The organism is Psychrobacter glacincola, assembly GCF_965118485.1.
Taxonomy (GTDB): domain Bacteria; phylum Pseudomonadota; class Gammaproteobacteria; order Pseudomonadales; family Moraxellaceae; genus Psychrobacter; species Psychrobacter glacincola_D.
In genome coordinates this window covers 57,672-115,342 of record NZ_CBCPJH010000004.1, presented here as the reverse complement: position 1 = coordinate 115,342, position 57,671 = coordinate 57,672, and the positions used below count along the sequence as shown (strand labels likewise).

The following is a 57,671-nucleotide window of genomic DNA, read 5'->3' as shown; positions in this document are numbered from 1 at the left end:
ATTTACCAAAACGGGTTCTACAGTTTTTTCAGCATAGCTTATAGATGCCATATTGTAGTTATGAAGCTATTTCTGAACCGAGGATTTTAATTGTTATTTAGAGGCTATTTATTTTTAGACCGTGAGATATCACTCTCTCGATAACTATTTGCCACTAGAAGAAAAGAGAATCAGTATTTGAATAAAATCCCCTTGTTAATCATCCTAAATTAGTTGACTACTACACTCGCTACAAAAGCAATGTAAGATTCAAGCTTGTAAAGACCATAGTCATTGTCTTAAAATGGCATTGTTAACGATAATATCTGTTTTGTTAAGAATTCTTTCTGAAATTCTTTGAAATGATGTTCTAAGTTAGTGCGCCCCCTTACTTATAAATGTTACCTATGCATCATCAGCATGCTGGTAATACGATGACCCTATCATGTCTACTAAGCGCTACAAGCTTGTTTTACGATATTCATCACCGGTAACGATGTGGTTCGGCATGTTGGTCGCATGTTTTGCTTGGATCATGCACATCACGCTGTTGCTCACACCTCTATGGGATGATAATGCCCACTTAGGTCATGGTATCTGTGCAGAGCTTGCACCGATTGTATCGGCAGCCAAACAGTATGAGCAAATACAGACTGATATTGCGCAAACGAATCACAACATACCCATTGATAGTGCCGCTCGTCATTTCCTTCATCATAATGCATCCTTATCTTTAGCATCGCCTGCGACCGTTAAGCCAGTCATAACGGTTGATGCTGCACCTTCACAGGAAGCCTTATATAGCAAAGATAAGATTGAAAGCGCTGAATCTAACCCTGATGCCGTAAAATACAGTGGCTGCGACCTTTGCACTGCCATGTCTGCGGCACTATTGCCAGTCGCTTTTACACATACTGACTCGGCTTTGATTGAGCTATCTACTGTCTCAGTCACGTTTTTGTATCGCTCACATACCTACTCTCCTAGTAATTTTTTACGACCCCTCGCACGCGCTCCACCATCAGACACACCCATATAATTATCCATATTTATAGTCAAATATTTTTAGAGCATTAATGACAATGCTCTCAATCAACGCGCTCATTTGACGCTCTGATTGAGGCACTTGTACCTATTTGCCTAAAATACTGTACTCAAAATACTATCTATTTATATCGGAAAATATTCGGTAAGTGCCTACTCTAAGCCCATAAATAGCTTGGCCTATCTTGCCTCTTGGTAAAAACTGAATAACCGATTTCATAAAATATTTTTGCGAATTTCTGGGAAAATAAGATGTTATCTTCATCAATGAACGCTGTACCTATTTTAAAACTAAGTGTTTTAGCTTTGTCTTTATTGCATATCAGTAGCGCTTATGCGGATTCCACAACCGCAAAAGCGCACATGCCTACTACGGATGATGAGCCACATATCCGATTGCCAGAAATCGTCGTTTATGCGACAGCAGCGGATAAGCCATATAGTACCGATGCACTTGGAACAACAGCCAGCCTTAATCAAAAATTTATTAGCAGCAAACAAGTGGCAAGCAGTGATACGGCCACTATACTGACAAAAATACCCGGTCTGAATGTACAAAGTGCCGGTGGCATCTCAAACTTGCCCGTGATGAGAGGCTTGGCGGACAACCGTCTGCGTATCTTAGTGGATGGCGTTGACTCAATCGCCTCTTGTCCGAACAGTATGAACTCACCCTTGTCTTATATTGCGCCAAGCGCTATAGACAAGACCACCGTTTATGCAGGTGTGACGCCTGTGAGTGTCGGTGGTAATAGTATTGGCGGTACTATCGTTGTCGAAACAGCAGAGCCTATCTTTTCAACGGATAGCGACATACTAACTTCAGGTGAAATTGGCACATTTTATCGTAGTAATGGTGACGCCTATGGGGCTAACTTGTCGACCACAGCGGCAAACGATCAGCTTAGCCTCACCTATAAAGGCAGCTTCGCACAGGCAGATAACTATAAAGCTGGTGGTGATTTTAAATCTTATACCCAAACAGGTAACCCTAATAAAACATTAGCGAAAGACGAAGTTGGTTCAACCGCTTATGAAAGCAAAAATCAGTCATTAGACATTGCTTATAAGAGTGGCAATCATCTGCTACAAGGAACTTATCTGTGGCAAAACGTCCCAAAAGAGCTATATCCAAATCAGCGGATGGACATGCTCGACAATCAGCTTGACCGCATTAATTTGCGTTACAAAAGCGAGTTAAATTGGGGGCAGTTAGAAGCACAGGCCTATCATGAAAAAGTCGATCACTATATGAACTTTGGAGACGACAAACAGTTCTTATATGGCGCCGCCACAGGCATGCCTATGAATACTAATAGCAAGACTATTGGAGCCAATATTAAAGGTATTATCGATTTAACCAACCAAGGCACGATCAATATAGGTGCTGAATATCAAGACTATACCCTTGATGACACATGGGCGGCATCTGGCGACGGTATGATGTCGCCAAATGACTTTCAAAATATCAACAATGGTCAACGTCAGCGTATCGGTATCTATGGCGAGTGGGAAAAAGCCATCTCTTCTGAATGGACGACCCAGCTTGGTGCGCGCTATGAAAACGTACGTACCAGTGCTGATGAAGTACATGGCTATCAAATCGGTGGTCAAAACAATATGACCAATCAGCTGCGAGATAGCGCTAACTTTAATGTCAGTGACCGTAGCAGCACTGACCACAACATCGACGTTACCGCGATTGGCCGCTACAACATTGATGCACAAAAAACCTTAGAATTGGGGCTTTCTCATAAAGAACGCACACCCAGTCTCTATGAGCGTTATACGTGGTCGACATGGCCCATGGCGGCTGTCATGAATAACACTGTTGGTGATGGCAATGGCTATTTTGGTGATCCTAATCTGCGTTCTGAAAAATCCAATACACTGTCTGCCACCCTAAATTGGCGCGGTGCTGGAAATAGCTGGGGTGTCAAAGCCACGCCTTACTATTCAAAAATAGATGACTATGTCGATGCCGTACAGTCGGATCGTATGACGAACACAGCGGCTGACACTCACACCGCCGACCAATACAACGTACTGTGTTATACCAACCAAGATGCTGAGATATACGGCATCGACCTGACAGCCGATCGAGAATTGACATCCAATGCTTGGGGAAACTGGGGGATATCCGGATCACTTAATTACACCAAAGGAAAAAATAAAGACAGCGGATTAGACTTATATAACATCATGCCATTCAATGGCAGTGTTGCCCTAAATCGGGAAAACAACGGTTGGAAAAACCAAATTGAAGTGGTTGGTGTTTCAGCTAAAAAGGATGTATCCACCCCTCGCAACGAAATTAAAACAGCAGGCTATGGCTTATTAAATCTCAATACAGGCTATCAGTTCAAACAGGTAGCGATTGAGGCTGGTATCGACAATGTCTTTGACAAAAACCATGCCCTACCTTTAGGCGGTGCCTACATGGGGCAAGGTAGAACTATGTCTATGAATAAGGAGATAGATGGCAGCTCTAACTGGGGCACGGCTATACCTGGCGCGGGTCGCTCATTCTATGTAGGTGTTAACTATAAGTTTTAGGTGTCATTAAGATAGATTGTTAACTGACTTTATTTCTCTTATACCATTTCCAAAAATTAGAATAATAAGGATAACTTTTTTGACTATGACCGCTAACAGGCTTAGCAAGTCTAATAAAGTTAATCGTATTTTTGGATTTGGTATTATATTATAGGAAGCACTTTCATGACTATGGCACTATTAATTGCAGCATTCTTAATGGGATTTTTTGGCTCGCCGCATTGCTTAGGTATGTGTGGTGGTATCGTGACTGCATTCGGACTATCGATGAAAGAAACTAGTCCAGCAAAAAAACGCGGCCTCATTGCAACTTACCATCTAGGGCGCTTACTCAGTTATGCCCTATTGGGCTTAATTGCCGGTGTGATTGGCACCACAGTATTAACGCACCTAATGGTTGGCAATAGCACACCTCGCATCCTACTAGGGTTGGTCTTGGTATTTATAGGATTAACCATGCTAGGTTTGCCTTTTTTGAACAAGCTTGAACGTCTTGGTATGCATTTTTGGCAAGCTTTATCACCTCTGCGGCAGAAAGCATTCCCCTTAAACACCTTTCCTCGAGCATTAACAGCAGGTTTATTATGGGGATTTTTACCCTGTGGTCTCGTTTATGGCGCATTACTTATTGCGGTCGTCGGTCATGACCCGCTCACAGGTGCCGTGTTAATGTTTGTCTTTGGTCTAGGAACCGTACCCATGCTCGTCGCTACGCACGGAACGGTCAACTGGATGCGCAATCAAATCGGGCGTTTGCGCCTAAGGCAAGTGAATGGCGTAATCATGATGTTATCTGGCTTAGCCGTCATAGCGGTGCCGATGATCATGGCCAATATGCATGGTGGACACGGGCAAATGAACCATGAGCAAATGAACCATGAGCAAATGATTCATGATTGATAAAAAATGTCTTTCATGTAAATAATAGACAATGATATTTTAAACTATCGATAGGGCATGTTTAGCCTGCCCTATTTTTATCTAATAATGCGCCAACCTCTGAACTTAGTAAAGAAACCCTTAAGTCTTTCAGAAAAATTCAAAGCCTCCGATTCTGTTACCTCCTCGACATGATGACGAGCCGCCAGTATCGGCTGTTCTAGCAATCTTTCGTGATGATCAAAAGCGCGATCCAGACTGATACTCATGATAGAGAAGTTGGTCGGCCGTGGTAGACAACGATATACCTGACCTTTATTAATTAAATCAATGACCATATGGGCGTCTTTGAATTCAGTCAACATAAGAACCATCAAATCTGGCTGGATGTTTTTTAAGGCATAAACAATGGGGGTAATATTTTCTTTATTGAGCGTCGAATCCGTAATCGTGACGCCAAAGCGTTTCTTTTGTAATAACTTGGCTGCCTGTTCAAGGTTACTGGCCCAACTCACGGTATAAGCACTCTTAAAGTAACTTTTTATTTGCTGATAGACGCTCTCGTCGTCATCTAATACCAATATATTACGATTGCTACCAGTGCTGCCACCACTAACTTGTTGAGTATCATTACCTTGCATAGTGTTTTGGGTGATTTCTTGTGTTTGCTGAGCTATTTCTGTGGCTTTATTGACGATTTGTTTAAGCTCATCATTCTGCCATGGCTTTGTAATATAACGATAAATTTCGCCCTCATTCACAGAGTCAATCACTGCATTCAAATCAGCATAACCGGTCAGCAAAATACGCAGCGTATTTGGTGAGGCCGCTTTGATATCACGTAACACTTCTGTACCTTGCTTATCTGGCATGCGTTGGTCGCTGATGACCACTTGCACATCATGCTCGCTAACATACTTCATCAATTCGCTAGCATCAGTGGTGATAAATACATCATGTGACTGGCGAAAATGCATTTTTAAACTGCGTAAAATGCGTGGCTCATCATCGATAAAAGCGATTTTTGGTTTTTGCATGACGCTCTCTTTAAATAAGTGATTGGAAGTCTCTCAACTTTCAAATAAAGCTTGTGAAGGTTTAGGTTCATGAGCGCTAGACTGTATCGGTAGCATGAGGGTAAATGTCGTGCCCTCCCCAACGATTGAGCTAACCTCAATGCGTCCATCATGTTGCTCCATAATTTGTGCCGTAATGGCCAATCCCAATCCTGTGCCATCGCCTGCTTTTTTGGTGGTAAAAAACGGCTCAAAGATATGATTTAAAACATCCTCTTTGATACCAGATCCATTGTCTATAATGCGTACCACAACATGTTGCTGCGCCTTATCAACAGACGACGTGACTTGTAATGTCCCTTTATGATCAGCTGGTATGGCTTGGGCGGCATTATTAAATAGGTTTAATAGTACTTGGTTGATTTGCGAAGGATTACATTGAATCGGCGGTAGTTCGGCTAGATTGGTTTTGACGTCTAGAGTTTTTAAATTATTGCGCGCCATAATCAATGAGGTATTGATGCAATCATTGATATCAACATCCTTTACCTTAGATTCATCAATTCGAGAAAAGTCGCGCAAGCTGACTACCAGCTCGGCAATCTGATCGACGCCGTAAAGTCCATCTTTAATCAAATCGGCCAAATCCTCACTGACCTCATCTTCTTTAATTTCCTCGCAGCATTGTAAGGTTTGCTCTATCAGTTGCTCGACTTGTTCTTGATTAATAGTTGGCGCTTTTAAGGCATGCAATAATTGATCGGTATGCTGTAGCAACTCATCAAAACGCATAAGGTTATCGCCAACCAATTCCATGTTACTACGCACATAGCCCAGCGGCGTGTTGACCTCATGCGCCACACCTGCCACCATTTGGCCAAGGGTAGCCATTTTTTCGGAGCGCACCAGATGTACTTGTGAGGCTTTTAACTCATCCATGGCTTGCTGTAAATCTTGTGTGCGGGCGGCGACTTGTTTTTCTAGATGAACATTGATTTCAGCAAGTGCGCCTTCATTCTCGACGACGCGATCAATCAATTGATTGGTCTGCTCACTAATAACTTGAATCTCACTGACATTTGAATGAGGAAGTTTGTGCGCGCTTAATTGTTGATATTTTTTTTGCTCAATTAACACCCCCATGTCAGCCACTGACTGTGCCATGTGCTTTAGCGGCCGCGTAAAGTAGCGACGAAATACCCATGCGGTCAACAACAAGATAGGAATGAAGCCCAACAGCATGGCTTGAATCAGTTTATTAGACAGCGCATTTGCCACGCTCATCAGGTCATTATCAGGCTTGACGATGACCATCTTCCAATACGTAAACGGCATGCGAAACACGAAGGCGGTGGCGGGCTGCTGCAACACAAAATCATTGGGCACAGCGATGGTATCGACCAAATGACTGTCTACCAAATTAAACGTTTGATCGATATTTAACAGCAATAATGCTGAGAGTAATTTGGACTCTTGCTCGCTGATTTTATTCAGATTGGTCGTACTTATAATACTACGAGCAGCGAGCGTATAGCGGCTTTCATCTTTAGTTACTGCCTCATCTATCAGTGTCTGATTAATGCTATCTAGGCTGTCCGCAATAGGGGCAAAGCTAGGGTTGCTCTCAGCTAACTGCCGTGCCGTTACGACCTGGCCCTGACCGCTATCTTTAGTTGCGTGCATGACCATCGACTGATCTGGAGAGGTCAAAAACCGATTGTCCAAGTCCACTAAAAAGACATAACCACCGAGCTTATCTTGCCACTTTTTCATCGCCTCGCCGAGATTATCGAGTAACAGATTAAAACTCACCACTCCATCAAAAGCCTGATTACGACTGTCATACAGAGCCTTTGCGCAAGTCATCATCGGCTGATTACTCACTGGATCAACATATGCACGGCTCCAAACACAGTGGTCATGACGCGCGTACATCGCAGGAATGTACCACCAATCACGATAATAGGGATTCGGGGTTTGGCGCGCTTGATTGTAACGCTCTAATGGCTGCATGCTGCCTGACTCATCACGTGACCATACAAACGACTGGCGTTCTCGGCCCTGAGCGTACATATTTGGGTCAAACCATACGCCGCCGCCTACAATGCGTTGATCCGTTTGTTGCATGAGATTGCCAAAGGTTTCTTTATAAAGGCTGTCTTGTTTTGGTAAGCCACCAGCCATCGTACTGGTGGCTTTCGCCAGTCCGTCGACATGATTGATACTCGCCATGATGCTGTTAATGGCTTCGTTGCCTGTTTCAACCACTATCTCTGAGGTCATCTCCAGTATGCGTGGTTTAGCTTGGGTTTCGATGACCCAATACACCAGCAAAATAATAAGCAAAAAAGCCAATGTTAAGATAATCAATATACGGGTGGAAATACTACCAAACCAATCAACAACCTTCATAAACACACCTAATATCTATGCGCTAACTGTTTTCGATAAGTCATTGAATGACTAAAGATATGAGTGTGACGCCACCGCTATTTATAATAGGCCCAAGGATACGATGCCGTTATGACAATATGATGACAAGAATCGTGTTTGACCTTATGTTTGCTATCGTCTCTTTATGCACGGCAGCCATATGATCTCTTCATTATTTATTCCTGCGACTTTTTTTAGCATAAACGACACTCCTCTTATGGGGAGCATATGTCAGGCTGAACCACCCCGGGATTATCGGAGACTTAACATTCTGAGAGAATACGACAATGAAAAAACAAACCTACACTCCCGAGATTAAAGAACGTGCCGTTCGGATACTAATAGAAGCGGCAGGAGATTATCCCTCCACATGGTCAGCCATTCCTGCCTCAGTACAAACGCAAAGCCAAGAACAACGTATTAAAGAGCCTGAACGTGAAAATAGAGATCTCAAGCAAGCCAACAAAAAAAGCATCAGCTTTGCGTATAATTTTGTTGGCTTGCTTGAGTGAGCTATGCGGCAGAAACCATAGAGATAAACTCAGCTTTGTTTCTCCAGTTTGATAAGGTTTGCATGGCGATGCATAGCTGCTCTGCAGCCGCTAAGATATTCCCGATGTTCTCTGCTGTTTTCTTAACAGCTTCAGTTTTAAATTCTGTGCTGTAAGTTCTGATTTTCTTAGTCATAGTAAACTCTGACTAAGAAGCTTAGTTTACAAATTCTACTTGTACGGTTTCTTCAGCATAGCTCAGTAGTTTGACTTTTACCGTCAAGCTGCGTAACTAAAATCTCCCAAGTTTAAGTCTACGGGATTGACGGCAGGGGTCACCCCTAGCCAGAACTTAGCGCCTTCGTTCTCTGATAGCCACATGCCAAGCAGCTCTTTTTTACCGTTAAGAGCGACACCTAGAGCTAAGTAAATCGCTTTGTTGATAATCTGCTTATCTTGACGTACCTTAACGACAATGCAGTCCAAATAGACAATAGGATAAACACTGCTCAGCGGCCGGTTCTGCCAAGCGGTGATGTCCTCTAAGATGTTGTCAGTGACTCTTGAGACAAGAGAGCTTGAAATGTCGACATCGTAGAGCTCTTTAATGGTTTCGACGATCTCAGTGGTGGTTTGGCCCTTGGCGTAAAAGAATATGATTTTATCGTCAAGACCTGAGATACGGGTTTGATGCTTGCGCACTAACGCAGGTTCAAAGTCACCATCACGGTCTCTTGGGGTGGAGATCTCAAGATCGCCTGTGTCACTTCGGACGGTCTTTTTAGTGTGTCCGTTGCGCTTGTTTGGCTTGATAGCTTTTTCATGCTTGGGGTAGCCGAGATGGTCTTCCATCTCAGCTTCAAGAGCAGTATCGATAAAAGATTGCATGAGCTGCTTTTGGAAGTCTTTGATGTCATCAAAGCTTTTCATGCTACTAGCCATTTGCTCAGCTAGTTTCTTAAGGTCCGTTTGGTTAGTCATTGCTTATTCTCCTGTTATTGGATTATAAGCAGTTACACACTTTTTAGGAAAGGCTCGTGTTTTATTTGTGACGGTGTAAACGTAATTAATTAACTCACTCTATATTTTAATATTAACTCTGGTGACAGTAGAATGCTTAAATGGATTGTGCTTTATATTTTCCTTTGCTTACTCTTCAGATGGCTTATTTTCTCTGATATTACAAAGAAATTTGGCTCTTGGGGTTGGACTTCAGATCAAAACAAACTCTACCTGTCGATTATGTGGGTGTTCTCAACCTTTGTATTCTTGTACGGCATATTCAACAGTAGTTTCCGCAATGCTTTCTTACTAGAGTATTTGTTTTAAACGCGCTCATCTTTTGATAGTCAGCAAGTCATCATTAACTCTTCAAATCGGATCAGGTCATGAAAGCGCTTAACTCATTAGCAATGTGGGAATCTATAAAAAAGACAGTCGGAACCGACAGCTGGGAGAGCTACTTCAATAAATATGGGGCGGATGGTAAATTGCTAGATACTGATGACACCGTGAGCTTTATTAATCCAACTAATGATAAAGCCATCAAACTGACTTATGATTCGAGTAAGGAGAATCTCATTGATTACTGGCTCAACAGTTTTGGCGATGAAGAGTCAGGCAGTGTTGAAGTACTTAATATTTATTATAGGTATCAACATGAATCTCTACCGCTTATTGAGCATCTCATAAGAGATTGGCTTAATGAAGGTCAGAACATTTAAATAAACAGGGTGCAATAAGCTTTATTGTCTTTATCAAATTCTTTGCCAAGTAGCTTAACAGGTCTCAACGTCTCCCCGCCGTCGCTTGAGACCATAACCGTCAATTCTTGGTCTTCAAAAGTATTCAACTCCTCAATAATTTGAGCGATACTTTTTTCTTTAGCGCTCCATTCATTTTGAATAGTCATAGTTATCATCTCTCTATAATCATTTAAGGTAGGTACTTAACAAAGTATGCTGAGACTGTCTCAACAATCCTAATCATTTGTATGATTAGCCTACAGCTAAATTCCAATTCCCTACTTGGGAGGCGCACCCGTTTGATCAGATCAGTAAGTAACATATAAAAGATGAGTTTTGATGTCAGCAATGGTATTAGATTAACAGCTCCCTCTAAGTCAGCTGCTTTGCTTTATCAGCCACGCGCATATCAAAACCACAATCAGAGCGTTTGTTCTTATCTGCCAACGTTAAGTCAGATTGTGGCAGCGGCTTATCTGAAAAATTTGGTTGTATGGCGTGGGTTAACTTATTGAAATCACTGTCGCTCATATCTGTTGCGGCAAATGATCGGTCTAATGAGCTTGCGGCTGTATTAAAATGATTATCCTCTGCTGTGTTCTTAGTCGTAATCGTACTGTATAGCGCATCACAAGACATCAAACTTAACCCAAGTATTATTAAGCCCGTTACTTTATATAAAGCATTCATTGCAGCTCCTTATTTTATATTCCCACCCCACTCTCAACTTCGAAAGTGATTGAAAAAAGAAGAGCACCTCACTAATCTATTGTTTTCGACCAAGAATACAATGGAGTTGTGAGATGCCCATAGACGAATTTATCATCAATATCTATTTAATGGTAGAGCAATATTACAAAATAGTCGTCACCAAACCCTTGCGAAGTGCAGGTTACGCGCCAAAGCTAAGTGATCCTGAGGTTATTTGCATGGAGATGGTCGGTGAATTTTTGCACCTTGATCAAGACAAACAAATTTGGCAAGACTGGTTTCCAGCCATCGGCTCATATCCTAACTTCGCAAAGCATTGCGCCAATCTGTGGCAAGTCAAACAGCAGATACAAGATAAAGTCAGTCAAATTGAAGGCCGTGACAACATTCATTTTATGGATGGCTTTCCGATACCTGTCTGTCATTATGGACGCGCTTATCGGCATAAGAATTATCAAGACTTAGCAGCTTTTAGTTACTGCGCCGCTAAGCAAGAGAAGTACTATGGTTTTGAAGGCCATTTGCTTGTTAACTTATCGGGCATGATTAAAGGCTTTACCTTTGCCCCTGCCAATGTTGATGAAAGAGCGGTTGCGCCTGATATTACTGACCATATTTATGGTTTGCTCGGTGCTGATAAAGGGTATATCAGCCCTAGTCTGACATCGTACTACAATGCTCAAGGCGTGGATTTACAAACGCCACTCAGAGCCAACATGAAAGAGGATAGACCCAAACCTGTGGTAAGACGGCTGATGAAAGTCCGCCGTATCGTTGAAACAGTCATTGGTCAGCTATCAGAACGATTTAACATACAAAGAGTGAGAGCAAGAGATTTATGGCATTTGTCTCATCGATTGATTCGTAAAATCCTGTCACACAATCTGTGCTTTGTACTCAATAAAAAACTTGGTAACCCGCCTCTTCAGTTTGATTTGCTTATTTCAAGTTGAGAGTGGGGTATTCCCGTAATTTGTCATTAAATACAGGGGCGTTATATCCACTGCCCAAACCAAAACTTAACCCTTTCCCAAAATGATGTTTGAGGGTGGCTGTCTTGTTTGGATGCACTATGCGTACTGCCTGACTCAGGGCTATTGCTCAACTCATTTTTATCAGTGCCGCTAGGGAACGCAGCGTTTAGCTTATCGCAAGTAGGATATTTGGCTTGTAACTGCTGTAAATAATAAGCCTGATCTTCATCTATAAAGCCATCCAGTATCCCAACTTTATAGCTGCTGTCATGACCACATCTACCCTCTACTCGGTTCCAGGCTAAAAAAGGTACCAATGGTTTACCAACTATTAATTTATCGTCTTTACAGCTCAATGTCGCGAGTGAAGCCACCGTATAGCTTGCTGGTTCATTACCACTGGCCGCATATGCTAAGCCAATAACTAAGTCGTTTGACTTGATACCTTTCAACTCAAAATCACTTTGCCAGTGCTGAGGAGTAGAATAAAAAAACCACATTTTAAGTGTACGAAAAACGAAGCGTGGATTGCTAAATTGCAAGTCAAAACCTTTTTGCTGATTATCCATTAGTGTGGGCTGCGATGATTGCAGACGAGCAATAAATACATCATTTGGTGAATGCGGCATACAAGCCCATACGGTTTGCATGGACAAAAATAGTATGATCAAAATAGGTAGGCGATATAAAAAACGCATTTAATGTTTTTCCTTATCCATAACATTCCACTTTTAGGTCACAAACCATACGTTATTTAATTGGCATTTAGAGTGAGGTTTAATACGCTGGTCATTAAGAGTGCCACTAAAACCACCAAAACGATAATCTTGACCAATTGTATATTGGTCATAAGCGCTGATTTGATGAAAAAGAGTGCCAGCATTGATGCTGGTCGTGTTTTCTGGAAATACTAAAGCACTTTTACTTACCGCCTCGTTTTTATAGTTGTCATGTTTAATGATTAAACTGCCGTTTTCAATCAATAAAGTGCCATCAGCGACTGTAGTACCGCCATCTACTGAGCTCTCATAAAGCGGAGGACTATATTCTAAAATCTCTACTTTCTCCTCAATAGCTTCAGTCAGTACTTTTGCTTTTTCCTCAGATGATTTATCTACAGGCGCATCTTTAGCGGCACAGCCTGAAAACAATAAAGTCATCACAACAGCCAAGCAACTTAACGTAATCAACTGAAAACGCTGCATATTTAATCGCTCCAAAATAGATATCGCTACGGCTTATTCACTTGCCCTAAAAACAGTATCGCATCAGTTTTATTGTCTTTAATCACAAACATAAATGGATGATCGGCTTTAAATTCGGCAGGATAAGACATACCAACGTACATACCTACAGCACCCGCTGCTGCTGCCGCCTCGGTCCCTTTTTCATCGACGGTGACCACCGCTTGATGAAAAACCTCATCGAGCTTTATCGGTGGGCCATCATCATATAAGTTAAATTCAGCCGCATTATTAAACGCTTTTGGCATACCCATATCAGCGAGCAATGTTTTAATCTGATAACGCGCATCTAACTTAAACTTTGGCAGTTGAAGGTCCACCTCTTGTCTTACTAAGCCTGAACGCCATTGCTTAATCTTAGTTGCATTTAAACTCTTAGCTAATTGCTGCATAGCAAGTTTATGATTGAGTTTGGGTAATACTACGAGCATAGATAGGTCATCGCCTTTATAAGGTAATTGCACGACCTGTATATGTTTGTCCTCATAATAACTAAAATAAGACTGTTGCTGCATCATCTGGACGGTAGAGGCTCTGCCTATAGCATTATAAAAAGGCTGGGCACTGGTTCTTTCAGCTGTAAAAGGCATGGTCCAATCGCCCTTAAAATAGATGGCATTGGTTAGCACCACGGCAGTATCAGATTTAATACTGCCCTTAGGTAGTAATTCAGGAATTAACTGTTTGGTTTTATCAGCTATCTTTTTATTAATGGTCTGCCGCGCAGGATCAGGACTGCCTTCAAAATCAAGGGCGGTCACTTGGCCGCTGTAATAACGTTGCACGGTGTCTATGTAAGATTTAGTGGGTGTTAACCCTTGTTGCATCCATAAGTCATTGACCGTAGCAAGCTTGTAGTCGGGATTGGGTTTATTAAATTGATTATAAAGCGCGGCGCTATTAGGGTTGAGGGTAGTCGGCGTCGGATAATGAAACGTCTTTTGGATTTGCGCTTTCGTTTCCCCTTCCGCTGCGGTATAGAGCATGGCCATCGCAGTGGACAGGCTATAGGGCGAGAAAAACACGTTCTCATCTACTTGCTCAGATTTGCCATTTATCTGCTGATACATATCAATGGCAAATTGATTGTTGGCAGTGATGACTTCTTTTATACCTTCAGGCGTTGCGACAGTAGTCATTACCTCAATAGGAGGCGCTTGATGGTTAATAGCTGACTGATTAGGAGTAACCATGCCTGTAACAGCACCCGTTCTATTATTTTTTATGGCGTTGTCACAGCCACTAACACCCAACACTAAGCTGGTAATAGCTAAGGCACTGATAACACGATTATGGGCTGCATATCTAAAATAGCGAAGTGGGTCATTTTGCATATCAGGCTCAACAATAAATTATAATAATAATATCTAAGGCTCAATAGTGACTGTAATAGCCACTATCTCGGCTACTGTATAGGGAACTGCACAGATATATATTTGGCGGTTTTAGAATAACTGATTTACTCTGTATTCATCATCCCAGTTGTTTTGTATTAACGTTTTTAGCTCCTTTTCACTTTGTAATTTGCTGAAATCTTCCCCGTACCACTCTATTAGAGCGTCCTTTGTTATCTTGTATTCTTGATGATCAAAATTAAACGTTATCCACTCTGCATTCTGAATCAACGCAAATAAGTAAGTGGCGTTATATATCACTGTCTTTTTATCATTCTTTTCTGACTCTGACCCATCATAATTTAAGATAATCCCATAGGGTGCCTCTTTTGTTTTGAGCTCAAGCCCTTTGAATTTCTCTGATTGCATAGAGTGATTTACAATATTTATGACTGCACTATTATCACCAACATAGGCATTCTTGTATTGAAACACATCTTCTTCATTGGTCTTCGTATTACATCCACTAGCGACTGAAATCACCAACAGCGAACACGATAATAACTTAAGCGTTTTTTTCATAATGTCTCATCAACAGTCAGTTAAGTCTTAGTGCCGTCATTCGCTCTTTTAAGGTTTGTTCACTTGCCCTAAAAACAATATCGCATCGGTTTTATTGTCTTTAATCATAAGCATAAACGGATGATCGGCTGTAAACTCAACTGGCTGATTTATAGGAGCAGAAGCTTCTACTGCTACAATGGCTGTCGCGGCTGCGGCTTCGGTCCCTTTCTCATCGACGATGACCACTGCCTGATGATAAACATCATCAACTTTTATCGCTAGAGGCTCATCAAATAGTTTGAATGTAGCTTTGTCTTTAAAGGCGCTTGGCATACCCATGTCTGACAGTAAACCTTTCATATCGTAGCGCTCTGCAAGCTTAAATTTTGGTAAGGAAAAGTTCACTTCTTGAGTGACTAAATCTTTATTCCACTTTTTAATCTTATTAGCACTCAAATCCTGCACCAGCTGCTGCATCGCAGCTTTGCCTTTTGATTTGGGTAATACCACTAACATGGATAAGTCATCGCCCTTGTAAGGCAATTGCACGACCTGCACTTGCTTGTCCTCGCTATAGCCGAAATCAGCCTGCATATTCATCATTTTGACATCAGAGGGTTCGCCTGTGAGGGGATAAAAAGGCTGCTCATAGGTGCTATTTGCCTCAAAAGGCATTTTCCAGTCGCCCTTAAAGTAAACCGCGTTGGTTAATACTGCGACAACGCTAGATGGAATGCTTCCCTTTGGTAGTAACTCAGGAATCATCTGATTGGTATGCTGAGCAATTTTTTTATTAATGATGAGCCGCGAAGGCTCAGGACTGCCGTTAAAATCAAGGTTGGTCACTTGACCGCCATAATAGCGTTGTACGGTGTCTACGTATGCCTTATTAGGCGTTAGCCCTTGTTGCATCCATAAATCGTTGACTGTGGCGAATTTATAATCGGGGTTTGATTTATTAAATTGATTATAGAGCGCGGCACTATTAGGGTTTAGAGTATCCATCGACGGATAATAAAAGGTCTTCTGAATTTGCGCTTTCGTTTCCCCTTCTGCTGCTGCATAGAGCATTGCCATTGCCGTAGACAAACTATAGGGTGAGAAAAATACGTTCTTATCTGCTTGATCAGGTTGACCATTTATCTGCTGGTACATATCAACGGCGAACTGGTTGCTGGCAGTAGTGACTTGCTTAATGCCATCAGGGGTAGAGGCAGAATCATCAGCAGCAATAAAGCCATCTTTGCTAACAGCCTTATAATCAGCGTTATTTTTATTCTTATCTGGCAAGGAGGACTGGCCTGATTGTGATGTGGTATTAGCTACGCTGTCAGTAGGTTTAGACTCTTTCATAGTGCTGTCACAGCCACTGACAATCAATAATAGGCTGCTGACCGCCAATGCACCTATGACACGGTTACCATAGGCTTTTTTAAGATAACAATACTGGTTATTCTTCATATCTGCTTCACTAATAATGTAGAGTTAAGATGATGCCATTCTAGTATCATCTCTATACAATCGTTTAGTGTAGTTTGGTAAGCGCGCTGTACTGAACTTAAGAATGCCTAAAAGTGATTAGCGAATAGGTACATTACTGATTTTGCACGATTTCTAATAAGCCAGTAGTAGTAGTAAATCGTAAAAGTGAGAGAGATATGGTTTTTAATAAGAATGTTCTAATAGGATTGATGAGTATGCTTTTAATATCGTGCTCATATTTTGAGAAGGATAAAGGCAAAATTATCATAAATAACGAAAGCGCTTATCTCATATCTGACGTACGCATCAAATATACCAGCTCCAAGAGAGTGGACTTGATCGGAGATTTGCCGCCTAACTCCTCCTATCGCTACGCTATCCAATACACAAGCTATGAAGATTCAATATCCATCGACTATACTGATCAGGATAAGAATACCTATTCTAGAGATGCAGTGCCCTATGCCGCTTCATACGATAAAGAACGATATATATTTACTATAAGATAAAATGGTCTATACAGCAGGATGAGATAGCTTTAACAAGACTGGTAAAGGATGTTAGGCATTGAGTTAAAAAGCGCTTAATCGGCTTTATAGGGATACGGTAGAGTACACCGCTGTTATCTCAATAACCTAAAACCCATCATCTTGAAAAACTAAATTCCTTATTTAGAGAGTTTCTGAAGATAATCACAACTCGCTTGGTAATCGTTATCGCAAGATACTTCTAACCACTCTTTTGCCATGGCTTTGTCTTTATTAACACCCAAGCCCTTATAATACATCAGCGCTATAAGATACTGAGCGCGTTCACTACCCTTGCTCCATGACCCATCAACAGTATTGAGATACCTATTTCTGGCCGCTTGTTCATACCACCTAAAAGCTTGAGTATAATCCTGAGTGACGCCAATCCCGTTATAATACATATCGCCCAACTGGTATTGTGTCAGTAAATCTCCTTTACTCATCTCTCCACGACCCAAAAAATAGTGATTATTCGCCGCTTTTTTGAACCAACTTAAGGCGGCATCATAGTCTTGAGCAACACCTATTCCCTCAAAGTACATTTTCCCTAGACGGTATTCGGCATGTGTCTTTCCAAGACCCATATAACTCTCCCGACTAGCCGCTATCTCAAACCATTCTTTTGCTTTGATCTTATCCTGAGTAACCCCTAAGCCGCGATCGTACATGACTCCCAAGTTATACTCAGCATTAGTATTACCTTGAGCAACAAGATTTTCAAAGATATGAAAGGCTTTTTTATAATCTTGGGCAACACCTAAACCGCCATAATACATAAGCCCCAAGCTATATTCAGCATACATTTTTGTGTATTTAGCCTCTATTTTTTCATTATCAGCGGCCTTCTGATAATAGGTAAAAGCCTGACTATAACTTTGAGGCGTACCTGCACCATGATAGTACATCTCTGCAAGTTGATACTGAGCTTGCATGTCATCAGTATCGGCTAATGTTTTATATAATTTAAAAGCCTTGGCGTAATCCTGAGGTACGCCATACTTACCCGCATAATAGATATAGGCAAGATTAGCTATTGCAGAGGTATGCCCGTTATCAGCAGCTATCTGATACCATTTAATCGTGTCTATAGGATCATAAGCTTGGAGACCCAGCATGAATTGAGCAGGAGCATATCCTCGAATGGCAAACCATTCATACGGTTTCCTGCTATCTTCGGGCAAGTCTAAATTCTCTAAATATAGCTTGGCAAGCTGTTGCTGAGTATAGTTGTCTTCTAGCTGTTCAGTTGCTTCTTCTGCTATATAATCAGCTGCTATAGCGGATACAGACAGCCCGAACGATAATACCGAGATTGTTATATTTCTCATTAAATTCTGTTTGAATCTTTGCATATTAAATCGCTCCAAAATACACATTGCTATAGTTTATTCACCTGACCTAAGAACAATATGGCATCGGTTTTATTGTCTTTAATCATAAACATAAACGGGTGATCGGCTGTAAACTCAGCGTTGTATGAAGCTGAAATAGGCGTTATAACGATGCTAGTTGCAGCTGCTGCAACCGTTCCTTTTTCATCAACCTCAACCACCGCTTTATGAATAACTGAATCTACTGCTAAAGGTAACTTGTCATTAAACAAGCTAAAATCAGCTTTATTACTAAAAGCTATTGGCATGCCCATCTCAGTCAAAATAGATTCCATCTTATAGATCTGCTCTAACTTGAACTTGGGCATATTCAAAAAAATCTCTTTGCTCTCTAATCGCTCAGTCCATTTATTAATCTGAGCGGTACTCAAGTTTGCAATCAGCTTTTGCATGGCAGCTGCTTCTTTTGACTTTGGTAAGACAACTAGCATCGATAGTTCATCGCCTTTGTAAGGCAGTTCTACCACTTGTACTCGCTCATCTTCCATGTAATCAAAGCTTTCTATACTATACATAAAATTCGTATCAGTGGTTGTGCCATTGAGGTTATAAAAAGGTTGAGTGCTACCTCGTAGGCCTAGAGGTTGTGCCCATTCGCTCTTAAAATAAACGGCATTGGTTAATACAGCAGCTGTATCTGCTTTAATACTATCTTTTGCGAGCAGCTCAGGAATCATCTGCTTGGTATGTTTGGCAATGGTCTTATTGATAGTCTGACGGGAAGGTTCAGGACTGTTTTTAAAATCAAGAGTGGTGACTTTACCACCGTAATAGCGCTGCACCGTATCCAAATAAGTTTGATTGGGGCTCAAGCCTTGATGTATCCATAAGTCATTAACCGTGCTTAAGTCATAATTTGAATTGGGTTTATTAAATTGATTGTAGAGCGCGGCACTATTGGGATTAAGGATAGCTGGCGTTGGATAATGAAAGGTCTTTTGGATTTGCTGCTTTGTTTCACCCTCTGCTGCGGCATAGAGCATAGCCATGGCAGTGGACAAGCTATAGGGCGAGAAGAAGATGTTTTTATCTGATTGTGCAGGTTGCTTATTTATCTGCTGATACAGATCAATAGCGAATTGATTGTTGGCATTAACGACTTGCTTGATACCTTCAGGCGTTGAAGCAGAGTCGTCAGCAGCGATATAGTTCTTATCAGTCTTTGGGGTTGAAGGGTTCTCAGTCTTGCTAACTACAGGTTTTTCGGCTGCCGCTTTTATCAGTTGATTGTCAACCAAGCTATTATTACAACCAGCGATTGCCAGTAAACTGCCTAAAGCAAGCATACCCATGCTGAGCTTAATCGTAGGCTTTTTATAAATGTAATAGTTACGGTTTTTCACGGCGCTGTACCTCTTTATAATTCGGATGATGTCCTGATTATATACAAGGGTTTAGGCTGATTTAGTAAACATATGCTAATAAATTTAAGGATGATATTTCAGATGAATACAGTGTATAAGGATAGCCATAAGCTTAAAAAATACTTAATCATATTTTTAGCAATCTTAATATCAGGTTGTATGACACCTTCAAAAAACATGATGAATAAAGCCACTAGTGAGAATAAAGTCCTGAAGACTGAAATAGAGGATATCTCTAATATATTAACACCGACATATGCAGATATATTTACATACCCTTTTGATCCTGAGGAACCCCAGTTAGACATGGGGGTCGGTGGACGATTGGTTGTAATAGAGGGTTGTTTATTAATAGAGTCAAGTGATGGCATGTTTTCTACGCCTATACTGCCTGAAGGAGTGACCTATTGGGATAAAGGTAAAGGCATTGTCTATATTTATGACAGAGGCTTTTTAATAGGTAATATTATTCGTTCAAATGGTATTGCTTTAGATAGTCAGTTTCAAAAAGTACAAGATATTTTTATATCAAAAGCGAAGCCCTCGTGCCTCAAACGTAGCTCAATATTGTTCGGCACTAAATTTGACTAGCAGGCAAATCAGCTTAAGAGGTCAATTATAAAGAGAGAGTGCTTTACAAAAGACAAGTAGTGAAAGTGCTTTGCCATGTATGAAAAACTCAAATACTCATTTCAAGTATCTACTGAAGAATCAGAAGTATAATTCATTGATATAAATGATGATTTATTCACTCTAACCAAGAAGCAATCAGCAAGAATTGTGCTAATATCGCTACTTTTTCAGTATGGCTGGTTTTCTCATTTTGTAACGAAAAACCCCCTTAAATAAAAAAGCTAGGAGAATGAATGAACGATCATCTTGATTTTTTAGCGTAATTCAGTGTCTCAGTTGAGACTCCTAATAGTTTAAATTAAAGTTGTTGTACTCAGGCTATGTCACATACCAAGGTTCATGAACCACTTATTTTTATATTAACTATAGGTCATTGTTTTTAATAGAAAATTAACTCTTTTAAATCGTGAACCTAAATTTAGGTAGCCATAAGTTAAAGGGACGGTACCTGATGATAAGTTCATGGGATTATAATTAAACAGTAAATCGTTAGTCAGTCTGGTTGTTAATTGCTTAACCATGATATGTGTTACCTGTTCAAATAATCATTGTAATCACCGCTAGTATAATTACTAACTGATATATCTTGAAGCCTTAATGTATAGAGTCTTCATAGATCCTAGTGTATCCGTAATCGATTAATGTATTAATTCAAGTCGCTAATAGCCTCTATATATATTCCAGAAGCCTATTATAGATATGTTGTAGATACAGTAATTTTACTATTCACTCAAAGTTAGTCTGTTTGGTAATCTTGCTCTGCTCATCATTGCTAAGCTTATTACCTTCACAATACCTACCAAGCCCTTTGCATAATCTGTCATTTCTAATCATCACCTAATAACCAAATCACTCATCAATCGATTGTTGGTAGCTTAGCCGACTTCCTCATTAATGCGAATATGCTTGAACTACGTTAGGTACAGAAGTATTCGCCACCAAGTGACAATCAGCTCAAAGTAAAAGCAATAACCCTTCTGAATGCCTATTACTCTATATCATTAATAAGAACCTATACAAGCTCTGACAATGCTCCTACTTGGCATCTCAGTAAGTCCAAATATATATACACCTTATAGCTGTTATTATCATAGCTAACTACGTTGTAATACGTTTTTGTTTAGAGTCACCAAAATAGCCTTCCAAATTTGTTCGACATTCATTGGTCTTTTCTCACATCTCTCGCTCTTCCTGAGATACCTTAATCTAAAGAATCGAGTTGATACCTTCCAGATTTGTTCGACCCTTATCCATTAGCTACATTGATAGAATGACTGACTCTAATATTACTGCTGACTTGATTAAATCTAGCTCCTACATAGTTTGGGCGCCTCACGTGCCAATTACCCCGTATTACGCAGACCCGCTGCCAAAGCATTGATACTACGTATTAATGGATCTTCAACGGCAAGGTTGCCATGGCTAACATCGCCTTTAGCCTGTTTTTGTCTGGCACGTTTTAACAGCTCAATCTGTATATAGTTGGTTGGATCTAAATACGCATTTCGCCATTCAAGGGAAGCCGAAAGATTCTGTTGATGCGCCAATAACGATTTTTGGTTAAGCAAAGCGTTTAAACCTGAACAGGTCAGCTGGTGTTCATCGATTACCGCTTGCATAATCTTTTTACGTAATCCCTCATCTTCACATAGCTGGCTATAAGCCTGAGCAATACTCATATCAGATTTAGTAAAAGCCATTTCAATATTGCTAATAAACACGTTAAAGAATGGCCAGCAGTCATTCATCTCTTTCATCAGGGCTTCGTCTTTTTTGACACTATGTAAAGCACTACCGACACCATACCAAGCAGGCAGTGTAAAGCGTGCTAATGACCAACCAAATACCCACGGAATGGCGCGCAAGGTGGTTTTGCTTGGCAAACCTTTATTACGGTGTGCGGGGCGTGAACCGATATTTAATAAGGATATTTCTGCCACTGGCGTTGCTTGTGAATAGAATTGATAAAACCCTTCGGTGTGGTCAGTCAGCTGACGATAGCGTTGTTCACCGGCGTCTGCCAAACGCGCAAATAGTGCTTCATAATTTGGCAATTCAGGCGGTTGCACCACAAACCTTGAGGAGCAAGCTTTAAGCGTACCAGTGATACCCATAGTCAGCTCAAATACCGCCGTATCAGTGTTGGCATATTTGGCATAAAGGACTTCGCCTTGCTCGGTGACTTTAATTTGTCCGTGCAGGGTGCCTGCAGGTTGCGCGGCAATCGCTTTATGTGTTGAGCCACCACCACGACTGACAGAGCCACCGCGACCATGAAACAAGCGGGTTTTGATACCATATTCATCAGCGATACGATTGATTGTTTGCTGCGCGCTATACAGCTGCCATGCAGAAGTAATGATGCCGCCATCTTTTGATGAGTCTGAATAGCCTAACATGATTTCTTGAGTGTTATCTGAATGCTGAAGCAGTTCGCGATAGAGCGGATTATCCAACACGGCGGGTAAAATCTTATCGATATTTTTAAGATCTTCGATGGTTTCAAACAAGGGCGCAACGGGTAAGTCAGCAGATAACTGGCCCTTATCATTAATCTTGCATAAGCCTGCAAAGCGCATGAGTAGCAACACTTCTAATAATTGACTGGCATTATTGGTCATCGAGATAACATAACTGCCAAAAGTATCTTGTCCAACCAGTTTACGTAAGGTTGCCACAGAGTTCATCAAAGCCAATTGTTCGCGTGTTTTGTCACTCAAGTTATCGGTATAAATAAGTGGTATGCCCGGCTTTTCAAGCAAGCGCGTGAGCCACTCTTGGCGCTCGATTTCACTCAGGGTTTGATAGTCTGGTAAGTTCGAGGCATTAGCGAAAATATCGGCTATCACCTCGCTATGATAAGACGACTCTTGACGAATATCGAGCGCTGCTAGATGGAAACCACAGGTTTTGACCAGACGAATCGTATCTAGCAATAGGCCTTCGCCATGTGCTTTGTCATGAGTATTGACACTTTTTCGGATGATGCGTAAATCTTCTAATAGCTCTTGTGGGTTGGCGTAAGCATCTTGTGCGGCTTCAAGGTCTGTACCTTTACTTTGAATATGACGATTGGTCGCTTTTATTTTGGCAAGGATAATCGATAACAACCTTCGGTACGGCTCATTGTTGTAATCATTAGGATTATAATAAAATACTTTTTGATCGAGAGTGGCGTATTCCTTTATACGAGCATAAACGTCTGGTGCAATCTCAGTAATGGTATCGCTGTGAATAAGTTCACGGCGCAATTTTTTGATTAATACTTGGTAATGGCGCAAAACGGCATTGGCATGCATCAGCACTGCCATTTCTGTGGTGTCATGAGTGACAAAGGGATTGCCATCTCTGTCGCCACCAATCCAAGAGCCAAAGCTCATGAACGCCGGTAATGGATAATCTGTTAGCTCTGGATAAATATCAACAATGGCGTCTTTAATATTGCGATAAACCTTGGGAATAGCGTTAAATAAACTGGCATTGAAATAGTGTAAACCATTATTGATCTCGTCATAGACCAACGGCTTACGGGTCCGCACTTCATCCGATGACCATAATAAATCAATCGTTTGCGCCGTTTGTTCTTTCGCTTGCTCATAGGCAAAACTATTTTCAGTAAAGTTGTTTAAGGCATCGCTATGAATGAATAGACTTTGTAATAGATTCATGGTTGTACGGCGACGCGCTTCAGTAGGATGAGCGGTAAAGACCGGGATAAATTTCAGTTGCTCAATCAGCTCTTGCATTTGGACAGGTTCAATATTGCGTTCCCGGCATTCAAGCAAGGTACGACGAAACGAGCCTTCCCAGCTGTGTTCCGATTGCATACGCATGGCTTGACGTTGCTCTCGTAAGTAATTCTCTTCACTTAGATTGGCTAAGAAAAAATAGATAGAAAAGCTGCGGATGACATTTTTTAAGGTTTGATTGTCTAACGAGGCTATGAAGTCGATGAGTTGTTGCTGGTTCGCTTCGTTAGGCGCGCGTCGTTGTTGGATAAAGCCTTTGCGCAGGGTTTCAATCGTATCAAGCGTTTGTTCGCCCGTTTGCCGAGAAATCGCCTCTCCTAGAAATGATCCTAATAAGCTGATGCGTTCGCGTAGTACGTCGTTATCGATAGTCATCCTTGATCTCCTGATCAAATTCATTAAAATATAGTCGTGCGGTCTTAAATGTAGGTTTTCTATGGTGTAAGACACTTAACCTGTTTATGTGGATCTTGAAGCTCTCGCTTCTCATCAGCCAAGACGTTGCCAGCTTTATGTATTAATCATTTATTTTTTGGTGATACTGGGTCAGCCATTCCTGTAATGGTATATCTGTCTATCCCTAGTAAGCCAACAACATTATGAGTTTCATTATTATAATTGATGACTAAACTAACGGCTTCAAGTTTAATTATCCAGTTTTACCAAACAGTCAGAATTAATATCAGCAATCGTTTTGGCGCCAGTCAAGGTCATCGCGACGCGCATTTCTTTATCTAGCAGTTCTAGCAAATTGCTAACCCCTGCACCGCCATCCGCTGCTAAAGCATAGATAAAGGCGCGCCCTAGCATGCAAATATCAGCGCCTAACGCTAACATGCGCACAATATCTAAGCCATTGCGTATTCCAGAGTCGGCTAAGATTTTAATCTCTCCTTTCACCGCATCAGCAATAGGAGGCAGCGCCCGTGCACTGGATAAAACACCGTCTAGTTGTCGTCCACCATGATTGGATACGACTATACCGTCTGCCCCAAAACGCACCGCATCTTTGGCATCTTCTGGGTCCAAAATACCTTTGATGACCATAGGTCCATCCCAGTACTCACGAATCCAATCTAAATCTTTCCAAGAAATAGAGGGATCAAAGTTATTACCTAGCCAGCCTATATAATCTTCTAGCCCTGTTGGCTTACCTAAATAAGTAGAGATATTGCCCAGATCGTGCGGACGGCCGTTTAGTCCTACATCCCATGCCCATTGCGGATGCGTCACAGACTGGAAGTAACGGCGCATAGCGGCATTTTTACCGCTCATACCAGAGTGCATATCTCGGTAGCGTGCCCCTGGTACCGGCATATCCACCGTAAAGACTAGAGTCGAACACCCCGCCGCTTTGGCACGCTCCAAGGCATTTTTCATAAAGCCTCGGTCCTTTAATACATAAAGCTGAAACCACATTGGACGGATGATTTTAGGCGCCACTTCTTCAATCGGACAAACCGAAACCGTCGACATGGTAAACGGAATGCCTTTTTGATCGGCTGCCATAGCGGCTTGCACCTCCCCGCGACGTGCATACATACCTGTGAGACCGACTGGTGACAATGCGACAGGCATGGATAGGGTTTCGTTAAATAATTGCGTCTCGAGACTGAGCTGTGACATATCATTCAGTACACGTTGCCTAAGAGCAATTTTTGATAAATCTTCAACATTACGCTTTAAGGTATATTCCTCATAAGCACCGCCATCTATATAATGAAATAGAAATGGTGGCAGTCTGCGCTTGGCAGCAGCCCTGTAATCGTTTGGAGATGAAATAATCATACGCTTACCCTTTTTATGCTGTTAGATATCTATGTAATATTTTTTAATCTCTAATGGTGTGTTGATTAGTGCCAAATGATATATCTTTTTTTATTCTAACTTTGTACTCGTGCTTCAGCATAAAGCTCAGCCCACACTAACTATTACACACAGCACGAGCAGTTGCGTTTATTTTTTGATGTTTTACCAATACCCGGATTAAAGCTATTGGTTGGGTCTAGACTTTTATAGAAGTTTTGTAGATCAGGCTCTGCTTCGTATAGATGACCGACATTATGCTCAGCAGGATACTTTGCTCCGCGTGCGCTCAATAACTCTAACATCATCTTTTTAACAAGCTTGGCATCACTGCCTTTCTTCAAAATATAGTCTTGATGAAACACATAACAAAAGAAGTGTCCGTAATATAACTTCATTTCTAAATGCTGTGTAATTGCTTCAGGTAGGGTTTCAAGCCACTCTAATTCATTACGTGGTATAGCAATATCGAGCGCTAATATCTCGCCTACTTCTTTTTCATGGATGACCTCATATCTTAATGCTGCACCGGCGGCTGCGAAACGGTTCAAAAAAGCACTTTCTGACTCTTCTTTACTACATTCAAAATAGCTACCGGTTTTTGATGCCGCAAAAAACGACTGCAAAAAATCTTGGGCTTCCACTATCCCGTCATCACTCATTTTTATTATGAGGTGATGCTCGTACTTATCACGGTACGCCAGCATGCGCTCAGGTAAATGTTTTGGAAATAAGTTAGCTATAAACTGCATGACTTTATCGGTGAAATGCTTTGGCATCCACGACCACTTATGAAATTTAGCGTCAATAGCGCCTTTGATAGAGAATAACCTAGGTAAGGCATCTGTGCCGAGATGCTTGATACTTAAAAAAGTGTCTTTACCGTATTTAGCGGATACATTAAATATATCGCGATGCATATATTCGCCAACTTCAGGAGTATTTTTGAAAGTTGATAATATCTGCCTTCTTAACTGGGCAAGCTCACTGACACTATTACTGCCTATATAGAAAGCTTTCTCTTTTGTAGCGGTTGGATAAGTATCTAGGCGTACTGCAAATACCGCCAGCTTGCCTGCACACCCACTGGCTTCATACAGTCGGCGCTTATCAGCATTAAAACGGCTTGGCGTACTTGCATCAATATCTTTTACTCTGGCGATATATTCTTTGTCTGATGCCATTTTGCCACTGTCAGGTAGCTTCCTCTTATCAAAATCACCATTTTGCAATCTCGTCAGTATTTCTTCCGGAGTGTCACCTAGCCATATATCTAGGTGGTTGACCAACACCAATTGACCTTGTTCGTTAATCTGCGCAAACAAAGCTAATTCGGTGTAAGCAGGGCCTCTTTTCACCAAGGATCCTCCCGAGTTATTAGAAATCCCACCAATAATAGACGCCCCTAAAGTCGAGGAACCAATGACCGAATGCGGCGCTCTATTCACCGCATTCAGCTGACTTTGTAATTGGTGTAGCGTCGCCCCAGCCAAACTGATTACTTGCTCATTATCATTTATCAAATACAATTGGTCTATTGCCAGCGTATTAATGACCACCACAGGTCTATCATAGTCATTACCGCTTGGCGTTGAACCTTCGGTTAGGCCTGTTTTTGCCGCTTGCATAATAATAATGCAGTTACCTTCAACGCACACTTGTAGGCTACGCCAAATCTCCAGCAAGGTTTGCGGAAACAAAACTGCCAACGCGTTGCCGCCACCAGAGCGCCATCCCATTCTATAGTATTCGTTTTTCTCTGGATCAGCCTGTACATTGCGAGCGCCTAGCACGTCTGTGAGTTTATCTAAAACTTGATTAGGACTAAGTAGGTCTTGAGAAGTCATGTTTGCTGATGAAAGATTCAATGAAGAGATACGATACTCCTTATCATGTGATGGTGTATTATTCACGATACTAAAGGGCCCTGAAAACCGAAAATGTAAATTGCAGCCATGACGATGATGCCACAGAACAACACATAATACAGGGTAGGTAAAATAGTACGCCGAAGCGTCGCGCCCTCCATTCCAAGTAAACCCACCGTTGCGGATGCAGCTACTACGTTGTGTATGGCAATCATATTACCCGCTGCCGCACCAACCGCTTGCGCCGCGATGATTAGAGAAGGTGAAATATGTAAGCTCATGGCGGCTTCATACTGAAACTGACTGAACATCATATTAGATACGGTATTAGAGCCGGCGATAAATGCACCTAAAGCACCAATGGTTGCACTAATCAATGGAAAAACATTGCCAAAAGTACCTGAAAACAACTCTGCACTGGCGACTGGCATACTCGCCACATCTGATAAGTTTATGCCTGAATTGATAAAAATTCTAACCATTGGAATCGTAAAAATAAGTACAAAACCTGCCCCTAGTACAGTCTTGCCTGATTCTTTAAAGGCACTGTTTAGGGCGCTGACGGGCTTTCTAGTTTGAAAAGCGGCGGCAACCAAAGCACTAATTAGTAACAAGCCGCCTGGTAAGTATAAAGGACTAAAACTGGCACTGATATCTGTCTCACCTAAAATCGAGGTTAGGTCTACTGCTACACTGTTAAGTAAAGACTGAAAGCCTGTAAATACTCTTGAAAACACCAGTAAAAGGGCAACCAGTAAATAAGGGAACCACGCCATAAGGGTGGACATTTTCTTATCACTCAAGGTCAGCGTAATATCTTCTTTACTGACCACTAACTTACCAAGCCATTCACTCGGCCAGTTTTTTTGCGGTTCAAAATCCCATGTGGTTTTTGGTACCAAAAACCCTCTTTTAGCAGCATTAACAACGACAGTAATACTGACCAAGCCACCGACCAGTGACGGAAACTCTGGCCCTAAAAAAACACCGGTTATCACATAAGGGATTGTAAATGCCAAGCCTGCAAAAATTGCAAACGGCCAAATCGCAAAGCCTTCTCGCCAGCTTTTGTTTCTACCAAAGAAGCGAGTGAGCATCATCACCATAAAAAGTGGCATAAACGTACCAATGACACCGTGAATAATGGCGACTTGACTGGTAATCAGTTGTAAAAATTCGCCCCACTGTACTCCTTGTTGTGCCAGTTGAGCACTAATGGCAGCTTTATCTAACCCATCATTTACCCCTATCACAATAGGCGTACCGACCGCACCAAATGATACAGGTGTACTTTGTATCATCATTCCCATCAACACCGCACCTAGCGCCGGAAATCCTACTGCCACCAGCAAAGGCGCTGCAATAGCGGCAGCTGTACCAAAACCAGAGGCGCCCTCAAGAAAGCAGCCAAAGCACCATGCAATAATAATGGCTTGCACACGCCTATCTGGCGATACATTAGTAAACCCAGCACGGATAACAGCGATTGCACCAGTATGTTTCAATGTATTCAACAAAAAAATAGCCCCAAAGACTATCCACAATACCGAAACCGTAATGACCAAACCCTGAATAATAGATGATGACACTCGGTTAAGCGTCATATCCCATATAAAAATGGCAAGCGCAGCGGTAACCACTAAAATGATTGGCATTGTTTTTTTAGCTGACCATTGCAAACCTATCAGAAAAATACCACAGAGAACGATTGGCAGTAATGCCAAAAGCCCATATATTGTTTGATTCAAAATTACATCCTTTTGATTGTGTGATCTTCCCTGAACCAAGTCATCGAAGCCTTTATTTTGACGAACCCATGATGACCAAGTTGTATTAAATATTCACAAATAGGGACTGCTTATTTACTAAATCTGTCTTGTAGACAAAGCTGATCACGACTTGCGACAGTTTATGTCCCAATGTCAAAAACGCCCTGAAATAGTCTACGCCTTGTTAATTCATTGATATATTGCATCAATGGACAATGTTATTTTCCTTTTTTGATATAATCAGAAACACATTACTGCAATTGGAGAACAAGTGTGACCAAAGCTGACGACATGATTTTATTCGTTCAGGTTGTTGAAGAAGGGTCATTTTCTAGAGTCGCTGAAAAATTATCATTGACGAACTCAGTAGTGAGCAAGCGCATTGCGAGGTTAGAAGAGAACTTAAATACTCAGCTGCTTTATAGAACCACTAGAAAGTTGAGCTTAACCGATGCAGGCAGGGCGCTTTATAACAAGGCTAAAATTGCTAAATCCGCCTTTCAAGAAGCTGAAAATGCTGTCACGGGTTACGGCGAAGATATGAAAGGCCATATACGTATAACCATGCCTGTGGTCTCTGCGAATTTCATATTTAGCGAAGCTATTGCCGAATTCTGTAAACAACACCCTGAAGTATCAGTAGAGTTACAAATTACCAATCGATTGGTTGACTTGATAGAAGAAGGATTTGATCTGGCAATAAGGACCGCTGTGCTTGAAGATTCTTCACTCATTGCAAGGCGCCTTATAGATAGCCAGTGGATTATATGCGCGACTCCAGCCTATTTAAAGCAATATGGTACACCTCAAGCTCCTGAACAGTTACAGAATCATGAGTGCTTAGTTTATAAGTTTGATAATACGGCTAACAATACATGGCCGCTATATATAGACGGCAAAGAGCAATTAATATCTGTCTATGGTCGGTTTTATAGCAATCATCTGAGTGCAATTAAACAAGCCGCGCTTAGCGATTTAGGTATCGCTTTTTTACCACAAGTGTTGATCTATGAGGAAATACAGAAAAATACACTCACGCAGATTTTACAATGTTTTACCAGCAAGAAGCTTGGCCTATATGCGGTTTATCCTAAGGTCAGACAACCGGATCAAAAGTTAAAACTGCTCGTTGCACATTTGCGAGACTCATTACATCGGAAACAGGCTTACTATTGCTAAGTAATAGTAAGCCTGTTTCCGATGTACATAAGAGGATGAGTGAAATCAAAAAGCTAATAAGAGGCTGTTACTACTCGCGACATAGCTTGAGTAATTTAGAGAATCACGGTGTATTTGGTACTGTACATTGAGAAAATTTTTATAAGAGACTGACTCGATATTAGATTTTACTATACCAACCGAAATACTGATTCAGGTGTGCTAAGACACCCCATAAAAATTAGCGCGCTTTTAGGTATAATAGAACTCCAAAAACCAGAAATTGATAGTGACTATTATGGCTAAAGTGTCTTTAGATAAGCCCAGCCTTGCTAACTGTCCTATTGCCCGTAGTCTGTCGATATACGGCGATACTTGGTGCATGCTCATTTTACGTGATGCCCATATGGGTCTTACTCGCTTCGATGAATTTCGCAGCAGTTTGGGTATTTCTCCCTCAATGCTCACCAAACGCTTGGCAACATTGGTAGATAAGGGCTTATTTGAAAAAAGACGCTACTCAGAGCTTCCGCCGCGCGAAGAATATCTACTCACTCAATCTGGGCAAGACATATTACCCGTATTATTTGTACTAGCAACTTGGGCCCGCGCTCATAAACCGGGCGAGGAAGGCGTACAGATACCCGTCTTTATAGATTCAGAGACAGGTGTGGAGATTAAGCCCATTGTAGTGGCATAATAAATTAGGACAGTGCATAAGAGGTTTATACTAACCCAAAGAAGGAAAACAGTATGACCACCAAACGCAATCAATATACCCGAGAATTCAAATTAGAAGCCATCAGCTTAGTCGTTGATCATAAGCGTAAAATACCTGACGTGGCCGACTCTTTAGGAATAGGCAAATCCACTCTGCAGAAATGGCTGAGTCAATACCGTCAAGAAATAAATGGCGAAGCCCCTAAAGTCGGCAACGCTTTAACAGATGAGCAGCGCGAGCTCCAAGAATTGCGCAAACAAGTTAAGCGACTCACTATGGAGCGCGACATTCTAAAAAAGGCTTCTGCTCTGCTGGCCTTGGACAGTCTGAACGGCTATCGTTAATCAGTCAGCTTGCAGAGCAAGACAAGCAGGTCAATAAAAACCTTCTGTGCAAGCTGTTTGGCGTGATGAAGAGTAGTTACTACTATGGACTAAAGCCCAAGCTAATTAGCCTTGAAGCCGTCAAAACCAAAGCCTTAATACGACAAATATTCAACGATTCAAAGCACTCAGCAGGCGCTCGTAGCATTGCCGCCATTTTGATGAATAAGCATGGCATCAAGCTGACTCGTTATATGGCAGGTAAACTCATGGCGCAGATGGGGCTTAAAAGCTGTCAATTGAAGACGCACAAATATAAGCACTGTGATGAGGCGCATAAAACCCATCAGAATATCTTAAATAGAAATTTCAGTCAAACAGCACCCAATCAAGTCTGGACGGGCGATGTCACATATATTCGTATCAAAGGCGGCTGGTGCTATTTAGCTGTCGTTTTAGATTTATATGCTCGGCGTGTGGTGGGATTTGCTGTATCAGATTCGCCTGATAGCGTGCTGACCGCTAAAGCGTTGCAGATGGCATATAACAGCAGACTCAAACCCAGTGGCGTGCTGTTTCACTCCGATCAAGGAACCCATTACACCAGTAAGACATTCGCTGAATCCGTGGTCAGTTGTGATGGTATGACGCAAAGTATGAGCCGTCGCGGAAACTGTTGGGATAATGCCCCAACCGAACGATTCTTTAGAAGCTTTAAAACAGAATGGATGCCAAAAGGTGGTTATGAGAATATCGCTGAGGCTAAAAGCGCCATTGCTGATTATATCTGGGGCTATTATCAAACCGTGAGACCGCATACTTTCAACAATTATTTAACACCGCTAGAAAAAGAGAAACGCTACTTTAATAAAAATCTCTTATCAGGTGTCCTAAACTAGTTGACCACTACACATCGTCATTGATAAGAATACTGGGATCGAAATTGGCAAACGTGCTATACAGCTAAGAAAATCATAGCTTATCCACTATCTATAGTGAGTTAGCGAAATGCTTCTTACCAGCAAATCACCACTGAACTTATCCTAACCGTGCTAAAAAACTTATAGTTACTATCTTTTTAGTAGTAACTCACTTATTTTTAAATTATTATCTTATTATTGGATAAGATATGACCCCCTACTCTTTACTCGCGTAAAAGTAAGCTTAAAAAGATTGAACGTAAAAATAACTCGTATAAAACAGGATTGTAAAATGGATGTTACAAAGATGGATGCTGCGGATGTGATGGCTACTTGGGAAGCTGACGATTTACGAATACGCGCTAAATTAGGCCTTGCAGGGATCACATCGCCTGCTAAAATGGTCAGTATGAGTGGCAAAGAACTCTTTGATGCCATGTTTGCCGGAGAATTACCGTCACCACCGATTGGCGAGACGCTTGATTTTATTCCTATTCGCATAGAAGACGGTCATGCCCTCTTTCAGGGTCAACCAGGTGAGCAACACTACAACCCATTAGGTAGCGTGCACGGCGGTTGGTTTTGTACCATTCTTGACTCTGCTGTTGCCTGCGCTATTCACTCAACCTTGCCAGCTGGTAAAGGCTATACCACGTTAGAGATTAAAGTAAACATGATCCGCGCTTTAACCGAAGCAATCCCATTGGTGCGTGCTGAAGCGAACATCATCCATGTCGGAAGACAAACCGCCACGGCTGAAGGTCGCATTGTTGGTGCTGATGGCAAATTGTATGCTCATGCCACCACGACTTGTTTGATATTTGATATGCCGTCGTGAGCGTAGTGACTAATTTTTACTAAAAATAGTTTTAATCATTAGCTAAAAATAAGAGCAATACCATGCAAACATTCGAACGTACGATGACTCTAGAGGGCAAAAAAGCGCGCTATTACGATCTGTCTGCTTTGGTCGATAGTGATAAAAATTCTCCGTTATCTGCTGCCCATTTTTATGGAGGTAATGGCTTTACGACAGGTGTCTATCTACCCCTATTAACCAAGCTTAGTGAGCAATTCACCATCACCATTCTCGCCATGCGTGGCTATTGGCATGACTTACCCACTGTGAAGAAGCTAACCCGCGAGGAAGATGCCGATACACTGATTGATTTTTTGGAGAAAACTCAAGATAAGCCTATCGTCGGTATTGGACATTCTCAGGGTGCGACTGCCACCGCCATTGCCGCGGCCAAGCAGCCAGAACTATTCTCACAGCTGTATTTAATAGAGCCTGTTACTTTTACCAAGTCACAGACCCTCATGATGAACTCAGCACCTGACGAGTTAAAAATAGGTCGAGAACCTTTTAAAAGCACGCAAGCCAAGCAAGCAGATTGGGAAAGTATTGAGTCGTACTACCATCATCTACGAGCACATCGCGCCTTTAAGCGCATTAATGACGATCATCTTTATATCTTTGCAAAGAACAGTCTTGTCGAAAATGATCAAGGCCAATACAGCCTGCTATTCACACCTGAGCAAGAATTAGCAAGCTACTTTGACACCCCTTTCGTCAATGACGCCTTGAGAGATCTAAACGCTCTCAATGTCCCCTACACCATTATCGTTGGTAAACCTTCTATGTTTATTAGCGATGAGGTTCGTAAAGTTTGGGAAGATCTCGTCCCTGTTGAACGCATCATTGAGCTATCGGACAATGGACATCTGCTACCAATGGAAGCACCTGAACAATGCGCGAATATTATTATAAAAAATTTTACGAGCTACTGAGACTCTTTAGGCTAAGCCACCTTAGGCTCAGACTTACTACTCGCATAAATAAAGTAAAGCGCAATAGCCAAGCAAACCAACGCCGCCATTCTACTGACCGAAAGGCTAATCGCCTCATTCCCAAACCAACCAAAATTATCGATCAGTACACTCATGCTTAGCTGACCAAAAATAACCGCTACCGTTGCCACCGCAGTACCAATACGCTGGACCGCAACCACCATAATGACGATGTAAGGTACACCGCACAAGGCGCCAAGTAGTTGCCACTTCGGCACATCCATCAACGTCACAGTATGACTAGGCTCAAAAAAGAAAATGAGCAAGGCGGTTACTACTGCACCCACAGAAAAGGTTAAAAAAGCACTTTTAAAGACGCCGACATTGCCGCCAAGGCGACCATTTAATGCCGCTTGAACGCTCAAAGCCGCCCCGCCAATTACGGCCAATACAATCATTAAAATAAGCATCATCTGGATTATCCTTTTGCCATAAAAATAAGGGCGGCAATAATGAAAAATAAAGCAATAATTCGCTTAATATCTATTTTTCGCTCCATGGTTTCGAATAAGCCATAATGATCTATGATTAAACTCTGAAACACTTGCCCAGCCAGTATGCCAATCATCGTCAGCGCAATGCCAATGACGGGCGTGACCACGGTTAATACCACCACATAAACAGGCCCCAAAATACCGCCTATCAGTAATAAAGGCGGCTGTGAGAAAAACGAAGGACTCGCGCGCGGACTAAAAAACAACATCAAAAAGAATGTCAGAGCAGCGCCCACACCAAAAATACTCAATGTCGCCCACAGCTCACCCACCTCACTTCCTAAAGGCCCCAATAATCCCGCTTCAACGGACAACCCCATGCCACCTAAAACAACAACGAGTATTAATAAAATTTGCATATAGCAATCCTTAATGAGCAATGTGGCGTAGTGTACCGCAGCCTATACCCATTAAAAAACGCTATAATATAGAAATGACCTTTGCATAAGTTGCACAAATGAATACGGTGGATAACATCAGCATAAAAACCTTACTATATTTTATAGCGGTCTTTGATGCTCAGAGTTTTTCGGTAGTGGCTCGAAAAGAAGGGGTGTCCGCTTCTAAAGTGTCACGTATCATCAAGCAGTTAGAAGACGCACTGGGGCAGCAGCTTTTTTATCGTAATACACGGGCTGTCATTCCAACTGAAGCGGGCCGTGTGTTTATGCGCTATGCACACTCCATGACCGAGAGCATGAGTGCAGCACAGCAGGAGCTTCAAGATAGGACTTTAGAACCGGGTGGTTTATTAAGAATCAACGCCCCTGTCTTTTTTGGACAACGACATATCGCCCCTTGGTTGCCACAGCTAAGCGCTCAATATCCTAAATTACAGATAGATTTGACCTTGACCGATGACTTTATTGATCCTCATCATTATGCAACGGACGTTATCTTTAGAATTGGCACCTTAAATGACTCCGCCTTTCATGCGCGTATTTTTGGCCAGCAAACTTATCATCTTGCTGCCTCTCCGGCGTACATACGCACACACGGTAAGCTGCAAATACCAGCAGATCTGACGCATCATAAATCTTTAGTATATAAAGGCTCAACAGGACCGAATCGCTGGCTCTTTAAGACAGGTAGTGAAGATTGGACGCCATTTTTAGCGCCTACTTTATTAATGTCTAATAATGCAGAATCTTTGTTGGTATCTGCACTTAGAGGCATGGGAATTGTGCTTTTCCCAGATTGGCTCATCGGTGAATATTTAAAGAGCGGTGAGCTTATTAAGCTACTACCTGATTATAATGCAGCAGTCAAAACCACACCTCAGCATGTTGCGGCTATTTATCCTAACACTCGTCATATTTCTCTAAATGTTAGAGCACTCATTGATTATTTTGCTAATGTTTATGGCTCGCCCCTTTATTGGCAACTTGATTAAAAAGTGATAGTTTAAAGTTAATAAGTATTCATAGGTTTTATGAGAACAAGGTGCAATACAAAGATGTCATTACACCCATTCAGAGGTATTTCTAATCAGATTATTCATTGTTGAAAAAATCAGGATATTTTTTGAATTAACAAACTATAGTTCGATTTTTTAAGCATACCTTAATAAAAATAAACAGCAGATCAAAATTTTTTAAAATTATAATCTCCCAAGTTAATATTTACGGATTTGAAGGTAAAGGTCACACTGCATCTACTGGTGTATATAGTGCATAGTTGAAGGTTCAAGTTTTCACTAAGGAACCTAAATCACTGAATGCGGTAATAATTATTAATGTGTCTTAATTGGCTTTAATTTCTTATACACGCAACGGTCAAACCTTATCATAAATACAGTCAAATATAAAAAAGACAGTTTATACAAGGTTCATTGAGGTATATATTAATATCAATGATCCAAATTCAGGAATTAAGCCATGCTATTTTTTCATTTAAAATCATCATTGCCGGTATTCAAAAAGGCAATGGCTTCTGCTTTATTAATGGGTACTGTACAACTGATAGTAGGCTGTGACTCACAGCCCTCATCTTCAAATAATGACGGCACTACGCAGACGAATAATACAGATAAAGACATGGCTAAGAATGATGAGGTGGCTGTCAATCCAGCACCTACAGATACGAATGCTATGAATAAAGCCCAAACTAACGAAGTAGCAGATATAGTTGATAAGCAAATCGTAAGCCCATCAGGGTATCAGAAACTAAGCTTCGGTCAGGTTATTACACCTGAACTGCTAAGTAGCCTAGGAATGAGCAAAGCTAAGAGCGATAACGAACAGTGCTACTACGTCAGTAATCCGAAACTGAGCTATATCGATAAAGAGTACGGTGAACGTGCTTCTGTGCTGTACCAAATTATAGATGGTAAAGTTGCTCTGATCAGTATTCAGGATCCAAGCATAGCGTTTTATAAAGACATCAACGTTGGCAATTTAGCCTCAGACGTCATGAAAGCACATAATGATGAGCTCACTTACGAGGTCGATAAATATGCAGTTGATGGTGACTACTATAGCCTGATTGCTAACGTCAATTTTAAGGTGATAAAAGAAAACCCACTTGGAGAATTCTTAAAAGACGAAAATATTGAGCTTAATAATAAACAGGATAATCTGCCGCTACAAATTGAATACCATATTAAGGGTGGTCAAAAGCTGAGTGATTCTATGATTAAGGCGACTGAGTGGACAGCAGACCATAAAAACCTATTAAAAGGTGAGGTAAAAAGCATAGATATTGGTATTCCAGAAGCGATTTATTTGGTGGAAGGCTGCTCTTAAGAAATGAACGTAAAAAACCCAGCATCTAGCTGGGTTATTAGTGAAAGGCCATTTTTATAAGGTTGCTTTGTGACTCATGCTCGATCAATGAGTTATCGCACTCTCTAAAATCGTATACGCTGCTTTGACCCTATCTGCATTGGGATAGTTTTTATTTGCCAGAATGACAATACCTGATTTTTCGGAAGGAATATAAGCGATATAGCCACCAAACCCATTAGTAGCGCCTGTTTTGTTGACCCAGACGTTATTTGAAATAGGCGTTGGATGGTTATCTGTTGTAATGGCTTGAGCCTTTAGTACCACGTCCATTGAGTTACCTTCAAGCAAGGTATCTAGCTGAGTAGGATAAGGGTACATCTCCCATCCTAACCCTTGTGTAAAAGTGCTCGCCTGATAGTAACCCTTTCTATTATTGTCTAACGCTTGCTGAATATCTTTATCCAGCGGCACCAGACCCATATTAGCAGCCATAAAATGCGTCATATCTTTAATGGTGGATTTAATGCCATAGGCTTCAGCGTCTAACATGCCGGGATTGACTCGGATAGCATCGCCAGCAGCATTATAGCCAAACGCATAATCCGCCATTTTGTCATTAGGCACATTGATGAAGGTGTTGGGCATATTGAGTGACGGCAGTATTTTTTCTTCCATCAATTGTGTGTAATCAGCGTTCATGCTCAATGCCGATATATAACCAAACAATCCTATGCTGGCATTGGAATATAAACGCTTAGAGTTGACAGGAAAGACTGGCTGCCAAGATTTATAATAACGAAGCAACTGTTTATTATTTGTAACATCATCAGGTACTTGTAGCGGCAGACCACCAGCGGAATAGGTGGCTAGGTTTATAAGCTTAGTATTGCCAATGGGGCTGTTTTTTAGGTAAGGGATATATTTATCAGCGGTATCTTCTAATGTAAGTGTGCCCTTTAATTCTGAATAACTGGCTAAAGTAGCCGCAAACGTCTTACTGATAGAGCCTAGCTCAAAAATAGTGTCCTCTGACACAGGTTTGGCCGCTTTTTTATCAGCCAACCCATAATGATAAAAATGTGATTGGCCATCAATAATAATACCAAAAGCCATTCCAGAAATATTATGTTCATTCATGAGTAATTTGGCTTGCTGATCAACGGCGCTCTTTAGATGATCATTACTGTCTGCTGCATGTACGGTTGCAGATAGTAATGATGCTGTTACTAAAGTTGTAAGTCCTACTTGATTTAAAAGGGTTTGAAAGGATTTATTCATTATAAAGTTTCTCGTTTATTCTGCTAGATGGACTAAAAATTTAATGCGTAATCTCAGAATGCTGAATCCCCGACAATCTCGGCGATTTGTTATCATGGATTGGATTCTTTAGGGTATACCCCACAGAAACCAATTATAACAAACTCCTGAACTAGCTCATCTATTGCGCGTATCATAGAACCATGTGACCTTTATCACAAAGCTAACTCATAGCTTGTACTAAAACTCCTAAAAAAATTACGGGTCAATTTTATAAGCAATTGAATTTATTGCAATTAATACATGCAACATGTAAGAATACCGGACTCATTCGATCTAACATGTAAAAATATCGGACTAACTATGAATATAGAGATAACCATTTATTTTGAGGTAAGCTTGATCGCAATCAAACACTGACCTATTTTAATCTTCAATTAATTTAATTTGAAATATATAGTTATTCTCTTTATAGGAATGATGTTGAAGTTAATAATGATTTTAAAGCGCTTGCGACGACGGCATTTGATGCAGCACTCTTCTTTGTTACTTCTGACCATATATTGGCTGATACGTATCCTTGCGCACTTAAGTGGCTATGCAATCAATCTTCGCCATAGCACTGACTGGTCTCATCATGAGCTACTCTAAACAGTAATTTAACCCGATTGCGATGGATCTACTGCTCACTAATGTCACGATTAATCCAGCGTAGTAGCTTGCAATCAGGCAAAGTAGTACTTCGCTTTATCCCTCCTCATTTAGAATCTCTCGTTCCTCTTTAACAATTTTAAGTTGTGGCTTGAGCTGCTTTATTTCCTGTATAGCTGCCATAAGCTCAGGATCATATTGTTCTATACCAAAAATCTTGCCTTGATTAGTTTTGTTCTGCCAGTTTGATAAGGTTTGCATCGCTATGCCAAGCTACTTATCAGTGGCTGAAAAATTACCATTATTGTCAGCTAGCTTCTCAACGGCTTCTGCTTTAAATTCTGTGTTATAAGTTCTGATTTTCTTGGTTATGGTAAGCTCCTCATCGAATCGTTAGTTTACCAAATTTATCTCTACGGTTTCTTCAGCATAGCTCATAAGTATCTCAGTTGAGGCTCCTAATAGTTTAAATAAGGGTTGTTATACTCAGGTTATGTCACATATTAAGGTTCATGAACTATTTATTTCTCTCTTCACTATAGATCATTGTTTTTACTAGATAATTATCTCTTTTAACTTGTGAACCTAATTTTAGGTACGCACAAGTTAAATGATGTCTATTTAATGAAAGCTGCATCCGTTATTAGATACCGCGTATGATTCGTTAACCAATTAAATAAACACACATATTTATTTCTGCTAATATTACACACCCTACGTTATAACTATTTTATAAAATGTAAGGTTAAAAGGATTTTACATGCAACTCAAATCATTGGTTCAAAAACTCCATGAACGCAGCCCAAGACTTGGCAAGGCCGCCTCACTGACCACAGCGACAGGTGTTATTACCTTTAATAGTATGCTGGCAGGTCTTCCCGTATGGGTTATGGGGGCCGCCAAAGCCGTCACCGGCGCTGCTATTGCTGACAAAGCTGTGATTGATGTGACCAATTATTGGATTAATAGCAATAATGCCATGATTGACAACATACTGCCGCGTAAAGACTGGCGTATTAGTCTGCCTGACGATATTCATACCGAAGGCAAGTATCTACTGATGAGTAATCATCAATCATGGGTTGATACCAGCATCGTGCAATATATCAGCGAAAATCGCTTGCCATTGACCCGCTTTTTTACCAAGTTTGAGCTCATATACATTCCAGTCATCGGTCAGGCGTTCTATTTTCTTGATTTCCCCATGATGCGCCGACATTCTAAAGAAGCGATTGCTAAGAACCCTGCTTTAAAAGGTAAAGACATCGAAGAAGCGAAACGTGCCTGCGCACTGCTAAAAGACAAGCCTTTTACGCTGCTAAATTATTTAGAAGGGACACGCTTTACTCCATCAAAACGCGACAAGCAGCAGTCTCCTTATACGCATTTACTCAAACCAAGGGCTGGCGGGCTATCGCTTGCGATTAGTGCGCTTGGCGAAGATATAGATGGTATTTTAGACATGACCATTGTTTATCCTGATGGTGTACCGACCTATGGCGATTTGTGGAAAGGTAATATCAAACGCTTGGGCGTCGATGTACGACATATTAAGATGCCTGACGAGTTATTTACCGCTGTTCAAAATGGTGGTTATGAGAATGATGAAGCGATAAAAGCGGAGATGTTCGAATGGGTTGAGCAGATTTGGCAGCAAAAAGACAAGCTAATAGCTGATATGCTGGCTGACTTTGAAAACAAGCCCTCTGCCCTTGATGCTTAATTTATAAGCACTACTGGTATTTTTAAACCAATATAATCATGATTATATTGGTTTTTTAATAGCAAGCAATAACAGTAATGCGTAAGAGCCGCTATTAACTGAGTATTTATAAAGTATAAGCGTCAAATAACTCGTAACGCATCTTGATAATAAAAGGAACATAAAGTGTCACAGGCTCAGCAAGCGTTTGAACCCATTTCTAGTTTAACCACAGAACAAAATACTGCCTTAAAATACCTGACAATAATAGGTTATTTAGAAGGAACCTCATTTTTATTATTACTCTGTATTGCTATGCCATTAAAGTATCTGATGGACATTCCAGAAGGTGTGAGATATATCGGCATGGCACATGGCGGATTATTCATCGCTTATATTGTTGTGCTCATGGGCGCAGCTAGCAAAATAAAAATGCCTATCTGGGCCATGCCAGCCGGCGTCCTTGGCTCATTTTTGCCAATCGGTCCGTTTATATTTGACCATTACTTAAAAAATAGCCTAAAGAAAGGTAACCAAATTGTCTAATGTAAACAGTATTGCCTTAATTATCTACACCACTCATCTGTATAACATGGAGCGCGAAGCCAGTAAAATAGATGCAGACAGAGAGACAGACTATCCTATATTTACTTAATAAGCGCAAAAAAAAATCCGCACCTGAGATAAAGGCACGGATTTTTATAGTTATACTGACTTAAACTGCTTCTTACAGCACTACTAAATAGTGCTAATCGTTGGTTTCGCGATATAGCGTGTTTTGTGACTCTTCTCTAAAGTCTTCATACGTGATGGCAGGCTCTGCTTTTGGTGTAATCACAGCCGCCTCATCATCTGTCACCTGTGTTTTTTGAGGATTAGGCGTTAATGGTTTGGCAGTAGCATTGGGCTCGCCAGCGACAGAAGGTACAGCAGGCATTGTATTCGCATCTACTACGATATTCTGCTCAGAGCCATTCGCTGCTGGCTGGTTGGCTGGGCTGGGCTGGGATACGTTTTCAGCAACAGGCGCTTTAACTGTATTTGGCTCTGTAGACAAGACGCCTGTTGCAATGAGCGTTAATACAGCACCGGCGATTATCAATGAACCAAGCGCCATACCAACGATAAGCGACTTTTTATCACTTGCCTGCTCCGTTGACTTTATCCCTTTCTTTTTTTTCGATTTTTTACTCGTTACGGCTGCTAAAGGTTCTGCGGTTGAAGAGCCACTACTGATAGATTTATAATTACCAGCAATAGTATCAACCTCTATGGCTTCATGGTTATCTATTGACTTATCCGTGTCATCAATGCCATCGCTGTAATCAACATCATCAAGCGATTCTGATGCCGAAAAATTTGCCGCGCTATCCTCTTGATCGTCTGAGAAATCCAGGCTTACCGATGTCGTGCTATCATCAAATGCCTGCAAGCTTAGTGTTTTATCAAGATCGTTTTGTTCTTGTATAGCAAATAAATCGAGTTCTGCAGCACTGAGCGGCTCATACGAGGACAATTTATCAGCATTCTTCAGCGGTTTTAATGGGCTTTTCTGAATAGAGCTTTTTAATAAACCTGCTTCAAAATTGCCACCGATATCAGTATCATTGTCATTATAGGCATCTGTATGACTATTAGCAGGCGTGTTAAAACCGTCCGCTTGCAGACTTTCTAGACTCTCTGTTTCCTCTAGGCTTTCAACACGCGTGATAAAACGCTCATAGATATTGTCTTTGCGATTGCGCCTGCGTGGCTTAGTATTAGCGATTTTGGCTAAATTTGCCTCTAAATCAGCGTCGGACTTGTCTTTTTTGTCGCTCATGAAGTGATACCAAACCAGTTTATGCCACGAGATTGTAGATGACTGTTAGAATTAAGAATAAAGGTTTCTTGTTTGCTAAAGTGTAACACTATCGTTAACGAACAATATAGAGGGTCGCATCACTCGCTTCAAGTATAATTTGAGGATTGCACTATTATTTGCAGTAAATAAAATATATCTCCGCTACATTGAATGCCATGATATTGAGATGTCACGCTACGCAAGCGTTATTATATGACAGATAAATGAGCATAAAATATGGATCTAAAACAGCTCAATGCTTTTATTGCGGTTGCCGAGCTTAGAAGCTTTAGTGCCGCAGCGCAAAAAACCGGTCTGTCACAGCCAAGCTTAAGTCGTTTGCTCAAGCAGCTCGAGACTGACATGGGCGTGATGTTGATTGACCGTTATCACAGACCGCTGCACTTAACAGAGGCTGGTAGCTTCTTTTACGATAAAATCAGTAGCATACTGACGGAGGTAGATACCGTTGTTAGTATGACCCAGCGTTTATCCGCCCCTAGTAGTGCGTTAAATATCGGTTTTGTGCCCTCTATACTGTATGGGCTGCTACCGGATGTTATCGCAAGGCTGAAACAATCCAGCCCTGAGATTGAGGTCAACCTTAAAGACATAAGCTCTTATCAGCAAATGGATGCGCTAAAATCAGGTGATATCGATGTTGGCTTTGGACGTTTTGCCCATCAAGACCTATGGATACAGCAAATACTACTGCGCCATGAGCGCTATGTCGTTGCCCTGCCAAAAGCCCATCCGCTTGCTCATGTGCGTGAACAACGTTTAATCGACTTGGCAAATAACCGTCTGATTCTCTATCATCAAACCCATTTACCGATATCGAATGATAGCACCCATCCTCAATCAGCCGCTGCTGAGCCAATCACAGAGCCTTTACTGTATTTATTTGCGCAGTATGGAATCTCTCCATTTATGACCACCACCGTCAGTGACTTGCAAGTAGCGCTTGGCTTAGTTGCTGCAGGCGAAGGCATTACCTTAGTACCTGCCAGCTTAAAAACCGTACGTACAGAGCAAATTAGCTATCAAAGCCTGATACATGAAAACGTGACCTCACCTATCTACCTACATACCCTACAAGACTTTGTACATCCTAAAATCCCTGAGCTATTGAGCGCGATTTATCATGTCTATGAGCAGCGAGGAATCACTTACCGACGGCAAAAATTTCAGGCTCCACTTTAACTTGGCGTTAAATTATCAGATATTGATGGAGTATTGTGGTATAAAGAAACCCCAAAAAATAGCCATTCAGAACACTTGATATCTATATTTAATTATGCTAACTATCAGGAATGTCTATACAAAAAATAAGTAATAATCATTCTACTAAACTTGTTTGGTGTGCTAGCATCGATACGATGCAAATCGTTTTAGTTATTTTTTTGCTAGAGCTTTGATAAAGCAAAGCTCTACTAAAACGATTTGCTTATGATCATTGGCAAACTGACACAGGTAAGTGATGATTTGCTGTTTTAACTATTTCGAGGTATTCATGACCACACAACCACTCAATAACCCAAGCGCCACTGGCGATACCCTGCCAGCTCAGCAAGAAGGCTTTAGCTGGCGGATTTTTGGTCCCGGTATTTTGATGGCGACGGCTGCTATCGGCGGCTCACATCTGATTTCATCCACACAGGCTGGCGCGTTATATGGCTGGCAGCTGGCGATTATGATTATTTTAGCCAACGTCTTCAAATACCCCTTCTTCCGCTTTGGTACCGATTACGTCTATGATACCGGCGAGAGTCTAATTGCAGGCTATGCCAAACGCTCAAAAGCCTATCTGTGGGTTTACTTTATACTATCCATTTTATCGGCGGTGATTAGTACTGGGGCCGTGACATTACTTGCTGCCGTGATATTGGGCTTTATGCTGCCAGCTTCTGTAGGATTATCAAGTATTACTTTAGCTATCATCATCGTTGCTGTATGTTGGTTTTTCCTGATTGCTGGTCACTATAAGCTGCTTGATGGTGTGACTAAGTGGATTATGATTGCGCTTGTATCCGCAACCGTGATGGCGGTGATGATTGCCGCTGGCAAGCCGACGGTGATGGTTGCTGATTTTGTCCCGGCATCTCCTTGGAACTTGGCAACTTTAGGCTTTATTGTGGCTTTGATGGGTTGGATGCCAGCACCACTTGAGTTCGCTGCCATTACCTCTATGTGGACGTCAGCCAAGAGAAAAGCGGACAATACAACGCATCGTCAGGGCTTGCTGGATTTTAATGTCGGTTTCTTGGTTTCTGCTATTTTAGCCTTGTTCTTTTTAGCGTTGGGCGTTTTCGTACAATACGGCTCTGGTCAAGAGATTCAAACCGCAGGTGTCGCTTATATTGATCAGCTTATCAATATGTATACCGCCACTATCGGTGAATGGTCGAGACTGCTGGTCGCTTTCGTTGCCTTTATGTGTATGTTTGGCACCACCATTACCTGTGCTGATGGTTACGGGCGCGCCAATGCCGAATGCTGGCGTTTGATTAAAGGTGAAGACGAGATTAATAAAAAGCAAATCGCCTTTTGGACCACTTATGCTATCGGTGGCGGTCTGGTGATTATTAGCTTCTTTGCCGGACAATTAGGCTCTATGCTAAAGTTCGCGATGATATCAGCATTTATATCCGCGCCTATCTTTGGTTGGTTAAACTACTCGCTCGTAAAAAACCATAAAAAACTATCCGCCGGTATGAACGCTTATTCGATTGCAAGTCTGGTGTTTTTAGGTGGCTTTACCCTATTATTCCTAGCCAATCTTGCGGGTATCCTTGGTTAAGGATAACTGTTAACCAGTGTAACTAATAATAGATTTAATATAGCAAAAGCCCTTTTAGTTAAACTAAGAGGGCTTTTTTATTGATAATAATAAAGGCCAATAGCTAAAATTGTAACCAAACGTAAATATGAAAGCCTAATTCATAATGACTTTTTATGACTTATGAATACTAATACTGCCAAAGCACTACTTATCAAATACAACTATTCATATTATGGATAATATTAATTAAATTATAATAACTATTAATTTAAATTAACCAATAGTATTAAAACGCCGCTTTCCGAGTAAGGATAAATGGGTATAATCAAGCACAATGATTGAATCTATATGACACAGATAAGATTATCCCTCTACATAAGGACTACGACATGACCCTATCAGCTGGCGCTCGCTTTCGCAGTGCAATGAAACAAAAAAACGATAACAACCAACCGCTACAGATCGCAGGCGCAATTAACGCTTATACCGCTATGATGGCAACCCAAGTTGGTCACCAAGCGCTGTATCTGTCTGGCGCTGGCGTGGCAAATGCGTCGTTTGGTTTACCTGACCTTGGTATGACCAGCCTTGATAATGTCTTAGAAGATGCGCGCCGTATTACCGATGCCGTTGATACCCCATTATTGGTTGATATTGATACTGGCTTTGGTGGCGCATTTAATATCGCCCAAACCATTCGAAAAATGGAAAAAGCTGGCGTGGCAGCGGTACATATCGAAGACCAAGTGGCGCAAAAGCGCTGTGGTCACCGCCCTAATAAAGAAATCGTTAGCATCTCAGAAATGGTTGATCGCTTAAAAGCAGCACTTGATGCCAAAGTTGATAATGACTTTGTGGTGATGGCGCGTACTGACGCTTTATCTGTTGAAGGTCTTGATGCGGCTGTTGAACGTGCCGTTGCCTTTCAAGAAGCTGGCGCTGATATGATTTTTGCTGAAGCATTGACTGATATTGAGATGTACCGTAAGTTTACTGATGTGCTTGATATCCCAGTACTTGCCAACATGACTGAATTTGGTCAGACTGACCTTTATACAACTGAGCAACTATATGCGGTAGGTGTTGATATGGTGCTTTACCCACTATCGGCATTCCGTGCGATGAATAAAGCCGCGCTTAATGTTTATCAGCATCTACTCGATGATGGCACGCAAGAAAAAGTCGTCGATACCATGCAAACCCGTATGGAGCTCTATGATTTCTTAAATTATCATGAGTTTGAGCAGACCTTAGACAAACTATTTGCTGATAATAAATAAGATAGCTATCAAGTAAGACCTAAGTAAAACGATTGTCATCTGAGTTTACTTAGGTACATTTAATTTTTATAAGTTTACTCATTATTAGTTTTAAACCCAAAAGCTACCAACAAAAGGAATTTATCATGGCAGCACAAAACCAATCAGCAAAAGTATTGTCAGGCGCAGGCTTACGTGGTCAAGTCGCTGGCAAGACCGCTCTATCTACCGTTGGTAAATCAGGCTCAGGTTTGACTTATCGCGGTTACGACGTTTCAGAATTGGCAGATAAATGCATCTTTGAAGAAGTTGCTTATCTACTGCTTTATGGCAATCTGCCCACTCAAAGCGAGCTTGATGCCTATCAAACTAAGTTAAAAGGTTTACGTGGTCTACCACAAGCACTAAAAGACGTATTAGAGCGTATCCCAGCGGAAGCGCATCCGATGGACGTTTTACGTACTGGTTGTTCTATGCTTGGCAACTTAGAGACAGAATTGGACTTTGCAGAAGAAAACAACCAAGCAGATCGTATGCTGGCAGTCTTCCCATCAATCATCAATTATTGGTATCGCTTTACCCATGACAACGTGCGTATCGAAACCGAAACTGATGATGAGACCATTGGCGGTCATTTCTTGCATCTGCTCAAAGGCGAAAAGCCAAACGAGCTACATACCAAAGTGATGAACGTCTCGCTCATTCTTTATGCTGAGCACGAGTTTAACGCCTCAACCTTTACCGCACGTGTTTGTGCCTCTACCTTGTCTGATATCCATTCTTGTATCACTGGGGCGATTGGCTCACTACGTGGTCACTTGCATGGCGGCGCGAACGAAGCAGCGATGGATATGATTGAGAACTTTACCTCACCGGACGATGCTGAAGAAAAAATGCTGGGAATGCTGGCGCGTAAAGACAAAATCATGGGCTTTGGTCATGCCATCTATAGCGAATCAGATCCGCGTAACGTCGTTATCAAAGGCTGGGCTGAGAAGCTAGGTAAAGATGTGGGTGATGAAGTACTATACCCAGTATCAGTACGCTGTGAAGAAGTCATGTGGCGTGAGAAAAAACTGTTCTGTAATGCTGACTTCTTCCATGCCTCTGCCTATCATTTCATGGGCATTCCAACCAAACTGTTCACGCCAATCTTTGTCTGCTCACGTCTAACAGGTTGGGCTGCGCACGTATTTGAGCAACGCGCTAACAACCGTATCATTCGCCCAAGTGCCGAATATACCGGTGAAGAATTGCGCTCTGTACCAGAAATAAGTGCGCGTTAGTCTACATTGCTCATTATCTACAATTTAGCATAAGTTCTGATTTTTAAGTGCTTATGTTATAGAGATAACGTTTAACTGTTAAGTCGGACACCTTTATAGGCTTAGCAGTTAAACATATTCATGAATCTAAATAAATTTTTCATATAGCCGATTACCGTTTTTTTAGCAAAACCTAGTGTGATTAATCATAAATGTAAACGATTTTGCTAAAAGAATGACCTTGTTAATAAATACTCCTTATTTTAACCAGCTAACCGCAAAAGGTGACTCATGGACAACGCTTTAGTACAACCGATGAATGAACCATTTAAAAAACCATTACCCGGCACTGATTTGTATTATTTTGACACTCGTGAAGCGGTTGAGAATATCCAAGCTGGCGCGTATGACAAACTACCGTTTTGCTCAAAAGTATTGTGTGAAAACTTGGTTCGTCGTTGCCCACCAGAAGACTTAACGGCAGCGCTCAAGCAACACATCGAAGGTAAGCAAGATTTAGATTTTCCTTGGTATCCTGCCCGTGTCGTTTGTCATGACATCTTAGGTCAAACAGCTTTTGTTGATTTAGCAGGTCTGCGTGATGCCATTGCTGAGCAAGGCGGTGATCCTTCAAAAGTAAATCCTATCGTGCCAACACAATTAATTGTTGATCATTCATTAGCGGTTGAACACGCAGGCTTTGAAGAAAACGCCTTTGAGAAAAACCGTGCGATTGAAGAGCGTCGTAATGATGATCGTTTCCACTTTATCAACTGGTGTCAGTATGCCTTTGATAACGTCAACGTCGTACCGCCTGGTAACGGCATTATGCATCAGATTAATCTAGAAAAAATGTCACCGGTCGTCCAAGTCGTACAGAATAAAGCCGGTGAGCAAGTGGCGTTTGCTGATACCTTAGTCGGTACAGACAGCCATACGCCTATGGTTGATGCATTAGGTGTTATCTCAATCGGTGTTGGTGGTTTGGAGGCTGAAAGTGTCATGCTAGGCAACCCATCCTATATGCGCCTACCGGACTACGTCGGTGTCAAGCTAACCGGCAAATTGCAAAAAGGCATTACTGGTACTGATTTGGTACTTGCTATGACTGAGTTCTTACGCGATGCAGGCGTAGTTTCTACCTATATTGAATTCTTTGGTGAAGGTGCACGCCAACTGAGCGTCGGTGACCGTGCGTCTATCTCAAACATGACCCCTGAATATGGCGCCACTGCGGCGATGTTCTATATCGATGAGCAAACCATCGACTATTTACGTCTCACTGGTCGTTCTGAGGCTCAAATTAAACTGGTTGAGCAATACGCTAAGCAAACCGATCTGTGGGCTGATGGCATGGAAAAAGCTGAGTATGCACGTGTGCTTGAGTTTGATTTGTCCGCAGTCGTCCGTAACATGGCAGGTCCTTCGCGCCCGCATGCTCGCGTTTCAACCACAGACTTAGTTGCCAAAGGCATTGCTCACGGTGAGGGTGATAAATTACCAGAACCAAAAGACGGCTTAATGCCAGATGGCGCAGTTATCATTGCAGCGATTACTAGCTGTACCAATACCTCTAACCCACGCAATATGGTTGCTGCAGGCCTTGTTGCTCGTAACGCCAATGAAAAAGGTTTATTACGTAAGCCTTGGGTCAAATCATCATTAGCACCAGGCTCTAAAACCGTCAAAATGTACCTAGAAGAAGCAGGCTTGATGTCTGAGCTCCAAGAGATTGGCTTTGACGTGGTTGGCTTTGCTTGTACGACTTGTAACGGTATGAGTGGCGCATTAGACCCTGATATCGAAAAAGAAATTATTGATAATGACTTATTCACCACCGCCGTGTTATCAGGCAACCGTAACTTTGATGGTCGTATCCACCCGTATGCCAAGCAAGCGTTCTTAGCATCGCCACCTTTGGTTATCGCTTATGCTATCGCTGGTAATATTCGCTTTGATATTGAAAAAGACTCGTTAGGCAAAGACCAAAACGGTAATGATGTTTATCTAAAAGACATCTGGTTTGACGATGACGAAGTCGATGCTATCGTTGCCAAAGCAGTTAAGCCTGAGCAGTTCAATGCTGTTTATATTCCAATGTTTGATGAAGCTAAAAAAGACACAGGTAAAGCGTTAAGCCCACTCTATGACTGGCGTGAACAAACTACTTATATCCGCCGTCCGCCGTATTGGGAAGGTAAAATGGCAGCGATGAATAAGCTAAAAGGTATGCGCCCGTTAGCGGTGCTTGGTGATAACATTACCACCGACCATTTATCGCCATCTAATGCCATCTTGGGTGCATCAGCTGCTGGCGAGTACCTTGATACTATGGGTTTACCAAGCGAGGACTATAACTCTTACGCGACCCATCGCGGCGACCACTTAACCGCGCAGCGTGCAACCTTTGCCAATCCTAAGCTATTGAATGAGATGGTACGTGACGAGACAGGTGAAGTCGTACAAGGCTCATTGGCTAGAGTTGAGCCTGAAGGTCAAGTTATGCGCATGTGGGAAGCGATAGAAACCTATATGAACCGTGAACAGCCGCTTATCATCATCGCCGGTGACGGCTATGGTCAAGGCTCAAGCCGCGATTGGGCTGCCAAAGGTGTACGTTTAGCAGGCGTTGAAGTCGTCGTTGCTGAAGATTTTGAGCGTATCCATCGTCAAAACTTAGTTGGTATGGGCGCACTACCTTTGCAATTTAAAGAAGGTGTCAATCGTAACACCCTAAATATCGATGGTACTGAAATATTCGATATCGAAGGCGAAGTGTCGGCTGGTGGTGAGATGACATTGGTTATTAACCGTAAAGACGGCATAGTCGATAAGGTCTCAGTGAAATGTCGTTTAGATACCGCTGATGAAGTTAAAATGTATAACGCTGGCGGCATGCTACAGCGCTTTGCCAAAGAGTTTATCGATGGCACGCTAGATATTGCGTAATCCTCATAAGTTCTGAGCCATAAAAGAGCCGATGTTGTATAGAGTGTCTATATGGCATCGGTTTTTTAATGTTTAGAGGTGACAAATAATGAGACTAGCGCTTTAGAGCGATTATTAAAGTATTAATTTAACATCACGATAAAAGTTCTCATGCGTGCCAATCATTAATAAGGTGAGGACAAGCTGACCATCATCAATTTGATAGGCCAATAAGGTTAGCTGCTTTAGCATCTTAAACTTATAGATACGTACAGAGGATAAATCACCTACTTTCTGTATACCTAAATTAGTGTTATCCATTAAGGTACGTACAGCAGCATCTAGATCGGCTTTCTGATTTTTATGTAATTTTTTAACGGCTTTTTTAAAGCTATGTGATTGAACAACACTTAAAGATTGAGTCATCATTTATCCAAAAAAGATTATCCGAATTCGTAAGGCTCGACCATGCCAGCATCCACTTCTGCTTGTGCAATTAATAGCTTACTAACAAACTCATAGGATAAATCAGGATTGTCTTCCATAATTTGTCCAATGGTTGCCCAATGTTCTATTTGCTTTGGTGGGGTACGATGTTGTGCTTTTGAGATCGCATAGGCTTTATCAACCAGCGCTTTATTAAGACGTATGCTTGCAGTAGACATAGGATTCTCCTTATTCAAGACCATTAACCTTTGTGGTATTTTACCACAGATCTAATGTATTAACGATTATCATTCTGATGAAAAACTAAAGGGAATAAAAAATGACCCAAACAAAACCAATATTCGCCCCGCAAATATCAGTCCCAGCCACCTATATGCGTGGTGGCACGTCAAAAGGAACTTTCTTTAACTTATTTGATTTACCGGAGCGTTGCCAAGTGGCTGGCAAGTCGCGTGATAACTTCCTACTACGTGTTATCGGTAGCCCTGATCCTTATGGCAAACAAATCGACGGCTTGGGTAATGGCAGCTCTAGCACCTCAAAAACGGTTATTCTCTCCCAATCTGACAAAGCAGATCACGATGTGAACTATTTGTTTGGACAGGTTAATATCGCTAAGCCTATGATTGATTGGGCAGGTAACTGCGGTAATTTAACTGCTGCCGTTGGTGCTTGTGCAATTAACATGGGACTAATCGACGCTGATAAGGTCGCCAATAGTGCGGAAAGTGGTATCTGCGAAGTGCATATTTGGCAAGAAAATATCGGTAAAACCATTATTGCTCATGTGCCTGTCTATCTAGATGAGCAAGGCAAGGTACAAGTACAAGAAACGGGCGACTTTGAATTAGATGGCGTGACCTTTCCAGCAGCTGAAGTAAAGATTGAATTTATCGATCCGGTAGACTCGTCCAGTGATATGTTTCCGACAAACAATCTAGTCGATGACTTTGATGTGTCTGGCTGTGGTCTAAACACTGATAGCGTCAAAGCAACCTTTATCAGTGCAGGTATCCCAACTATTTTTATGAAAGCTGAAGACTTGGGTTTTACTGGTACAGAATTACAAGGCGATATCAATAGTGATAGCGAGCTACTTGCTAAGCTTGAGAATATCCGTGCCAAAGGTGGCGTTGCGATGGGACTGTTTAAAGATGTCAGTGAGGCGCAAACCAGTCAGCATATTCCAAAGATTGCTTGGGTTGCCTCTGCGCAAAGCTATAGCGCCTCTAGTGGTAAAGCCGTTGATGCCAATGATATTGATCTGGTCGTACGCGCCATGAGTATGGGTCAATTGCATCATGCCATGATGGGCACAGCAGCAGTCGCTATTGCCGCAGCAGCGACAACGCAAGGAACGTTAGTTAACCAAGCCGCAGGTGCAGGCGAGCTGACTGAGGTGCGCTTTGGTCATCCGTCAGGTACGTTATTGGTTGGCGGTAAAACAGAACAAGTCGATGGTCGCTGGCAAGCCAAAAAAGTCTCAATGAGCCGATCTGCTCGTCGCATTATGGTTGGTGAAGTATTTGTACCAGCGGATGCGTTTTAAGGTTAAGCAATACCCGTTAAATAATGTTGATTATAATCTATAATATAAGCTAAAAATTGAACCAGAGTTTAAATTAGGTTTTTATATTAGGTTTCTATGCCAACAACTCCCCAGCTTAGTAAATCCCCACTCTATAAGAAGCCACCGCTCAAGAAAACGGAGCGGCGGGCGTTGCTATGGGATATCCTAAAAAAGCTTGCGGTATTCGCTAAACCCTATCAGTTATTAATCGTTGCTACCTTGATATTGACAGTGCTGGGCTCCTTTACTGCTCAGGTCAACGCCTTTGTGCTGCGCTATGCGGTTGATACCTTGACTGAAATCGCCACCCTTACCGAGCCTTGGGAAGCTGGCGTGCGCATGCTAACTATTATCAGTGTGGTATTGCTGACTAAAGAGATATTGTCGATATTCATCTCGTTTGGACAGCGCTTTTATGGCGAAAAAATTCGTATCAATCTGTCACGTGATTTATCGCAAAAAATCATTGAGCGTATTTTAACTTACCGTATGGCGTTTTATACCAGTAGCGAAAACGACAGTGGCAAGCTGCAAACCCGTATTGATTATGGCGTTAGCAGTCTTACAAGCCTAGTGCAGAACTTCTTTATCGATATGCTACCGCTGTTTGCCAGTGCCATTGTATCGCTCATCATTATGTTTTCGACCAACTTTTGGATAGGCTTGGTTGGTCTGATTATCATCCCGATCTACTTTTTTATCAGTCAAAAACAAGCCAAGCGTTTACAAGGCTTTCGTCGGCAGATGCGCGACTTTCGAGAAGCAAAAAGCGGGCTGGTTATCTCGCTGATTAATTCTATCAGCGTGGTGAAATCTTTTGTACGTGAGCCTATTGAGGCTGAAAAACATTTAACCATTCAAAAAGAGATGACCGACAATCAGCTGCGTATTCGTAGTATAGGTTTTATTTACGATGCGGTAAAAACCTTTATTGAACAAATCGGTGTAGTAGCGATTATTTTATTGACGTCCTACTTTGTGCTAAACGGTCAGATGACCATCGGTATGATTTTATTCCACGTCATGCTATTTCAGAACGTCGCTGCGCCTATTCGTCAATTGCATCGTATTTATGATCAAATTAACAATGCCCTCACCTATGCTGAAGGTTTTTTTGAGATTTTAGAAGCTGACGAACAAGTTGAAAAAATCTCTGGTTTGAGTAGTAAAAACGTAAAAGGTCATATTGAGCTCAAAAATGTCGATTTTACCTATCCTAATGGTACTCAAGCGCTAAAAGATGTCAGCTTCACTATTAAACCCAATCGTATTACTGCACTGGTGGGTCTAAGTGGTGCTGGCAAGAGTACGATTATCAATCTGTTGGTAAGGTTTTATGAGCCTGACGCTGGTACGATATGCCTAGATGGGCAGGATCTAGCCGACTACGATACCCATGAGCTACGGCAAAATATCGGCTTGGTATTACAAAGCAACCATATTTTCTCGGGTACTATTAGCGAAAATATCCGCTATGGTGATATGAATGCCAGTGATGAAGACATTGTCGTTGCTGCAAAAAAAGCCTCGATTCATGAGCAAGTCATATCACTAGAAAAAGGCTATGATAGTAGCGCAAAATCCCTATCAGGCGGACAGCAGCAACGTATTGCGCTGGCAAGGATGTTTTTAAAGGATCCGCCGATTGTGTTTTTGGATGAACCAACCGCTAGCCTAGATGCGATTGCCAGTCAACAGGTTAAGAAAAGCCTAGATTTGATTAAAAAAGACCGAACAGTGATTATGGTCTCGCACAATATTGCCCAAATTATCGATGCTGATGATTTAGTAGTAATAGAAAACGGGCACGTGGTTGAGATAGGTACTCACGAAGCGCTATATGAGCAGCGCGGTAAATACTTTGAGATATTCAGTGCGATGTCAGATAGTTTAAACTTGGATAAAATCAGTCAAACCTTAAATAGTTAATGCAGCACGAAATCGTTATAATGCTCACACTTTTATGTGTTTTGATGCACTATTCTTAATTACTCTCTTTTTACTATCCTATGACAACCCTTTAAATCGTTAGAAGCTATTTGACTATGACCTGTGAATTTTCCATAAAAACCTTTGATGAACTGACCTCCGTTGATCTCTATCACATTTTAAAAGCGCGCTCGCAAGTATTTGTGGTGGAGCAAAACTGCCCGTATCAAGACATGGATGAGGTTGATTTTGACTGCTTACATCTGGTTGCGCACCAAAACGAGCAGCTGATTGGCTATTGCCGCATCATTCCGCCTGTTTTTAATACCAAAAAATCCGTCGTCACTCCATCAGGTCCTATACCCTCGATTGGTAGAGTGCTGGTGTTGGCAGCACATCGCGGCGATGGTGTCGCCCGACAGATGATGTTAGAGGCTATTAAATACTGCCGTAAAAAATACGGTAAAAAACCCATTATCATCTCAGCCCAGACCTATTTAATAAACTTTTACCAGTCTCTTGGTTTTATCCCTGAAGGTGAGCATTATTTTCATGACGGTATTGAGCATGTCACTATGGTTTTACCGATAATCAAAAAGGTTAAAGTAAAAAGTGAAGGCTCAGGCAAGGCAAGCAATATTCTTAGTTTTTTGCTATTGATAATGGCGGTATTGTTTATTATCGGCTTACTATATTTGATGGTTTAATATCGCGTGAGCTTCTAGGCAAGTCTTACACTACTTCACTGTGGTTCGATTGTGAGTATGCTATTTTTGATATCATACTGATTGATTCGTAATAGGATTGATAAGTTTCTTACATATCTGACTCAAGGAAGAGGTAAAGATTATGTCCAATGTCGAAAGTAATGTCCGACCAGAGTATGACAGTGAGATTGAAAAAATCGCTGATTACGTACTCAATTATTCTATAGATAACGACTCACCCAATAGTGCTGATGCTTGGAATACCGCCCGCTACTGCCTAATGGATACGCTTGGCTGCGGACTACTAGCGTTACGCTTCCCTGAATGTACCAAGCATTTAGGTCCTGATTGCGTCGATCAAATAACGCCCAATGGCGCACGTGTCCCCGGCACCTCCTACCGCCTTGACCCTATAAAAGCGGCCTTTGATATCGGCTGTATCGTGCGCTGGCTTGATTACAATGACACTTGGCTCGCTGCCGAATGGGGACACCCTTCTGACAATTTAGGCGCGATTTTGGCAGTAGCTGATTATATCAGTCAGTGTCGTGCGCCACTTGTCATGAAAGAGGTGTTAGAAGCCATGATTATGGCGCACGAGATTCAAGGGGTGTTGGCACTAGACAACTCCTTTAATCGTGTGGGTCTTGATCATGTATTTTTAGTCAAGTTAGCGTCGACCGCCGTGGTTGCTAAGCTTTATAAACTACCGCATGAGCGTGTTATGGTAGCCATCTCTCAAGCGATCGTTGATGGTCAAGCGTTACGTACCTATCGTCATGCACCCAATGCCGGTAGCCGCAAGTCTTGGGCAGCAGGTGATGCGACCAGTCGCGCCGTACGTTTGGTCGATATCACGCGCCGCGGCGAGATGGGTATTCCCTCTGCATTGACTGCGCCGCAGTGGGGGTTTTACGATGTGCTGTTTAGTCATACCAATAAGGACTTAGCGCTTAAGCCTGAAAACGAGCGGCGCTTTACCTTTCAGCGCGATTTTGGCAGTTATGTCATGGAAAATGTCTTATTCAAGCTAAGCTTCCCTGCTGAGTTCCATGCGCAGACTGCTTGTGAGGCGGCCGTTATCTTGCATCCACGTATTGATGACCAAATTGAGGACATTGATAAAATCGTCTTAACTACACATGATTCCGCTATTCGCATCATCTCCAAACAAGGCACGCTATCCAATCCTGCCGACCGAGATCATTGCTTGCAGTATATGGTCGCAGTGGCTTTACTGACCGGTGATTTGATGGCTGAAAATTATGAAGACGACTATCATGCCGAGCATCATATTTTGATTGATGGTCTACGTCGTAAGATGGTGGTTGAAGAAGATGCCGGTTATTCGAAAGACTATCATGATCCCAGCAAGCGCTCGATTGCCAATGCGATACAGGTATTCTTTAAAGATGGCAGTAGTACCGACAAGGTCGCGATTGAGTACCCTATCGGTCATAAACGCCGCCGCGCTGAAGGCTTGCCGATATTAGAAGCTAAGTTTCGTGCCAGTCTTGCCACGCGGTTTATCGACAGTCGCTGTACAGAGATTTTTGCACTATGTAGCGATCAGTCG

47 protein-coding genes and 3 pseudogenes (1 of these 50 only partly in view) are annotated in these 57,671 nt (G+C 41.7%); 26 read left to right on the top strand and 24 right to left on the bottom strand.

The window, feature by feature from the left end:
• The first annotated feature begins 424 nt into the window (after positions 1 to 424).
• The 3 genes from ACMHKH_RS02140 to ACMHKH_RS02130 all read left to right on the top strand — a co-directional run bounded on the left by ACMHKH_RS02140 (position 425) and on the right by ACMHKH_RS02130 (position 4,479).
• Entirely contained in the window at positions 425 to 1,018 is a 594-nt protein-coding gene (locus ACMHKH_RS02140; protein WP_305936163.1) for a hypothetical protein, read from the top strand.
• A gap of 257 nt (positions 1,019 to 1,275) precedes the next feature.
• Positions 1,276 to 3,579: a TonB-dependent receptor gene (locus ACMHKH_RS02135; RefSeq protein ID WP_413519032.1), complete on the top strand. Its 2,304-nt coding sequence runs from the start codon at positions 1,276 to 1,278 to the stop codon at positions 3,577 to 3,579.
• Positions 3,580 to 3,744: 165 nt separating this feature from the next.
• On the top strand, positions 3,745 to 4,479 hold the full coding sequence (locus ACMHKH_RS02130; protein WP_413519031.1) for a sulfite exporter TauE/SafE family protein: 735 nt from the start codon (positions 3,745 to 3,747) through the stop codon (positions 4,477 to 4,479).
• A 77-nt stretch (positions 4,480 to 4,556) separates the two neighbouring features.
• Here the strand turns inward: ACMHKH_RS02130 and ACMHKH_RS02125 are convergent, their stop codons facing one another.
• Positions 4,557 to 5,495 (bottom strand): response regulator, encoded by a 939-nt coding sequence (locus ACMHKH_RS02125; RefSeq protein WP_413519030.1) that lies wholly within the window; start codon positions 5,493 to 5,495, stop codon positions 4,557 to 4,559.
• A 33-nt stretch (positions 5,496 to 5,528) separates the two neighbouring features.
• Entirely contained in the window at positions 5,529 to 7,886 is a 2,358-nt protein-coding gene (locus ACMHKH_RS02120) for an ATP-binding protein (protein WP_413519029.1), read from the bottom strand.
• 308 nt (positions 7,887 to 8,194) lie between these two features.
• On the opposite strand from ACMHKH_RS02120, the pseudogene ACMHKH_RS02115 reads away from it, so the two are divergent.
• Positions 8,195 to 8,290: pseudogene (locus ACMHKH_RS02115) on the top strand (adenylosuccinate lyase); the annotation flags it as partial.
• A gap of 160 nt (positions 8,291 to 8,450) precedes the next feature.
• On the opposite strand, the pseudogene ACMHKH_RS02110 reads toward ACMHKH_RS02115, so the two are convergent.
• Together ACMHKH_RS02110 and ACMHKH_RS02105 are read right to left on the bottom strand one after the other, a co-directional pair.
• A pseudogene (locus tag ACMHKH_RS02110) lies at positions 8,451 to 8,594 on the bottom strand (transposase); the annotation flags it as partial.
• An 83-nt stretch (positions 8,595 to 8,677) separates the two neighbouring features.
• The gene (locus tag ACMHKH_RS02105; RefSeq protein ID WP_413519028.1) at positions 8,678 to 9,379 is read right to left on the bottom strand and encodes an IS256 family transposase; all 702 of its coding nucleotides are present in this window, start codon (positions 9,377 to 9,379) and stop codon (positions 8,678 to 8,680) included.
• A gap of 407 nt (positions 9,380 to 9,786) precedes the next feature.
• Between ACMHKH_RS02105 and ACMHKH_RS02100 the strand changes: the two genes are divergently transcribed.
• Positions 9,787 to 10,122, top strand: coding sequence for a hypothetical protein (locus ACMHKH_RS02100; RefSeq protein WP_413519027.1), 336 nt, complete (start codon positions 9,787 to 9,789; stop codon positions 10,120 to 10,122).
• Here ACMHKH_RS02100 and ACMHKH_RS02095 read toward each other — a convergent pair.
• Entirely contained in the window at positions 10,119 to 10,310 is a 192-nt protein-coding gene (locus tag ACMHKH_RS02095) for a hypothetical protein (protein WP_413519026.1), read from the bottom strand. The two genes, ACMHKH_RS02100 and ACMHKH_RS02095, sit on opposite strands and share 4 nt — an antisense overlap.
• A gap of 205 nt (positions 10,311 to 10,515) precedes the next feature.
• Positions 10,516 to 10,833, bottom strand: a complete 318-nt coding sequence (locus tag ACMHKH_RS02090) for a hypothetical protein (protein ID WP_413519025.1) — start codon at positions 10,831 to 10,833, stop codon at positions 10,516 to 10,518.
• 113 nt (positions 10,834 to 10,946) lie between these two features.
• Between ACMHKH_RS02090 and ACMHKH_RS02085 the strand changes: the two genes are divergently transcribed.
• The gene (locus ACMHKH_RS02085; RefSeq protein WP_413519024.1) at positions 10,947 to 11,807 is read left to right on the top strand and encodes an IS982 family transposase; all 861 of its coding nucleotides are present in this window, start codon (positions 10,947 to 10,949) and stop codon (positions 11,805 to 11,807) included.
• A 41-nt stretch (positions 11,808 to 11,848) separates the two neighbouring features.
• On the opposite strand, the gene ACMHKH_RS02080 is transcribed toward ACMHKH_RS02085, so the two are convergent.
• The 7 genes from ACMHKH_RS02080 to ACMHKH_RS02050 all read right to left on the bottom strand — a co-directional run bounded on the left by ACMHKH_RS02080 (position 11,849) and on the right by ACMHKH_RS02050 (position 19,716).
• Positions 11,849 to 12,526: a hypothetical protein gene (locus tag ACMHKH_RS02080; protein ID WP_413519023.1), complete on the bottom strand. Its 678-nt coding sequence runs from the start codon at positions 12,524 to 12,526 to the stop codon at positions 11,849 to 11,851.
• Between the two features lie 33 nt (positions 12,527 to 12,559).
• Positions 12,560 to 13,033, bottom strand: a complete 474-nt coding sequence (locus ACMHKH_RS02075) for a hypothetical protein (RefSeq protein WP_413519022.1) — start codon at positions 13,031 to 13,033, stop codon at positions 12,560 to 12,562.
• A gap of 26 nt (positions 13,034 to 13,059) precedes the next feature.
• Positions 13,060 to 14,406 (bottom strand): serpin family protein, encoded by a 1,347-nt coding sequence (locus tag ACMHKH_RS02070; protein ID WP_413519021.1) that lies wholly within the window; start codon positions 14,404 to 14,406, stop codon positions 13,060 to 13,062.
• A 111-nt stretch (positions 14,407 to 14,517) separates the two neighbouring features.
• On the bottom strand, positions 14,518 to 14,988 hold the full coding sequence (locus ACMHKH_RS02065; RefSeq protein WP_413519020.1) for a DUF4825 domain-containing protein: 471 nt from the start codon (positions 14,986 to 14,988) through the stop codon (positions 14,518 to 14,520).
• A gap of 48 nt (positions 14,989 to 15,036) precedes the next feature.
• Complete coding sequence (locus tag ACMHKH_RS02060; protein ID WP_413519019.1) at positions 15,037 to 16,431, bottom strand: serpin family protein; 1,395 nt, start codon at positions 16,429 to 16,431, stop codon at positions 15,037 to 15,039.
• A gap of 688 nt (positions 16,432 to 17,119) precedes the next feature.
• Positions 17,120 to 18,334, bottom strand: coding sequence for an SEL1-like repeat protein (locus ACMHKH_RS02055; protein WP_413519018.1), 1,215 nt, complete (start codon positions 18,332 to 18,334; stop codon positions 17,120 to 17,122).
• A gap of 26 nt (positions 18,335 to 18,360) precedes the next feature.
• Complete coding sequence (locus tag ACMHKH_RS02050) at positions 18,361 to 19,716, bottom strand: serpin family protein (protein ID WP_413519017.1); 1,356 nt, start codon at positions 19,714 to 19,716, stop codon at positions 18,361 to 18,363.
• Positions 19,717 to 19,818: 102 nt separating this feature from the next.
• Here ACMHKH_RS02050 and ACMHKH_RS02045 point away from each other — a divergent pair, with 102 nt between their 5' ends.
• Positions 19,819 to 20,328, top strand: a complete 510-nt coding sequence (locus tag ACMHKH_RS02045; protein ID WP_068403484.1) for a hypothetical protein — start codon at positions 19,819 to 19,821, stop codon at positions 20,326 to 20,328.
• A gap of 1,385 nt (positions 20,329 to 21,713) precedes the next feature.
• Here ACMHKH_RS02045 and ppc read toward each other — a convergent pair.
• From ppc to ACMHKH_RS02025, 4 genes are all read right to left on the bottom strand, one after another.
• Complete coding sequence (ppc, locus tag ACMHKH_RS02040; RefSeq protein ID WP_413519016.1) at positions 21,714 to 24,494, bottom strand: phosphoenolpyruvate carboxylase; 2,781 nt, start codon at positions 24,492 to 24,494, stop codon at positions 21,714 to 21,716.
• 270 nt (positions 24,495 to 24,764) lie between these two features.
• A complete protein-coding gene (lldD, locus tag ACMHKH_RS02035) occupies positions 24,765 to 25,907 on the bottom strand; it encodes an FMN-dependent L-lactate dehydrogenase LldD (protein WP_413519015.1) in 1,143 nt (380 codons plus the stop codon).
• A 143-nt stretch (positions 25,908 to 26,050) separates the two neighbouring features.
• Entirely contained in the window at positions 26,051 to 27,772 is a 1,722-nt protein-coding gene (gene dld / locus ACMHKH_RS02030) for a D-lactate dehydrogenase (RefSeq protein ID WP_413519059.1), read from the bottom strand.
• Positions 27,773 to 27,834: 62 nt separating this feature from the next.
• On the bottom strand, positions 27,835 to 29,541 hold the full coding sequence (locus tag ACMHKH_RS02025) for an L-lactate permease (RefSeq protein WP_413519014.1): 1,707 nt from the start codon (positions 29,539 to 29,541) through the stop codon (positions 27,835 to 27,837).
• Positions 29,542 to 29,835: 294 nt separating this feature from the next.
• Between ACMHKH_RS02025 and ACMHKH_RS02020 the strand changes: the two genes are divergently transcribed.
• The 6 genes from ACMHKH_RS02020 (at position 29,836) to ACMHKH_RS01995 (ending at position 34,475) form a co-directional block, all read left to right on the top strand.
• A complete protein-coding gene (locus ACMHKH_RS02020; RefSeq protein ID WP_413519013.1) occupies positions 29,836 to 30,741 on the top strand; it encodes a LysR family transcriptional regulator in 906 nt (301 codons plus the stop codon).
• Between the two features lie 277 nt (positions 30,742 to 31,018).
• Positions 31,019 to 31,420 (top strand): winged helix-turn-helix transcriptional regulator, encoded by a 402-nt coding sequence (locus ACMHKH_RS02015; RefSeq protein WP_413519012.1) that lies wholly within the window; start codon positions 31,019 to 31,021, stop codon positions 31,418 to 31,420.
• Between the two features lie 53 nt (positions 31,421 to 31,473).
• Positions 31,474 to 31,785 (top strand): transposase, encoded by a 312-nt coding sequence (locus tag ACMHKH_RS02010; RefSeq protein ID WP_413519011.1) that lies wholly within the window; start codon positions 31,474 to 31,476, stop codon positions 31,783 to 31,785.
• Entirely contained in the window at positions 31,785 to 32,663 is an 879-nt protein-coding gene (locus ACMHKH_RS02005) for an IS3 family transposase (protein ID WP_413519058.1), read from the top strand. The genes ACMHKH_RS02010 and ACMHKH_RS02005 overlap by 1 nt, the downstream gene beginning before the upstream one ends.
• A 313-nt stretch (positions 32,664 to 32,976) precedes the next feature.
• The gene (locus ACMHKH_RS02000; protein ID WP_413519010.1) at positions 32,977 to 33,522 is read left to right on the top strand and encodes a PaaI family thioesterase; all 546 of its coding nucleotides are present in this window, start codon (positions 32,977 to 32,979) and stop codon (positions 33,520 to 33,522) included.
• A 62-nt stretch (positions 33,523 to 33,584) separates the two neighbouring features.
• Positions 33,585 to 34,475 (top strand): alpha/beta fold hydrolase, encoded by an 891-nt coding sequence (locus ACMHKH_RS01995; protein ID WP_413519009.1) that lies wholly within the window; start codon positions 33,585 to 33,587, stop codon positions 34,473 to 34,475.
• An 11-nt stretch (positions 34,476 to 34,486) separates the two neighbouring features.
• Here ACMHKH_RS01995 and ACMHKH_RS01990 read toward each other — a convergent pair whose 3' ends face one another.
• Complete coding sequence (locus ACMHKH_RS01990) at positions 34,487 to 34,945, bottom strand: DMT family transporter (RefSeq protein WP_413519057.1); 459 nt, start codon at positions 34,943 to 34,945, stop codon at positions 34,487 to 34,489.
• A gap of 8 nt (positions 34,946 to 34,953) precedes the next feature.
• A complete protein-coding gene (locus ACMHKH_RS01985) occupies positions 34,954 to 35,388 on the bottom strand; it encodes a DMT family transporter (protein ID WP_413519008.1) in 435 nt (144 codons plus the stop codon).
• Positions 35,389 to 35,486: 98 nt separating this feature from the next.
• On the opposite strand from ACMHKH_RS01985, the gene ACMHKH_RS01980 reads away from it, so the two are divergent.
• Positions 35,487 to 36,422: a LysR substrate-binding domain-containing protein gene (locus tag ACMHKH_RS01980; protein ID WP_413519007.1), complete on the top strand. Its 936-nt coding sequence runs from the start codon at positions 35,487 to 35,489 to the stop codon at positions 36,420 to 36,422.
• 484 nt (positions 36,423 to 36,906) lie between these two features.
• Entirely contained in the window at positions 36,907 to 37,773 is an 867-nt protein-coding gene (locus tag ACMHKH_RS01975) for a hypothetical protein (RefSeq protein WP_413519006.1), read from the top strand.
• An 84-nt stretch (positions 37,774 to 37,857) separates the two neighbouring features.
• On the opposite strand, the gene ampC is transcribed toward ACMHKH_RS01975, so the two are convergent.
• Both ampC and ACMHKH_RS01965 read right to left on the bottom strand, forming a co-directional pair.
• The gene (ampC, locus tag ACMHKH_RS01970) at positions 37,858 to 39,033 is read right to left on the bottom strand and encodes a class C beta-lactamase (RefSeq protein ID WP_413519005.1); all 1,176 of its coding nucleotides are present in this window, start codon (positions 39,031 to 39,033) and stop codon (positions 37,858 to 37,860) included.
• A gap of 461 nt (positions 39,034 to 39,494) precedes the next feature.
• Positions 39,495 to 40,035, bottom strand: a pseudogene (locus ACMHKH_RS01965) (transposase); the annotation flags it as partial.
• Positions 40,036 to 40,423: 388 nt separating this feature from the next.
• On the opposite strand from ACMHKH_RS01965, the gene ACMHKH_RS01960 reads away from it, so the two are divergent.
• Together ACMHKH_RS01960 and ACMHKH_RS01955 are read left to right on the top strand one after the other, a co-directional pair.
• A complete protein-coding gene (locus ACMHKH_RS01960; protein ID WP_413519004.1) occupies positions 40,424 to 41,386 on the top strand; it encodes an acyltransferase in 963 nt (320 codons plus the stop codon).
• Between the two features lie 165 nt (positions 41,387 to 41,551).
• On the top strand, positions 41,552 to 41,911 hold the full coding sequence (locus tag ACMHKH_RS01955; protein WP_413519003.1) for a DUF3817 domain-containing protein: 360 nt from the start codon (positions 41,552 to 41,554) through the stop codon (positions 41,909 to 41,911).
• Positions 41,912 to 42,113: 202 nt separating this feature from the next.
• Here ACMHKH_RS01955 and ACMHKH_RS01950 read toward each other — a convergent pair whose 3' ends face one another.
• Positions 42,114 to 43,187, bottom strand: a complete 1,074-nt coding sequence (locus ACMHKH_RS01950; protein ID WP_413519002.1) for a hypothetical protein — start codon at positions 43,185 to 43,187, stop codon at positions 42,114 to 42,116.
• Positions 43,188 to 43,445: 258 nt separating this feature from the next.
• Here ACMHKH_RS01950 and ACMHKH_RS01945 point away from each other — a divergent pair, with 258 nt between their 5' ends.
• From ACMHKH_RS01945 to acnD, 5 genes are all read left to right on the top strand, one after another.
• Complete coding sequence (locus tag ACMHKH_RS01945) at positions 43,446 to 44,411, top strand: LysR substrate-binding domain-containing protein (RefSeq protein ID WP_413519001.1); 966 nt, start codon at positions 43,446 to 43,448, stop codon at positions 44,409 to 44,411.
• A gap of 310 nt (positions 44,412 to 44,721) precedes the next feature.
• Complete coding sequence (locus ACMHKH_RS01940) at positions 44,722 to 46,008, top strand: NRAMP family divalent metal transporter (protein ID WP_413519000.1); 1,287 nt, start codon at positions 44,722 to 44,724, stop codon at positions 46,006 to 46,008.
• Positions 46,009 to 46,379: 371 nt separating this feature from the next.
• Positions 46,380 to 47,270, top strand: a complete 891-nt coding sequence (prpB, locus tag ACMHKH_RS01935) for a methylisocitrate lyase (protein WP_413518999.1) — start codon at positions 46,380 to 46,382, stop codon at positions 47,268 to 47,270.
• A 125-nt stretch (positions 47,271 to 47,395) separates the two neighbouring features.
• Positions 47,396 to 48,535 (top strand): 2-methylcitrate synthase, encoded by a 1,140-nt coding sequence (prpC, locus tag ACMHKH_RS01930; protein WP_413518998.1) that lies wholly within the window; start codon positions 47,396 to 47,398, stop codon positions 48,533 to 48,535.
• Positions 48,536 to 48,829: 294 nt separating this feature from the next.
• A complete protein-coding gene (gene acnD, locus ACMHKH_RS01925) occupies positions 48,830 to 51,463 on the top strand; it encodes a Fe/S-dependent 2-methylisocitrate dehydratase AcnD (RefSeq protein ID WP_413519056.1) in 2,634 nt (877 codons plus the stop codon).
• Positions 51,464 to 51,577: 114 nt separating this feature from the next.
• Here acnD and ACMHKH_RS01920 read toward each other — a convergent pair whose 3' ends face one another.
• Positions 51,578 to 51,868 carry a type II toxin-antitoxin system RelE/ParE family toxin gene (locus ACMHKH_RS01920; RefSeq protein WP_413518997.1) on the bottom strand — a complete coding sequence of 97 codons (291 nt, stop codon included), beginning with the start codon at positions 51,866 to 51,868 and terminating at the stop codon, positions 51,578 to 51,580.
• Positions 51,869 to 51,885: 17 nt separating this feature from the next.
• Complete coding sequence (locus tag ACMHKH_RS01915) at positions 51,886 to 52,107, bottom strand: TA system antitoxin ParD family protein (protein ID WP_413518996.1); 222 nt, start codon at positions 52,105 to 52,107, stop codon at positions 51,886 to 51,888.
• A gap of 101 nt (positions 52,108 to 52,208) precedes the next feature.
• Here ACMHKH_RS01915 and prpF point away from each other — a divergent pair, with 101 nt between their 5' ends.
• From prpF to ACMHKH_RS01895, 4 genes are all read left to right on the top strand, one after another.
• Positions 52,209 to 53,438 carry a 2-methylaconitate cis-trans isomerase PrpF gene (gene prpF, locus ACMHKH_RS01910; RefSeq protein ID WP_413518995.1) on the top strand — a complete coding sequence of 410 codons (1,230 nt, stop codon included), beginning with the start codon at positions 52,209 to 52,211 and terminating at the stop codon, positions 53,436 to 53,438.
• A 96-nt stretch (positions 53,439 to 53,534) separates the two neighbouring features.
• Positions 53,535 to 55,388 carry an ABC transporter ATP-binding protein gene (locus ACMHKH_RS01905; RefSeq protein ID WP_413518994.1) on the top strand — a complete coding sequence of 618 codons (1,854 nt, stop codon included), beginning with the start codon at positions 53,535 to 53,537 and terminating at the stop codon, positions 55,386 to 55,388.
• 116 nt (positions 55,389 to 55,504) lie between these two features.
• Positions 55,505 to 56,095, top strand: coding sequence for a GNAT family N-acetyltransferase (locus ACMHKH_RS01900; RefSeq protein ID WP_413518993.1), 591 nt, complete (start codon positions 55,505 to 55,507; stop codon positions 56,093 to 56,095).
• Between the two features lie 142 nt (positions 56,096 to 56,237).
• Positions 56,238 to 57,671, top strand: partial view of a bifunctional 2-methylcitrate dehydratase/aconitate hydratase gene (locus ACMHKH_RS01895; RefSeq protein ID WP_413518992.1) — the 5' portion only. Its footprint extends 54 nt past the window's final position; only the first 1,434 of its 1,488 coding nucleotides appear in the window; it begins with the start codon at positions 56,238 to 56,240; its stop codon lies off the right edge, out of view.

Excerpts from the sequence above, each read along its gene's own strand:
- ACMHKH_RS02070 (WP_413519021.1), bottom strand. The coding sequence starts at position 14,406 with ATGCAAAATGACCCACTTCGCTATTTTAGATATGCAGCCCATAATCGT.
- ACMHKH_RS01900 (WP_413518993.1), top strand. The coding sequence starts at position 55,505 with ATGACCTGTGAATTTTCCATAAAAACCTTTGATGAACTGACCTCCGTT.
- ACMHKH_RS01915 (WP_413518996.1), bottom strand. The coding sequence starts at position 52,107 with ATGTCTACTGCAAGCATACGTCTTAATAAAGCGCTGGTTGATAAAGCC.
- ACMHKH_RS02085 (WP_413519024.1), top strand. The coding sequence starts at position 10,947 with ATGCCCATAGACGAATTTATCATCAATATCTATTTAATGGTAGAGCAA.
- ACMHKH_RS01940 (WP_413519000.1), top strand. The coding sequence starts at position 44,722 with ATGACCACACAACCACTCAATAACCCAAGCGCCACTGGCGATACCCTG.
- lldD (WP_413519015.1), bottom strand. The coding sequence starts at position 25,907 with ATGATTATTTCATCTCCAAACGATTACAGGGCTGCTGCCAAGCGCAGA.
- ACMHKH_RS01920 (WP_413518997.1), bottom strand. The coding sequence starts at position 51,868 with ATGACTCAATCTTTAAGTGTTGTTCAATCACATAGCTTTAAAAAAGCC.
- ACMHKH_RS02015 (WP_413519012.1), top strand. The coding sequence starts at position 31,019 with ATGGCTAAAGTGTCTTTAGATAAGCCCAGCCTTGCTAACTGTCCTATT.
- ACMHKH_RS02045 (WP_068403484.1), top strand. The coding sequence starts at position 19,819 with ATGAATACAGTGTATAAGGATAGCCATAAGCTTAAAAAATACTTAATC.
- prpC (WP_413518998.1), top strand. The coding sequence starts at position 47,396 with ATGGCAGCACAAAACCAATCAGCAAAAGTATTGTCAGGCGCAGGCTTA.
- ACMHKH_RS01975 (WP_413519006.1), top strand. The coding sequence starts at position 36,907 with ATGCTATTTTTTCATTTAAAATCATCATTGCCGGTATTCAAAAAGGCA.
- ACMHKH_RS01995 (WP_413519009.1), top strand. The coding sequence starts at position 33,585 with ATGCAAACATTCGAACGTACGATGACTCTAGAGGGCAAAAAAGCGCGC.
- ACMHKH_RS02000 (WP_413519010.1), top strand. The coding sequence starts at position 32,977 with ATGGATGTTACAAAGATGGATGCTGCGGATGTGATGGCTACTTGGGAA.
- ACMHKH_RS01905 (WP_413518994.1), top strand. The coding sequence starts at position 53,535 with ATGCCAACAACTCCCCAGCTTAGTAAATCCCCACTCTATAAGAAGCCA.
- ACMHKH_RS02140 (WP_305936163.1), top strand. The coding sequence starts at position 425 with ATGTCTACTAAGCGCTACAAGCTTGTTTTACGATATTCATCACCGGTA.
- ACMHKH_RS02010 (WP_413519011.1), top strand. The coding sequence starts at position 31,474 with ATGACCACCAAACGCAATCAATATACCCGAGAATTCAAATTAGAAGCC.
- prpF (WP_413518995.1), top strand. The coding sequence starts at position 52,209 with ATGACCCAAACAAAACCAATATTCGCCCCGCAAATATCAGTCCCAGCC.
- dld (WP_413519059.1), bottom strand. The coding sequence starts at position 27,772 with ATGACTTCTCAAGACCTACTTAGTCCTAATCAAGTTTTAGATAAACTC.
- ACMHKH_RS01950 (WP_413519002.1), bottom strand. The coding sequence starts at position 43,187 with ATGAGCGACAAAAAAGACAAGTCCGACGCTGATTTAGAGGCAAATTTA.
- ACMHKH_RS02105 (WP_413519028.1), bottom strand. The coding sequence starts at position 9,379 with ATGACTAACCAAACGGACCTTAAGAAACTAGCTGAGCAAATGGCTAGT.
- ACMHKH_RS01960 (WP_413519004.1), top strand. The coding sequence starts at position 40,424 with ATGCAACTCAAATCATTGGTTCAAAAACTCCATGAACGCAGCCCAAGA.
- ACMHKH_RS02055 (WP_413519018.1), bottom strand. The coding sequence starts at position 18,334 with ATGCAAAGATTCAAACAGAATTTAATGAGAAATATAACAATCTCGGTA.
- ACMHKH_RS01990 (WP_413519057.1), bottom strand. The coding sequence starts at position 34,945 with ATGCTTATTTTAATGATTGTATTGGCCGTAATTGGCGGGGCGGCTTTG.
- acnD (WP_413519056.1), top strand. The coding sequence starts at position 48,830 with ATGAATGAACCATTTAAAAAACCATTACCCGGCACTGATTTGTATTAT.
- ACMHKH_RS01945 (WP_413519001.1), top strand. The coding sequence starts at position 43,446 with ATGGATCTAAAACAGCTCAATGCTTTTATTGCGGTTGCCGAGCTTAGA.
- ACMHKH_RS01985 (WP_413519008.1), bottom strand. The coding sequence starts at position 35,388 with ATGCAAATTTTATTAATACTCGTTGTTGTTTTAGGTGGCATGGGGTTG.
- ACMHKH_RS02090 (WP_413519025.1), bottom strand. The coding sequence starts at position 10,833 with ATGAATGCTTTATATAAAGTAACGGGCTTAATAATACTTGGGTTAAGT.
- ACMHKH_RS02095 (WP_413519026.1), bottom strand. The coding sequence starts at position 10,310 with ATGACTATTCAAAATGAATGGAGCGCTAAAGAAAAAAGTATCGCTCAA.
- ACMHKH_RS02065 (WP_413519020.1), bottom strand. The coding sequence starts at position 14,988 with ATGAAAAAAACGCTTAAGTTATTATCGTGTTCGCTGTTGGTGATTTCA.
- ACMHKH_RS01980 (WP_413519007.1), top strand. The coding sequence starts at position 35,487 with ATGAATACGGTGGATAACATCAGCATAAAAACCTTACTATATTTTATA.
- ACMHKH_RS02075 (WP_413519022.1), bottom strand. The coding sequence starts at position 13,033 with ATGCAGCGTTTTCAGTTGATTACGTTAAGTTGCTTGGCTGTTGTGATG.
- ACMHKH_RS02100 (WP_413519027.1), top strand. The coding sequence starts at position 9,787 with ATGAAAGCGCTTAACTCATTAGCAATGTGGGAATCTATAAAAAAGACA.
- ppc (WP_413519016.1), bottom strand. The coding sequence starts at position 24,494 with ATGACTATCGATAACGACGTACTACGCGAACGCATCAGCTTATTAGGA.
- ACMHKH_RS02135 (WP_413519032.1), top strand. The coding sequence starts at position 1,276 with ATGTTATCTTCATCAATGAACGCTGTACCTATTTTAAAACTAAGTGTT.
- ACMHKH_RS02080 (WP_413519023.1), bottom strand. The coding sequence starts at position 12,526 with ATGCGTTTTTTATATCGCCTACCTATTTTGATCATACTATTTTTGTCC.
- ACMHKH_RS02120 (WP_413519029.1), bottom strand. The coding sequence starts at position 7,886 with ATGAAGGTTGTTGATTGGTTTGGTAGTATTTCCACCCGTATATTGATT.
- ampC (WP_413519005.1), bottom strand. The coding sequence starts at position 39,033 with ATGAATAAATCCTTTCAAACCCTTTTAAATCAAGTAGGACTTACAACT.
- ACMHKH_RS02060 (WP_413519019.1), bottom strand. The coding sequence starts at position 16,431 with ATGAAGAATAACCAGTATTGTTATCTTAAAAAAGCCTATGGTAACCGT.
- ACMHKH_RS02125 (WP_413519030.1), bottom strand. The coding sequence starts at position 5,495 with ATGCAAAAACCAAAAATCGCTTTTATCGATGATGAGCCACGCATTTTA.
- ACMHKH_RS02130 (WP_413519031.1), top strand. The coding sequence starts at position 3,745 with ATGACTATGGCACTATTAATTGCAGCATTCTTAATGGGATTTTTTGGC.
- prpB (WP_413518999.1), top strand. The coding sequence starts at position 46,380 with ATGACCCTATCAGCTGGCGCTCGCTTTCGCAGTGCAATGAAACAAAAA.